Source organism: uncultured Rikenella sp., assembly GCF_910579375.1.
In the GTDB taxonomy this organism is placed as follows: Bacteria; Bacteroidota; Bacteroidia; order Bacteroidales; family Rikenellaceae; genus Rikenella.
The window spans coordinates 1-57671 of record NZ_CAJTUJ010000001.1 but is presented as its reverse complement, the minus strand read 5'-3'; the positions used below and the strand labels follow the sequence as shown (position 1 = coordinate 57671).

56 protein-coding genes are annotated in these 57671 nt (G+C 52.5%); 28 read left to right on the top strand and 28 right to left on the bottom strand.

The genetic code is table 11. From position 1 onward, the window contains the following. From QZ302_RS00280 to QZ302_RS00270, 3 genes are all read left to right on the top strand, one after another. A partial coding sequence (locus QZ302_RS00280) for an aconitase family protein (RefSeq protein WP_294591210.1) occupies positions 1-1220 on the top strand: 1220 nt, incomplete at its 5' end. Continuing rightward, positions 1220-2497, top strand: a complete 1278-nt coding sequence (gene icd / locus QZ302_RS00275) for an NADP-dependent isocitrate dehydrogenase (protein WP_294591208.1) — start codon at positions 1220-1222, stop codon at positions 2495-2497. The genes QZ302_RS00280 and icd, both read left to right, overlap by 1 nt. Next, positions 2490-3848, top strand: a complete 1359-nt coding sequence (locus QZ302_RS00270) for a citrate synthase (protein WP_294591206.1) — start codon at positions 2490-2492, stop codon at positions 3846-3848. Before icd ends, QZ302_RS00270 begins: the two co-directional genes overlap by 8 nt. Positions 3849-3931: 83 nt before the next feature. On the opposite strand, the gene QZ302_RS00265 is transcribed toward QZ302_RS00270, so the two are convergent. Then, complete coding sequence (locus QZ302_RS00265; RefSeq protein WP_294591205.1) at positions 3932-4318, bottom strand: nuclear transport factor 2 family protein; 387 nt, start codon at positions 4316-4318, stop codon at positions 3932-3934. A 147-nt stretch (positions 4319-4465) separates the two neighbouring features. Between QZ302_RS00265 and QZ302_RS00260 the strand changes: the two genes are divergently transcribed. After that, positions 4466-4828 carry a helix-turn-helix domain-containing protein gene (locus tag QZ302_RS00260; protein ID WP_294591204.1) on the top strand — a complete coding sequence of 121 codons (363 nt, stop codon included), beginning with the start codon at positions 4466-4468 and terminating at the stop codon, positions 4826-4828. A gap of 75 nt (positions 4829-4903) precedes the next feature. Here the strand turns inward: QZ302_RS00260 and QZ302_RS00255 are convergent, their stop codons facing one another. The 4 genes from QZ302_RS00255 to cls are packed head-to-tail and all read right to left on the bottom strand — an operon-like array spanning position 4904 to position 9034. Next, entirely contained in the window at positions 4904-5857 is a 954-nt protein-coding gene (locus QZ302_RS00255) for a phosphoribosylaminoimidazolesuccinocarboxamide synthase (RefSeq protein WP_294591203.1), read from the bottom strand. Between the two features lie 40 nt (positions 5858-5897). After that, positions 5898-6875 carry a PhoH family protein gene (locus QZ302_RS00250; protein WP_294591202.1) on the bottom strand — a complete coding sequence of 326 codons (978 nt, stop codon included), beginning with the start codon at positions 6873-6875 and terminating at the stop codon, positions 5898-5900. A gap of 17 nt (positions 6876-6892) precedes the next feature. Then, on the bottom strand, positions 6893-7546 hold the full coding sequence (locus QZ302_RS00245) for a porin family protein (RefSeq protein WP_294591201.1): 654 nt from the start codon (positions 7544-7546) through the stop codon (positions 6893-6895). Positions 7547-7588: 42 nt separating this feature from the next. Further along, a complete protein-coding gene (cls, locus tag QZ302_RS00240) occupies positions 7589-9034 on the bottom strand; it encodes a cardiolipin synthase (protein ID WP_294591200.1) in 1446 nt (481 codons plus the stop codon). Positions 9035-9209: 175 nt separating this feature from the next. Here cls and QZ302_RS00235 point away from each other — a divergent pair, with 175 nt between their 5' ends. Then, a complete protein-coding gene (locus tag QZ302_RS00235) occupies positions 9210-9512 on the top strand; it encodes a hypothetical protein (RefSeq protein ID WP_294591199.1) in 303 nt (100 codons plus the stop codon). Beyond that, positions 9509-11155 carry an AarF/ABC1/UbiB kinase family protein gene (locus tag QZ302_RS00230; protein WP_294591198.1) on the top strand — a complete coding sequence of 549 codons (1647 nt, stop codon included), beginning with the start codon at positions 9509-9511 and terminating at the stop codon, positions 11153-11155. Before QZ302_RS00235 ends, QZ302_RS00230 begins: the two co-directional genes overlap by 4 nt. A 9-nt stretch (positions 11156-11164) precedes the next feature. On the opposite strand, the gene QZ302_RS00225 is transcribed toward QZ302_RS00230, so the two are convergent. The 6 genes from QZ302_RS00225 to QZ302_RS00200 all read right to left on the bottom strand — a co-directional run bounded on the left by QZ302_RS00225 (position 11165) and on the right by QZ302_RS00200 (position 20343). Next, positions 11165-12022 (bottom strand): UbiA-like polyprenyltransferase, encoded by an 858-nt coding sequence (locus tag QZ302_RS00225; RefSeq protein WP_294591197.1) that lies wholly within the window; start codon positions 12020-12022, stop codon positions 11165-11167. A 9-nt stretch (positions 12023-12031) separates the two neighbouring features. After that, entirely contained in the window at positions 12032-12550 is a 519-nt protein-coding gene (locus QZ302_RS00220; protein WP_294591196.1) for a shikimate kinase, read from the bottom strand. Positions 12551-12566: 16 nt separating this feature from the next. Continuing rightward, a complete protein-coding gene (locus QZ302_RS00215; protein WP_294591195.1) occupies positions 12567-15239 on the bottom strand; it encodes a DNA gyrase/topoisomerase IV subunit A in 2673 nt (890 codons plus the stop codon). A gap of 27 nt (positions 15240-15266) precedes the next feature. Beyond that, positions 15267-17153 carry a DNA topoisomerase IV subunit B gene (locus tag QZ302_RS00210; protein ID WP_294591194.1) on the bottom strand — a complete coding sequence of 629 codons (1887 nt, stop codon included), beginning with the start codon at positions 17151-17153 and terminating at the stop codon, positions 15267-15269. 9 nt (positions 17154-17162) lie between these two features. Then, a complete protein-coding gene (locus tag QZ302_RS00205) occupies positions 17163-17924 on the bottom strand; it encodes a lysophospholipid acyltransferase family protein (RefSeq protein ID WP_294591192.1) in 762 nt (253 codons plus the stop codon). A gap of 334 nt (positions 17925-18258) precedes the next feature. Continuing rightward, complete coding sequence (locus QZ302_RS00200; RefSeq protein ID WP_294591190.1) at positions 18259-20343, bottom strand: glycoside hydrolase family 2 TIM barrel-domain containing protein; 2085 nt, start codon at positions 20341-20343, stop codon at positions 18259-18261. Positions 20344-20476: 133 nt separating this feature from the next. Between QZ302_RS00200 and fabD the strand changes: the two genes are divergently transcribed. From fabD to QZ302_RS00185, 3 genes are all read left to right on the top strand, one after another. Beyond that, positions 20477-21358 carry an ACP S-malonyltransferase gene (gene fabD / locus QZ302_RS00195; RefSeq protein ID WP_294591188.1) on the top strand — a complete coding sequence of 294 codons (882 nt, stop codon included), beginning with the start codon at positions 20477-20479 and terminating at the stop codon, positions 21356-21358. Positions 21359-21465: 107 nt separating this feature from the next. Further along, on the top strand, positions 21466-21948 hold the full coding sequence (locus tag QZ302_RS00190) for a PspC domain-containing protein (RefSeq protein ID WP_294591186.1): 483 nt from the start codon (positions 21466-21468) through the stop codon (positions 21946-21948). Between the two features lie 45 nt (positions 21949-21993). Continuing rightward, the gene (locus QZ302_RS00185) at positions 21994-23070 is read left to right on the top strand and encodes a hypothetical protein (RefSeq protein WP_294591184.1); all 1077 of its coding nucleotides are present in this window, start codon (positions 21994-21996) and stop codon (positions 23068-23070) included. 62 nt (positions 23071-23132) lie between these two features. On the opposite strand, the gene QZ302_RS00180 is transcribed toward QZ302_RS00185, so the two are convergent. From QZ302_RS00180 to truA, 4 genes are all read right to left on the bottom strand, one after another. Next, positions 23133-24101, bottom strand: a complete 969-nt coding sequence (locus QZ302_RS00180) for an alpha/beta hydrolase (protein WP_294591182.1) — start codon at positions 24099-24101, stop codon at positions 23133-23135. 194 nt (positions 24102-24295) lie between these two features. Further along, positions 24296-25108 carry an AraC family transcriptional regulator gene (locus QZ302_RS00175; RefSeq protein WP_294591212.1) on the bottom strand — a complete coding sequence of 271 codons (813 nt, stop codon included), beginning with the start codon at positions 25106-25108 and terminating at the stop codon, positions 24296-24298. A gap of 75 nt (positions 25109-25183) precedes the next feature. Then, positions 25184-26626 (bottom strand): aminoacyl-histidine dipeptidase, encoded by a 1443-nt coding sequence (locus tag QZ302_RS00170; protein WP_294591179.1) that lies wholly within the window; start codon positions 26624-26626, stop codon positions 25184-25186. A 34-nt stretch (positions 26627-26660) separates the two neighbouring features. Further along, positions 26661-27398 (bottom strand): tRNA pseudouridine(38-40) synthase TruA, encoded by a 738-nt coding sequence (gene truA / locus QZ302_RS00165; RefSeq protein ID WP_294591177.1) that lies wholly within the window; start codon positions 27396-27398, stop codon positions 26661-26663. Positions 27399-27586: 188 nt separating this feature from the next. On the opposite strand from truA, the gene rplM reads away from it, so the two are divergent. The 8 genes from rplM to QZ302_RS00125 all read left to right on the top strand — a co-directional run bounded on the left by rplM (position 27587) and on the right by QZ302_RS00125 (position 33514). Continuing rightward, complete coding sequence (gene rplM / locus QZ302_RS00160) at positions 27587-28042, top strand: 50S ribosomal protein L13 (protein ID WP_294591175.1); 456 nt, start codon at positions 27587-27589, stop codon at positions 28040-28042. After that, positions 28042-28437, top strand: coding sequence for a 30S ribosomal protein S9 (gene rpsI, locus QZ302_RS00155; RefSeq protein WP_294591173.1), 396 nt, complete (start codon positions 28042-28044; stop codon positions 28435-28437). The genes rplM and rpsI overlap by 1 nt, the downstream gene beginning before the upstream one ends. Before the next feature lie 208 nt (positions 28438-28645). Next, positions 28646-29503 (top strand): 30S ribosomal protein S2, encoded by an 858-nt coding sequence (rpsB, locus tag QZ302_RS00150; RefSeq protein ID WP_294591171.1) that lies wholly within the window; start codon positions 28646-28648, stop codon positions 29501-29503. A gap of 127 nt (positions 29504-29630) precedes the next feature. After that, positions 29631-30455, top strand: coding sequence for a translation elongation factor Ts (gene tsf, locus QZ302_RS00145; protein ID WP_294591169.1), 825 nt, complete (start codon positions 29631-29633; stop codon positions 30453-30455). Positions 30456-30542: 87 nt separating this feature from the next. Then, entirely contained in the window at positions 30543-31034 is a 492-nt protein-coding gene (locus QZ302_RS00140; RefSeq protein WP_294591167.1) for a GAF domain-containing protein, read from the top strand. A gap of 1 nt (position 31035) precedes the next feature. Further along, the gene (locus QZ302_RS00135) at positions 31036-31887 is read left to right on the top strand and encodes a zinc ABC transporter substrate-binding protein (RefSeq protein WP_294591165.1); all 852 of its coding nucleotides are present in this window, start codon (positions 31036-31038) and stop codon (positions 31885-31887) included. Next, positions 31884-32678, top strand: a complete 795-nt coding sequence (locus QZ302_RS00130; protein ID WP_294591163.1) for an ABC transporter ATP-binding protein — start codon at positions 31884-31886, stop codon at positions 32676-32678. Before QZ302_RS00135 ends, QZ302_RS00130 begins: the two co-directional genes overlap by 4 nt. Beyond that, on the top strand, positions 32678-33514 hold the full coding sequence (locus QZ302_RS00125) for a metal ABC transporter permease (RefSeq protein ID WP_294591161.1): 837 nt from the start codon (positions 32678-32680) through the stop codon (positions 33512-33514). Before QZ302_RS00130 ends, QZ302_RS00125 begins: the two co-directional genes overlap by 1 nt. Here the strand turns inward: QZ302_RS00125 and QZ302_RS00120 are convergent. Genes QZ302_RS00120 through QZ302_RS00095 form a run of 6 tightly spaced genes read right to left on the bottom strand, consistent with a single transcriptional unit; the run spans position 33498 to position 40350 of the window. Next, positions 33498-34139, bottom strand: a complete 642-nt coding sequence (locus QZ302_RS00120) for an O-methyltransferase (RefSeq protein ID WP_294591160.1) — start codon at positions 34137-34139, stop codon at positions 33498-33500. The genes QZ302_RS00125 and QZ302_RS00120 overlap by 17 nt on opposite strands. 2 nt (positions 34140-34141) lie before the next feature. Then, positions 34142-35392 (bottom strand): pitrilysin family protein, encoded by a 1251-nt coding sequence (locus QZ302_RS00115; RefSeq protein WP_294591158.1) that lies wholly within the window; start codon positions 35390-35392, stop codon positions 34142-34144. Continuing rightward, on the bottom strand, positions 35392-38247 hold the full coding sequence (gene uvrA, locus QZ302_RS00110; protein ID WP_294591156.1) for an excinuclease ABC subunit UvrA: 2856 nt from the start codon (positions 38245-38247) through the stop codon (positions 35392-35394). Before uvrA ends, QZ302_RS00115 begins: the two co-directional genes overlap by 1 nt. Positions 38248-38290: 43 nt before the next feature. Further along, positions 38291-38776 (bottom strand): aspartate carbamoyltransferase regulatory subunit, encoded by a 486-nt coding sequence (gene pyrI, locus QZ302_RS00105; protein ID WP_294591155.1) that lies wholly within the window; start codon positions 38774-38776, stop codon positions 38291-38293. Positions 38777-38808: 32 nt separating this feature from the next. Beyond that, the gene (gene pyrB / locus QZ302_RS00100; RefSeq protein WP_294591153.1) at positions 38809-39720 is read right to left on the bottom strand and encodes an aspartate carbamoyltransferase; all 912 of its coding nucleotides are present in this window, start codon (positions 39718-39720) and stop codon (positions 38809-38811) included. Positions 39721-39732: 12 nt separating this feature from the next. Then, positions 39733-40350 carry a YigZ family protein gene (locus QZ302_RS00095; RefSeq protein WP_294591151.1) on the bottom strand — a complete coding sequence of 206 codons (618 nt, stop codon included), beginning with the start codon at positions 40348-40350 and terminating at the stop codon, positions 39733-39735. A gap of 205 nt (positions 40351-40555) precedes the next feature. Here QZ302_RS00095 and greA point away from each other — a divergent pair, with 205 nt between their 5' ends. Beyond that, the gene (gene greA, locus QZ302_RS00090; RefSeq protein WP_294591150.1) at positions 40556-41026 is read left to right on the top strand and encodes a transcription elongation factor GreA; all 471 of its coding nucleotides are present in this window, start codon (positions 40556-40558) and stop codon (positions 41024-41026) included. A 64-nt stretch (positions 41027-41090) separates the two neighbouring features. Here the strand turns inward: greA and QZ302_RS00085 are convergent, their stop codons facing one another. Then, positions 41091-41441: a cupin domain-containing protein gene (locus tag QZ302_RS00085; protein WP_294591148.1), complete on the bottom strand. Its 351-nt coding sequence runs from the start codon at positions 41439-41441 to the stop codon at positions 41091-41093. A gap of 11 nt (positions 41442-41452) precedes the next feature. After that, positions 41453-42601 carry an iron-containing alcohol dehydrogenase gene (locus QZ302_RS00080; RefSeq protein ID WP_294591146.1) on the bottom strand — a complete coding sequence of 383 codons (1149 nt, stop codon included), beginning with the start codon at positions 42599-42601 and terminating at the stop codon, positions 41453-41455. Positions 42602-42671: 70 nt separating this feature from the next. Here QZ302_RS00080 and mnmE point away from each other — a divergent pair, with 70 nt between their 5' ends. The 9 genes from mnmE to QZ302_RS00035 all read left to right on the top strand — a co-directional run bounded on the left by mnmE (position 42672) and on the right by QZ302_RS00035 (position 51381). After that, positions 42672-44045 (top strand): tRNA uridine-5-carboxymethylaminomethyl(34) synthesis GTPase MnmE, encoded by a 1374-nt coding sequence (gene mnmE / locus QZ302_RS00075; protein WP_294591145.1) that lies wholly within the window; start codon positions 42672-42674, stop codon positions 44043-44045. A gap of 271 nt (positions 44046-44316) precedes the next feature. Next, entirely contained in the window at positions 44317-45195 is an 879-nt protein-coding gene (locus QZ302_RS00070) for a helix-turn-helix domain-containing protein (RefSeq protein ID WP_234201957.1), read from the top strand. A gap of 115 nt (positions 45196-45310) precedes the next feature. Next, positions 45311-46426 (top strand): site-specific integrase, encoded by a 1116-nt coding sequence (locus QZ302_RS00065; protein ID WP_289754083.1) that lies wholly within the window; start codon positions 45311-45313, stop codon positions 46424-46426. A gap of 167 nt (positions 46427-46593) precedes the next feature. Next, entirely contained in the window at positions 46594-47367 is a 774-nt protein-coding gene (locus tag QZ302_RS00060) for a hypothetical protein (RefSeq protein WP_290016417.1), read from the top strand. Positions 47368-47466: 99 nt separating this feature from the next. Beyond that, entirely contained in the window at positions 47467-47841 is a 375-nt protein-coding gene (locus tag QZ302_RS00055; protein ID WP_294591141.1) for a helix-turn-helix domain-containing protein, read from the top strand. Positions 47842-47843: 2 nt separating this feature from the next. Further along, positions 47844-48914 (top strand): AAA family ATPase, encoded by a 1071-nt coding sequence (locus QZ302_RS00050; protein ID WP_281513460.1) that lies wholly within the window; start codon positions 47844-47846, stop codon positions 48912-48914. Between the two features lie 301 nt (positions 48915-49215). Then, on the top strand, positions 49216-49635 hold the full coding sequence (locus QZ302_RS00045) for a metalloproteinase (RefSeq protein WP_294591136.1): 420 nt from the start codon (positions 49216-49218) through the stop codon (positions 49633-49635). Next, positions 49632-50840: a relaxase gene (locus tag QZ302_RS00040; RefSeq protein WP_294591134.1), complete on the top strand. Its 1209-nt coding sequence runs from the start codon at positions 49632-49634 to the stop codon at positions 50838-50840. Before QZ302_RS00045 ends, QZ302_RS00040 begins: the two co-directional genes overlap by 4 nt. 16 nt (positions 50841-50856) lie before the next feature. Next, positions 50857-51381 carry a hypothetical protein gene (locus tag QZ302_RS00035; RefSeq protein WP_294591131.1) on the top strand — a complete coding sequence of 175 codons (525 nt, stop codon included), beginning with the start codon at positions 50857-50859 and terminating at the stop codon, positions 51379-51381. 65 nt (positions 51382-51446) lie between these two features. Here QZ302_RS00035 and QZ302_RS00030 read toward each other — a convergent pair whose 3' ends face one another. Next, on the bottom strand, positions 51447-51833 hold the full coding sequence (locus QZ302_RS00030) for a hypothetical protein (RefSeq protein ID WP_294591127.1): 387 nt from the start codon (positions 51831-51833) through the stop codon (positions 51447-51449). A gap of 105 nt (positions 51834-51938) precedes the next feature. Beyond that, entirely contained in the window at positions 51939-52865 is a 927-nt protein-coding gene (locus QZ302_RS00025) for a site-specific integrase (RefSeq protein ID WP_294591124.1), read from the bottom strand. 58 nt (positions 52866-52923) lie between these two features. On the opposite strand from QZ302_RS00025, the gene QZ302_RS00020 reads away from it, so the two are divergent. Next, the gene (locus QZ302_RS00020; protein ID WP_294591120.1) at positions 52924-54060 is read left to right on the top strand and encodes a restriction endonuclease subunit S; all 1137 of its coding nucleotides are present in this window, start codon (positions 52924-52926) and stop codon (positions 54058-54060) included. On the opposite strand, the gene QZ302_RS00015 is transcribed toward QZ302_RS00020, so the two are convergent. From QZ302_RS00015 to QZ302_RS00005, 3 genes are all read right to left on the bottom strand, one after another. After that, positions 54053-55345 carry a restriction endonuclease subunit S gene (locus tag QZ302_RS00015; protein WP_294591117.1) on the bottom strand — a complete coding sequence of 431 codons (1293 nt, stop codon included), beginning with the start codon at positions 55343-55345 and terminating at the stop codon, positions 54053-54055. The two genes, QZ302_RS00020 and QZ302_RS00015, sit on opposite strands and share 8 nt — an antisense overlap. A gap of 5 nt (positions 55346-55350) precedes the next feature. After that, the gene (gene rhuM / locus QZ302_RS00010) at positions 55351-56757 is read right to left on the bottom strand and encodes a RhuM family protein (RefSeq protein ID WP_294591114.1); all 1407 of its coding nucleotides are present in this window, start codon (positions 56755-56757) and stop codon (positions 55351-55353) included. Between the two features lie 7 nt (positions 56758-56764). Beyond that, positions 56765-57671, bottom strand: a 907-nt coding sequence (locus QZ302_RS00005) for a type I restriction-modification system subunit M (protein ID WP_294591111.1), incomplete at its 5' end; no start/stop codon positions are given.

Genomic DNA, 57671 nt, shown 5'->3' with positions numbered 1-57671 from the left:
TCGGCTCGTGCACCGACTCCTCTTACGAAGACATGACCCGGGCGGCGTCGGTGGCGCGACAAGCGGCGGAGAAAGGTTTGACCGTTCAGGCGCAATACATCGTGACGCCGGGATCGGAGCAGGTGCGCTACACGGCGGAGCGGGACGGACTGTTGCGCGATTTCGAAGCGATCGGCGGCATCGTCATGGCGAATGCGTGCGGGGCCTGCATCGGGCAATGGAAACGGCATACGGACGATTCGACACGGGCGAATTCGATCGTCACCAGCTTTAACCGGAACTTCGCGGCGCGGAACGATGGAAATCCGAAAACCCATGCTTTTATTGCCTCGCCGGAGGTGGTGACGGCTATGACGATTGCGGGACGCATTACTTTCAACCCGCTGACCGACACGATACCCGATAAGGAGGGAACGGCGGTGCGGCTGGATGCGCCGACGGGCCGGGAGCAGCCCGCCGCAGGGTTCGCAGTGGACGATCCGGGTTATCAGGCGCCGGCGGCGGACGGGACAGATGTGACGGTGGTTATCGCGCCGGATTCTCAACGGCTGCAACGGCTGGAGCCGTTCGCGGCATGGGACGGAGAAGATTTCGAGGGGCTGCGACTGCTGATCAAAACGCGGGGGAAATGCACCACCGACCATATCTCGATGGCCGGGCCCTGGCTCAGGTTTCGCGGGCACCTCGAAAACATTTCGGACAACTTGTTGATGGGGGCGACCAACGCTTTCGCGACGGAGGGACGGGATGCGGTGAACTGCGTATTGAATCCGACTCTACCGGGGCAGACATACGACAAGGTCTCGGCTGTAGCGAAGGACTATAAGGCCAAGGAGGTGGGAAGCATCGTGGTGGCGCAGGAAAACTACGGCGAGGGTTCGTCGCGGGAGCATGCGGCGATGGAGCCTCGGTTTTTGGGGGTAAAAGCGGTGCTGGCGCAGTCGTTCGCCCGGATCCACGAGACCAACCTCAAGAAACAGGGCATTCTGGCCTTGACTTTCGCCCATAAGGCGGACTGGGAGAAGGTGCGGGAAGACGATACAATTTCGATACTCGGTCTGAAAGACTTTGCACCGGGGGTTCCGATGACCGTCGTGTTGCAACACGCGGACGGGACTACCGAAAGTTTCGAGGCCGAACATACTTATAACGAGCTGCAAATTGCCTGGTTCCGGGCGGGGAGCGCACTCAACTTACTGAGCAAAAAAACGAACGCATAATGAATAAAATCACCATCAGCAACGGAGTTTTGGAGGTGCCGGACAAACCGGTCATTCCTTTTATTGAGGGGGACGGCATCGGAGTGGATATCTGGCCGGCGACGCGGCGAATTGTCGACGCGGCAGTCGCGGCTTGTTACGGCGGGCAACGGCAGATCGAGTGGCGGGAGGTGCTGGCTGGTCAAAAAGCGTTCGACCGGACAGGCGAATGGCTCCCGGCTGAGACGCTGGAGATTTTTCGAGAGTACCTCGTGGGGATCAAAGGGCCGCTGACCACGCCGATCGGCGGAGGGATTCGGTCGTTGAACGTCGCTTTGCGGCAGGAGCTCGATTTGTACGTCTGCCAGCGTCCGACCCGTTATTTCCAGGGGGTCGTGACACCGCTCAAGCGGCCGCAGGATGTCGACATGGTGATTTTCCGGGAGAATACGGAGGATATCTACGCCGGAATCGAGTGGCAGACAGGAACGCCGGAGGCGATCAGGTTGCGGGAATTTCTGATCAACGAGATGGGGGTTCGGAAGATTCGCTTTCCGGAGAGTTCGTCGTTCGGCATCAAACCGGTCTCCCGGGAGGGGACGGAACGGCTCGTGCGGGCGGCGATTCGGTATGCGATCGACCATCGCCTGCCGTCGGTGACTTTGGTGCACAAGGGGAATATCATGAAGTTCACCGAGGGTTCCTTCAAGAATTGGGGGTACGAGTTGGCGGAACGGGAGTTCGGCGGACAGACCTTCACTTGGGCCGAGTGGGAACGGATTAAGAAAGCGGAAGGGGAAGAGGCTGCGAATACGGCTCAGACGGCGGCTGTGAACGCGGGCAAAGTCATTATCAAAGATGCCATTGCCGACGCTTTCCTACAGTGGACGCTGCTCAAACCGCGGGAGTTCTCGGTGATCGCCACCCTGAACCTGAACGGGGACTATATTTCGGATCAGCTGGCCGCCATGGTCGGCGGCATCGGGATCGCGCCGGGGGCCAATATCAACTACACCACGGGACATGCCATTTTCGAGGCCACGCACGGGACGGCGCCGATCCATGCTGGGAAGAACAAGGCCAACCCCTGCTCGCTCCTGCTCTCGGCGGTCATGATGCTCCAATACATGGGATGGGCAGAGGCTGGAGAGGCTATTATACGGGCCATGGAGAGCGCATTCGTCGAGGGAAAAGCGACCTACGATCTGGTTCGTTTTATGGAGAACGGCACCCGGCTCTCGACCAGCGAATTTGCCGATCTGTTGATCGCGAAAATTAACGACAAAGGAGATGAATAAAGACTATCTGATATACAAGCTCTCGGAAACCGTCAAGGAGACTTCGCGGATCGAAAACGACCTCTTCAAATGCTTCGGCGTGAAACGCGGGCTGCGGAATGAGGATCACTCGGGGGTGCTGGTCGGTCTGACCAACATCGGCGACGTGGTGGGCTACGAACGGCTGGCCGACGGCAAAGGTTTGAAAGCCATTCCCGGCAAACTGCTCTACCGGGGGATCGACGTGGCCGATCTCGTGCACGGCGTCCAGGACGAAGAGCGGTTAGGATATGAGGAGACGGCCTTTTTGCTGCTCTCGGGCTACCTGCCGGACAGGGAGGAGCTGGACACCTTCACCAACCTGCTGAACGAACAGATGGTCTTGCGCCATGCGGCGAAGATGAACATCCTGCAACTCTACGGGAACGACATCATGAACATCCTGGCGCGGTCGGTACTGGTGCTCTACGCTTTCGACGAGAATCCGGACGATACCTCGCGCGACAATCTGGTACGGCAGTCGGTAGACCTGATCGCGAAGTTTCCGTCGATCATCGCCTATGCCTACCACACGATGAACCACAACAAGAACGGCGGGTCGCTGCACATCCGGATTCCGAAACCGGGCTTCTCGCTGGCCGAAAACTTCATCTACATGATGAAGGGTTCCAAAGGATATACCCCGCTGGATGTCAAAGTATTGGACCTGTGCCTGATTCTGCATGCGGAACACGGCGGGGGGAACAACTCGACCTTCACGACGCGGGTGACCAGCTCGTCGGGGACGGACACCTACTCTTCGATCGCAGCAGCGATCGGTTCGCTGAAAGGGCCGTTGCACGGGGGAGCCAATTTGCAGGTCATCGACATGTTCGCCCACTTGCGAGAGGTGATCTCGGACTGGACGGACGAGGCGGAGATCAAGGCTTACCTGATGCGGATGCTGCGCAAGGAGGTGTACGACAAGAAGGGGTTGATTTACGGGATCGGACATGCGGTCTACACGATTTCCGATCCGCGAGCCCTGCTGCTCAAGGAGATGGCACGTTCGCTGGCCCAGGAGAAGGGACGGGAGAAGGAGTTCGCTTTTCTCGAATCCGTCGAACGGCTAGCCGTGGAGAGCTTCATGGAATTCAAAGGCAACTCGGTGAACAAAAAGGTGTGCGCCAATGTGGACTTCTATTCGGGCTTCGTGTACGACATGATCGGATTGCCGCGGGAGGTCTACACCCCGTTGTTCGCCATGTCGCGTATCGCCGGATGGGTGGCACACCGGACAGAGGAGCTGAATTTCGACAGTCGGCGCATTATCCGGCCGGCCTATAAGAATGTCGCTCCAGCTACGGAATACAAGGCGTTGGAACAACGGTAGCCGCATCTCCGACCACAGAGAGGGGGAAGACATGGCAAATGTCTTCCCCCTCTCTGTTTTAATCCTTTTTTACTCCTGCGGAACTATTTGCGCGAAACGGTATTCGAGTTCTGATTGTATGCTTTTGCCACGCATCTCCACGCTCCGTCGATCTTCAGAAGCAACAAATAGTCCGTAAAATCGATTCGGCCACCCCATCCCTCTTCCAATACGCGCACGACGGCCACAGTCTCCTCTACGGCAAGGACATCTACGCGAGCCTTGAATCCGGAACCGGCTCCCACCGTATCCACGTTCCGGTAAAATCGGTCGATGGAGCCGCGTTCCAACACTCCGTCCAGATAGCCGAAAAGTACGGCATCATCGACGAAAAGAGTTCTGGCATGCCGGCTGTCTCCCTCGGCAACACTCTTGACAAACTTCATAGCGGCCTCCTGTACAGCCTCGTATTCTATAATTTCGCTTCTCATGTTTTTGTTTTCTTTTTGCCGGCAAAGTTAGAACGGTGTTCCGGTAACCGCAAGTACCGAAAAATTATTCATATACCGAAAAATTATTGGGTATGACGTGATCGAACATTATCACTAATTTTACAGCGAATCCCACCCGGAACACCTATGGCCTACGAAAGAAAAATACCGATCGACCTCGATTGTCCGCTCCGTTTGACGATGAGTCTGATCGAATCGAAATGGAAATCCTGTATTCTTGACGAAATGCGTACCCGGCCGGAAGGAATACGGCCGAGCGAGATCCACAAATGCCTGCCGGAAGCCACGCCCCGCGTACTGGACATACAGTTGAAAGAGATGGTGGAGGACGGGCTGGTATCGAAAACCATTTTTCCGGAACTGCCTCCCAGATCGGAATATAGGATAACTTCGCTGGGGCTCTCGTTGTTGCCCATCATCGATGCCATGATCCGCTGGGGCGAGGAACATATGGATATCTTCGAAAAGAAATACCGGAAAGGCTTTTAATCCGGTTCTTGCGAACAAAAAAGAGCGGCTCCGGGGTATGCCGGCAGCCGCTCTGAAGAGCAAAATAGCATCCCCCTACACCAGCCGCGCCAACATATTCTTCACATTGTTCGCAATCCGCTCCTCCGTCGCCGGTTCCATGCCGCGGTCGAACTTCTCGCCCGTAATGTGTTCGTACAGTTCGATATACCGTTCGCTCACGCTGTCCACGAACGCGTCCGTCAGCTCCGGCATCACATCCCCCTTGCGCCCCTGGAACCCGTGTTCCATCAGCCATTCGCGGACGAACTCTTTGGAGAGCTGCCGTTGCTGCTCGCCCCGGTCGAACCGTTCTTGATAACCGTCGGCATAGAAATAACGCGAGCTGTCCGGCGTGTGCACCTCGTCGATCAGGTAAATCTCGCCGTCTTTCTTGCCGAACTCGTACTTCGTATCCACGAGGATCAAACCGTGTTGAGCCGCAATCTCCGTCCCGCGTTCGAAGAGCTGCATGGCATATTTTTCGAGCACCGCATAATCCTCCGCTGAAACCAGTCCCCGGGCAATAATATCCTCTTTCGAAATATTCTCGTCATGAAGCCCCAGTTCCGCTTTCGTAGTCGGCGTGATAATGGGTTTCTCGAATTTCTGGTGTTCGCGCATCCCCTCCGGCAGCGGCACTCCGCAGATCGACCGGGCCCCGGCCTTGTAATCCCGCCACGAACTCCCCGTCAAATAACCCCGGACGATCATCTCCACGGCAAACGGCTGGCATTTGTACCCCACCGTCACCATCGGATCGGGCGAAGCGATCTTCCAGTTCGGACAAATATCGGTCGTCGCGTCCAACGCCTTGGCTGCAATCTGGTTCAACACCTGCCCCTTGAACGGAATCCCTTTCGGAAGCACCACGTCGAACGCCGAAATGCGGTCGGTAACGACCATGGCCAAATATTTGTCGTCGATGTCATACACATCGCGCACTTTGCCTTCGTACAAAGATTTCTGACCGTCGAAGTGCAGATCGGTCTTTACCAATGCTTTCGCCATTTTTATGACTATGTGAAATTTAGTATGTGTCTCTATCGCATCAATCCCGCGGCGCCCCGTGTTTCTCGAACGCCTGCACGATGTGTTTGACCAATTCGTGCCGCACGATATCCTGCTTGTCGAACTCCACGACCCCGATTCCCTTGATTCCGCGCAGCATCCCGATGGCAGGCATCAGCCCTGAATCTCCCTGATGGGGCAAATCGACCTGCGTGACATCTCCGGTCACGATAAATTTCGCATTGCGCCCCATCCGGGTCAGAAACATCTTGATCTGCGACAACAGGGTGTTCTGCGCCTCGTCCAGAATCACGAAGGCGTTGTCCAGCGTCCGTCCGCGCATATAGGCCAGCGGCGCAATCTGCACAATCCCCTCGGCCATATAGTCCTGCAACTTTTTCGGGGGAATCATGTCGTTCAGGGCGTCATACAGCGGCTGCAAGTAAGGATCGAGTTTCTCCTTCATATCCCCCGGCAAAAAGCCCAGCTTCTCGCCCGCCTCCACCGCCGGACGGGTCAGGATAATCCGCCGCACCTCCTTATTTTTCAAGGCACGCACCGCCAGCGCGATCGCCGTATAGGTTTTCCCGCTCCCCGCCGGCCCGACGGCGAACAGGAGGTCGTTTTTCGCATACAGCTCCACCAACTTCCTCTGGTTAGTCGTCCGGGCACGAACGATATTTCCGTTGTTCCCATAGACGATGACATCCTCCGTCCCCGCCGCCGTATCGCCCTCTCCCGCCACAGGACGCCGATCGACGGTCGGCACATCGAAAATCTGATCCAGCACCTCCGGCGAAAGATGCCCATAGCGCCGAAAATAGGCGACCAACTGCGCAAACCGCTCTTCGAAACGGACGATCTGCTCCTCCGACCCCAGTAACTTCAACGTCCCACCCCGCGCCACGATTTTCAATTCGGGGAACTTTCCCACCAGACGATGGAAATTGACATCCGCCGCCCCGTAAAAATCCGCCGGGTCGATCGTTCCGTCGAGATCTATGATCTTTTCGCCCATAAAAACCAGAAACAGCTCTATTTCAGAATCATATAGCCGATCGAAATCGCCACTTTCTGCTCCTTGACCTTCAGACCGGAGATATAATCTTCCGCTCCCCGCTGCTGATTGGCGATTTTCGAGAAGTTGCCGCAATACCGCGCATCGATGGTCAATCGCCCGAGATCAACCCCGACACCCGCCTGATAGCCCATCACGAAGTTATCGAGTCGCGGAGCCACTTTCGCCTCTTTCAATCCGACGTTCATCACCTCGTCCATCGGAAAACGGAACGACGGCCCGGCCATCAGCCGCACGATCGAAAATTTCCATCCCACCAGAACCGGCACTTCGATCCAGTTGGAGCGCACTTTCAGTTTATCGTTCGTAACAGTTCCGTCCGCCGCCTTCGTTTCGACCGGGAACGATCCGCTGGTACGGCTGTAGACCACCTCCGGCTGGATCAGGAAGCCCAGCGGAAGCCGCACCCGCGCCTGGAGCCCGATTTCGAACCCCGGCTTGGTGCTGCTTTCGGAATAACGATCCCGATCGGCCGACGAAAAGGTGTACTTCAAATCCGAGCTATTGATCAACAGGCCGCCTTTCACCCCGAACTGTACGGGCGATGCGGCATGCACGCCGCTCAGCGCAGCCACGCAAAAACAGATAGAGAGCAATGTTTTCTTCATCATGCGAAATAAAAATAACGGGGCAAATATACTCCAATTTTTCGCTTACAGCAACGGGCTGAAAAGTCGTGCCACCGACTCCTTGAGCATCTCGCCCCGCGGACGGGTCGCCCAGTGTTTTCGGGTCAGTTTCACACACCCTTCCAGATCCTGTAGGAACCGTCGCTCGATCTGATCCGTCACCCGCGAGTCGTAAATCATGGCCGTCACCTCGAAATTGTCCTCAAAACTCCGATTGTCCATATTGGCCGTCCCGATCGAGCTGAAGTGGTCGTCGATGGTCATGATTTTGCTGTGGTTGAACCCTTCGGTATAAAGATATACCTTGATCCGCGCCTCCAGCAGCTCGGCGATGTACGACCGCGAAGCCCAGTAGACGATCTTGCTGTCCGAGCGCGACGGCAACATGATCCGCACGTCGATACCGCTCAGGGCCGCCACTTTCAAAGCGGTCAGCAGCGATTCGCCGGGCATGAAGTACGGGGTCGAGATGTAGATATGATCCGTCGCCTTGTTGATAGCGGCGAAATAGGCCTGCATAATCGTTGCCCAATCCGAGTCCGGCCCCGAGGTGGCGATCTGCACCGCCGTCTCTCCGGCGTTCATTCCCGCCGGCGAGAGATACTTCTCCTTGTCCCGCAGCTGAATGCCGGTGGCGAAATACCAGTCCGTGAGGAAGGTCAGTTGCAACATGTGTACCGCCGCCCCCTCAATCTTCAGGTGGGTGTCGCGCCACGGGCCGTATTTGGTGCCGTGCAGATAGCGGTCGGCGATATTCAACCCACCAGTGTACCCCACCCGACCGTCGATCACCACGATTTTGCGGTGGTTGCGGTAGTTGATTTTGCTGGTCAGCCACGGAAAGACGACCGGCATGAAACAGTGAATCTGTATCCCCGCCTCGCGCAGCGAACGGATAAAACGCCGCTTGAGGTTCCAGCTCCCCACGTCGTCGTAAATGAACCGCACCTCCACCCCGCTCCGGGCCTTCGCTTTCAGAATCTCGACGATTTCGCCCCCCAATTCGTCGTTTTCGAAGATATAGTATTCCAGATGGATCGATGATTCGGCCCGCCGCAAAGCATCGATCAGCGATGAAAAGGTCTCCTCGCCGTCGTTCAACACCTCCAGCCGATTGTCGGTCGTCAACAGCGATTTGTTGTTATTGAGCAACAGCGTGATGATTTCCCGGTTCGCCGCTACCACCGGGTTGGAAAAGTTGTCCATCTCGCGCAACTGCCGATAGCTCAGGTGTTCGAACTGCTTAAGGTCTTTAATTTCCTTACGGTTGAAGATTTTCTGTTTGCGATAGTCCTGGCCGAAAAAGACGAAGAGGCCGATGCCGACAAACGGCAGAAGAATCACCACGGCGATCCACGACAAAGCCCGAATCGGATCGCGCCGCTCGTGCAACACGGTGAATACCGTCGCGATAACCAGCAAAAAGTAGGATACCAGTAACGCGTATATGAGGATACTCCACCAGTCCATGCTGGCTAAATTAGCAAATTTTCCGCCAAATCGTTCGATTCGGACAAAATCTGCTCCCTCGACAGCGGTACGGTGAACAATTTTGCCCGATATTTGCAGAAGAAAGAGGCAAAGAATTCTTCTTCTCGAGAGTTCGGCACTTTAATTATATATTTCGAAAAAAGAACCAAACGATATGAATCAGGCATTGAACGTCCTGCTGCGCGCCGCCATCGCCGCTGCGGCCAGCGACCGCGAAAAATTCGTCGATCGGGTCAGCGGACTGATCGAAGACAAAGTCGGCACCTCCTCCCAGACCGCCCAGAAGGTAGCGGGCGGAATCGACCAGCTGGTAGATATGCTCGACCAGCAGCTCTTTTTCCAACAACTCACGTCCGATCATCGGACGGCCGACGGCGAACTGGAAAAAAAGATCGACCGGCTGACGGCCGCTATCGATAAACTCAATGCGAATCTGGAAAAACTCTCCGATCGATGAAACCGACCAATCTCTACGTAGGCTACCTGAAAATCAAGCGGGCCGGCGAAATCACCGGAATCATCATCGGACAGGGTTTTGACGAGCTCATCGCCCGTTCCTGGATCGGGCGACGCATCCGCAAACGGCGCATCCGGAAGTCGAAACCGGTCTATACGACCGAAGAGCGGCTGCGGCTGACGATCGAGGACCTCGGGCCGACCTACATCAAGTTCGGTCAGATTCTGGCCGACCGACCGGACGTCGTGTCGGAACGGTTCCGGAGCGAGTTGAAAAAATTGCAGTCCCGCGCCCTGCCGTTCGACGACCGACAGGCCCGCAGCCTGATCGAAGACGAATTGGGGGTGCCGATCGAGAAGGTGTTCGCCACGTTCGACGACACCTGTATGGCTTCGGCTTCGATCGGACAGGTCTACGGCGCGACGCTGGCGGACGGGACACCGGTGATCGTCAAGATACGGCGTCCGAAAATCGAGCAGAAGATCAAGCTCGACCTCTACCTCATGCGTTTTCTGGCGGCCAAACTGGCCAAGAACTATCCGGAAATGGCCGCGCTCGACATCGTCGGCGTGGTGGACGAATTCGGAGAGAGTATCCTGCACGAGCTGGACTACAGCTATGAGGCGGCCAACATCCTCCGCTTCCGGCAGATGTTCGAAAACGACCTAACAGTCTACATTCCGAAAGTCTATACGGAATACACGACCCGCCGACTGCTCGTCATGGAACGGGTGACGGGCATCACGCCGGACGATCCGATGGTGCTGAAAGCCAACGGACTGGATACGCAACAGATTGCATTGAACGGAGCGAATGCCCTTCTGACGATGATTCTGCGCCACGGGTTTTTCCACGCCGATCCGCATGCGGGCAACATCTTTATCCTGCCGAACAATGTTATCGCATTCATCGACTTCGGGATGGTCGGGGCGCTGACACCACGGGACATGGATTTTCTGGCCAACATTTCGATCGGCTTCGTGCGGCGCGACCCGGCTACGGTGGCGGATGCCTTGATCTCGTTGTGCAACGTGCGCTTCTTCAAAAAACGCGACGAACTGATATTCAGCCTCCAGCAGATGATCGCACAATACAGCCACGTCGCGATCGAAAAGCTCGATTATGCGGCGATGATCCAGCAATGCATCAACCTGATTACGAAATTTTCACTTCAGATACCGGGCGGTATCTTTATGCTGGTCAAGTCTTTGGCAACCATTCAAAAAGTGGCTGAAAAACTGGATCCGGACATTCCGTTCACGCCGTTGATTGCGCCGTATGCCAAGGATGTCATTATGAATCGCTTCTCGCCCCGCAAACTGGCCGGAGAGCTGTATCAGACCTTGAAAAACTACGCCAGTCTGGCCTCCAACCTGCCGAACGACATCAGTGAAATCCTCTATAAGCTGAAACAGGGAGAGATACGCCACAACATCCGCTTCGAAAACAGCGAGATGTTACAGAAGGCGGTGCGGAACGTCGGGTTCAGGATGGCCTACGCCTTGATCCTCGTCGGATTGTTCATCGGCTCGGTCTTGCTGATCAATACGCGCTCCGACTTAGGATATGCGAAGTTCCTGCTCTGGGCCTCTTCGATATTGATTTTTATTCTGATTTTCAAGTGGATGTTCCGAAGAAAATAAACTGTCGCTTTATATTCTGAAGAACAATCCGAGGATAACGAACACGGCGTATGCGATACTCGCTACGCCGTTTGTTATACCGAACATCGCCCCGATCCGCGACAGATCGTCCGGACGCACGATGAGATGCTGATAGAGCAATAATGCGAGAAAAATCGCCGCTCCGATACAGTACAAAATCCCTCCTCCCAAGCTAAATCCCACCACCGCCACCATCGCCGCGGTAACCGCATGCAGCAAAACACTGACCCACAACGCTCCCCGCACACCTAACGCTGCCGGAATCGAGTGCAATCGCTGCGAACGGTCGAAATCCACATCTTGCAGGGCATAAATAATATCGAAGCCCGTGACCCATGTCAATACCAAAACGGACAACCATACGGGAACAATCGACAAAGTCCCCGTCACGGCGATATACGCTCCGCACGGCGCCATCGCCAGCCCCAACCCCAACACCGCATGACACAACGCCGTAAATCGCTTGGTATAGCTATACCCGAGCACCACCAGCAACACCACCGGCGAAAGCCAGAGAGTCAGTCGATTGAAAGTCGCGGCAACGACCACAAAAGCCACCGCATTGAGCACCACAAACCACCTCGCCGCCCGAACGCTAATCTTTCCAGCAGGAATCTCCCGCCCGGCTGTCCGCACATTCTGCGCATCGAATCGCCTGTCGATCAAACGATTGAACCCCATCGCCGCATTTCGAACAAAGACCATGCAGGCCAATATTCCCACCAAAATCCAAAAATCGAAACCCCTTTCCAACACCCCTAAAACATAGCCGATCAACGCAAACGGCAACGCAAATGCCGTATGTGCGAATTTCACCAAAGAGAAGTAATGCTTTAGGTTTCCCATCCGGATAGACTAAAAATGAATCAAATAAGGTTTTAAAACCTCTGCCAGCCTCCCCACATCGCGCGACGGATTCGCCACCACCACATTGGCCTGCTCATAATAGGCCTCCCGCACCGCCAAGGTGTCGGAAACATACTGCAAAAGCTCCTCCGGCGACTTGCCCGCCAAAAGCGGACGACAAACTTTCGCCGAAGCCAACCGATCGGCCAGCATCGCGGGAGCCAATTTCAAATAAACCGTCACCCCGCCGGCATTCATCGCCTCCATATTTCCGTTAAAACACGGCGTTCCACCTCCGGTAGAGATGACAGCATCTCGCTTATTGGAGAGAATCTCCTGCAAATAAACACGTTCCAACTCCCGAAATCGCTCCTCTCCCCGCGTCGCGAAAATTTCCCCGATCGTCAGCCCCTCTCCCGCCTCGATCGCCTTGTCAAGATCGACAAAATCATACCCCAACCGACTCGCTAGCGGTCGCCCGAGCGTCGTCTTTCCGCTCCCCATAAAACCGATCAGGAAAATCAACATCTCTTAAAAATGACAATTAAAATAGTTCCAGTTGATTATCCTCTCCAAGAGAAACAGATTCTTCACCCTCTACCTCCACATCGGTGACCGTAGTCGCGACGGACTCCATCGCCGCAGCATCCGTTTCCGGCTCTTTCCGTAAAGGCTCCAGCCAAACCACCTCGGCCAACGTCAGGTTCGAAAGCCGCTTCCCTTTCGCCCGATGGCTCTTCACGCCGATAAATTCATCGGCATCCACCACCTCCGGAGAGCGCTCGTTGTACTTGCCGCCATATTGCAGCTTCACCACCGGATATTTATCGCCATTCAACGTAACGAACTCGTTTTCAGGCTCGACGAACTGCTGCGGACGCTGATCGCACTGCTCCGCCTGGAAGCGTTTGATGTAGTGCAATCCCTGCTCCCGATCGATATACACCACCGTATAGATCTTCTCCGGATCGTACTTTTCGACAAAAAGCAGATTCTCAGGGAAATGCTGCCCCAGATCGTAATTGGAGGTATAATACTGCGCATCTTTGGTAAAGACCACCAACCGGTCGTCGCCCACGAATTCACCCAACAACTCGCCGCGCTCCTCCGTATTGAGGCGGTTGATGTCGTGGTCGAACCAGACATTCTGGCCCCCCAAAGTCGAAGCTCCCCGCTCTTTCATGACAATCTTGTGGATCGCATAGCGCGAAAAGAGATTACCCTGCGACTGCCGTCCCTTAATCACCAAATCGCCGAAATTGAGGTCGGTAATCAACTTCTTCAGCCGCGGCCGCGGTTTGAAATAGATTTTCAAAGTCTCCGCCTCTCCGTTCGGATTGACGCTCATATAGAGCACCTCGCTCCCCGCCTCCCCTTTCGTGATGTCGTACTCGCGATCGCGCGTAATTCCCTTGATGGCGCACCGTTTCATCATAATCGCCCCTTTCAGCCCATCCCGGTAGAGCACATTATAGATCGTCCGATCGTCGTTCCGCTTGAACACCCCGATGTAGAGGATGTTCTTGCTGAAAAACGCCTTCTCCGACACTTTGGTAATCACGTACTTACCTTGCTTATTGAAGATAATCACGTCGTCGATGTCCGAGCAGTCGCACACGAACTCCTCTTTCTTCATCCCGGCTCCGATCCCATAGAAACCTTCCGCCCGATTGACATACAGTTTGGCATTGGCCACCACCACCTTAGCCGCTTCGATCGTATCGAAACTCCGAATCTCGGTCTTCCGCTCCCGCCCCTTGCCGTGCTTCTTTAAAATATTTTGATAATACGCAATCGTATAATCCGTTATCGTCGCCAAGTGATGTTCCACTTCAGCAATTTCCGCCTCGATATTCCGGATCTGTTCGTCGGCCCGGAAAGCGTCGTATCGCGAAATCCGCTTGATCTTGATCTCCGTCAGCTTAACGATGTCCTCGCGCGTCACCTCCCGCCTCAATTGTGCCTTGAACGGCGTCAACTCGCGGTCGATGGTTTCGAGCACCCCTTCCCACGTCGTACACTCTTCGATCGAATTGTAAATCCGATTTTCGATAAAAATCCGTTCCAACGACGACATGTGCCACTCCTCGTTCAATTCACCCAGCCGGATTTCGAGCTCCCGTTTCAAAAGCCCCTTGGTATGTCCCACCGACCGCCGCAACATATCGCTCACCCCGATAAACAACGGTTTTTTATCCTCGATCACACAAGCGTTCGGAGAGATCGAGACTTCGCAATCCGTAAAGGCATACAGCGCGTCGATGGTCTTGTCCGGCGACACATCGCCCGAAAGGTGCACCACGATCTCGACATTGGCCGCCGTATTGTCGTCCACCCGCTTGATCTTGATCTTCCCTTTCTCATTGGCCTTGAGGATCGAGTCGATCACGGTCGAGGTGCTCTTCCCATACGGAATTTCACTGATGACCAGAGTCTTTTTATCCAGTTTCGTAATCCTCGCCCGCACTTTGACCGCTCCGCCGCGCATCCCGTCGTTGTACCGCGAACAGTCGATCAAACCGCCGGTCGGAAAATCGGGATAAAGCGTAAATTCCTCGCCTTTAAGATAGGCGACAGAAGCTTCTAAAAGCTCGATAAAGTTGTGCGGCAGTATCTTGGAAGCCAGCCCTACGGCAATCCCTTCGACCCCCTGCGCCAGCAACAGCGGAAACTTTACCGGCAGCGTCACCGGCTCCTGATTCCGCCCGTCGTACGACAGCATCCACTCCGTGGTCTTCGGATTGAACACCACATCCAGCGCCAGTTTCGACAACCGCGCCTCAATATATCGCGGCGCCGCCGCACTGTCCCCCGTGAGGATATTCCCCCAGTTCCCCTGCGTATCGACCAGCAAATCCTTCTGCCCCAGCTGCACCAAGGCATCCCCGATCGAGGCATCGCCGTGCGGGTGGAACTGCATGGTGAAACCGATGATATTGGCCACCTTATTGTACCGGCCGTCGTCCATCCGCTTCATGGAGTGCAAAATCCGCCGCTGCACCGGCTTCAAGCCGTCGTCCAAGTGGGGCACGGCCCGTTCCAAGATCACATAGGATGCGTAATCCAGGAACCAGTCCTTATACATCCCCGTCAGCCGATGGGCCACCGCCTCTCCGGTCAGCCGCGCATACTTACTCCCAGCCCCCTGTTCCGCAACTTCGGAAGCTGCGGCCGCGTCCACCGGGACAATCGTTTCGTTTTCTTCTATCTCGCTCATCTATAACCCTTTTCCGTAATCTATCTTTTAAATCGCTTCAGTCAGTTCCTGTGCATTTTCCAACTCCTCGACCAAATCCTCCTCGATTTTCAGGTTGTCGATAATGAAATCCTGCCGTTCCTGCGTATTTTTCCCCATGTAGAACTCCAGCAGATCCGAGATCGGATCTCCCTTGGTCAGCCGCACCTTTTCGAGCCGAATCCCTTCGCCGATAAACTCCTTGAACTCATCGGGAGAAATCTCCCCCAGCCCTTTGAACCGGGTGATCTCCGGATTGGCCCCCAGCTTCGCGATCGCCTGCTGCCGCTCGGTCTCGGTATAACAATACCGCGTCTCTTTCTTGTTCCGCACCCGGAACAACGGCGTCTGCAAAATATAAAGGTGCCCGCCCCGGATGATATCCGGAAAGAACTGCAAGAAGAAGGTGATCAACAACAGCCGGATGTGCATTCCGTCGACATCGGCATCCGTCGCGATAATCACCTTGTTGTACCGCAGGTTGTCCATATCCTCCTCGATGTTCAACGCCGCCTGCAAGAGGTTGAACTCCTCGTTTTCGTAGACGATTTTTTTGGTCAGCCCATAAGTATTGAGCGGCTTCCCCCGCAAGCTGAACACCGCCTGCGTATTGACATCCCGACTCTTGGTGATCGACCCGCTGGCCGAGTCCCCCTCGGTGATGAAAATCGAGCTCTCCTCCGCCCGCTCGTTCTTATCTCCCAGATGAATCCGACAGTCCCGCAGCTTCTTGTTGTGCAACGAGACTTTTTTGGCAAACTCCCTCGCTTTCTTCTGAATCCCGCTGATCGCCTTTCGCTCCTTCTCCGCTTCCTGAATTTTTTTCAGCAGTATATCAGCCGTTTCCGGGTTTTTATGCAAGTAATTATCGAGGTGCTCTTTCAGGAAGTCGACCACGAAATTCCGCACCGTCGGCCCCTCCGGCCCCATCTCTTTCGACCCCAGTTTGGTCTTGGTCTGCGACTCGAAAACCGGCTCTTCTACCTTGACGCTGACAGCGGCGATAATCGAAGTCCGAATGTCCGACGCGTCGAAGTCCTTTTTATAGAACTCCCGCACGGTCTTCACCACCGCCTCGCGGAAAGCCGCCTGGTGCGTCCCTCCCTGCGTGGTATGCTGCCCGTTCACGAACGAATAGTAGGTCTCGTTGTATCCCGTCCCGTGGGTCATCGCTACTTCGATATCGTCCCCCGAGAGGTGAATCGCCGGGTAGAGAAACTCGCCTCCGACGCTCTCGTTCAGCAGATCGAGCAGCCCGTTTTTCGACACATACGGCACCCCGTTGAACTTGATGACCAAACCCGCATTGAGGTAGGTGTAATTCCGGAGCATCGTCTCGATAAACTCGAAATTATAGCGATAATCCCCAAACACAGTCGTATCCGCCACGAACCGCACCCGCGTTCCATTCTTCTCGCCGGTCGAATCGGTATGCTCCCCGACTTTAGAGCCCGCCTGGAACTCGATCGTCCTGGCCTCGCCGTCCCGCGTACTGGTTATCGTAAAGGTCGAAGACAAGGCATTCACGGCCTTGATCCCCACCCCGTTAAGCCCGACCGACTTCTTGAAAGCCTTGGAGTCGTACTTCGCCCCGGTATTCATTTTCGAAGCCACCTCTTCCAACTTCCCGAGCGGAATCCCGCGACCGTAGTCCCGAATCGTTACGGCCGCATCCTCCACCCAGATTTCGATCTGCTTCCCGAAACCCATCATGTACTCGTCCAGCGAGTTGTCGAGCACCTCTTTGATCAGGATATAGATCCCGTCGTCCGGCTGCGATCCGTCGCCGAGTTTGCCGATATACATCCCCGGCCTCCGCCGGATATGCTCTTTCCAGTCGAGCGTCCGAATATGCTCCTCCGAATAGTCGTTCACTGCCTCTTGCACTGCTGTCATCTCCTAATTTTATTCTCCTACTGATTGATCTTTCTTCCGATAATGTCGCGGCGCGATCTCCTTGTGGGTATCGCACATCAGCGTATTGAGCGTATCCCGCAGCTCCCGTGTCGAGGTGCACGAGACTTCGTTCGCGCCGATAGCCGGCAGAATCCGCACCCGAAACGTATGCGGCGCCGCAATCCCCGAATGATCGAACGCGTCGTAGGTTCCGTCGATCACCACCGGCAGGATGTCCACGCCGCTCTCCTGCGCCAGCCGCATCGCCCCCTCTTTGAAAGCATTCACCTGCCCGGTCTTCGTCCTCGTCCCCTCCGGAAACATGATGACGCTCACCCCACGTCGCAAATAGGCTTCGCACTTGGCCATCATCGCCTTGGCCGCCGCCGAAGCTCCCCGTTCAATCGCCACGTCACCGTGCATCCACAGCACCCAACCGAAAACCGGTATCTTATATACTTCCCGTTTCGACACCCACTTGAAATTGAACGGCAAAACGTATAAAAGCGGTATATCGAGCATCGCCTGATGGTTGGACACGACCACATACGACCGCCCGTAAATGACATTTTCCAGTCCCGTCACCTCCACTTTCCACCACGGACTGAGCCGGTAAATCATCATCGACCAGAACTGCGACACGTGGTGACACACCACCCGATCCCGGTCGAACAGGACGGTCAGCAGCCACACGGTAGCGAACACCGAAAAGATCACCACGGTGAACAAGCTCAACACGGTCAAATAATAGATCGTCCGCAAACGATTCATAATTCTATTTGTATTTTTTATCTATTCTTTAGCTACAAGACGGAACCGTACCTTTTCTGAAGAAAAGGTACCCAAAAGACTTTTGCAGAGGTCGTCCCGGTGGGACGACCACGGGTTCTCTCCGCCTTGTTCGTTGGACTGTGATTTTCAGGCGTGGCGCGCGTGGGGTTCTCGCCCATTATTAGCGCGCCCCCCGAAAATCCAGCCCAACTCAAGGTCAGACACGGCCAAAGCATCCTGCAGGGATGCGCTCTAAAGTTTTTCTGGTTCTCTTTGTTCTCAAAGAGAACGGTACCCTCCGGTTGCTAATGAACAGACAAAGAATTGCAAAACATTAAAATTCGGCACAGGCGATATTTCCGACCGTGATGACCAGTTTACGATCCTTATTCACCCCGCCGACACCCGGAATCACCGCATCGATCGCCTTCCCCGGCGCCGCCGACACCCGGAAAACTCCCGAACGGAGCACCTTGTCCCCCGCCGTCAGGCGATATTCGATCGGAAAGTCCCGTAAATCAACAAACTGCATCCGATTTTCGAACCGATAAATTCCCCGGCCGTTATCCACCTGCGAAATCGCCACATTCGCAAAGATCCGCCGCAAAGCCTCGCTCCGCTCCATCGCCGGCAAATCCACCGTCCCGTCCGCCAGCGAAACCCGCCGATAGTCATCCGCCAAAAAATATTTCCCGCCCGGCACCTCTGCCTCCAGCGAAAGATCGTTCCAACGCTCCAGAAAAGCCCCCTGCAAACCCGGCTTCGTCCACCAATCCGTCACTCCGGCCGTCGTCCGCGACGGAATGAACGGCCGCCCCGACTCATTCTGCACCGTCTCCGGATAGTCCGGACAATAGACATCCGTGTTCCACTCCATCCCCGCACCGTTATAGACGATCGGCCTCGTCCGATCCTTCGCCCGGAGCATCAGGTAGCCCTGATACATATTATATCCGTTCCCCGACCGGTCGCCCAACGACCACATCACCACCGACGGATGGTTCTTGTTGCGTTCGTACATCGCCTCGATCCGCGCCAAGTACGCCTCGCGCCACGCCGGATCGTTCGTCACATTCCCCCCCTTGCTCCGCCGCGTCCCTAATCCCCAAGTGTTTATATCCGCCACATCGCAGACATAGAACCCCAACTCGTCGCACAACTGATAGAAGCTGTAAGGCATCGGATAGCCGTCCGTCCGAACGGCATTGACCCCAGCCCGTTTCATCTCCCGCAACATCGCCCGCATCTGAGCCGTATCCACGTAATTCCCCGTCGAAACCGAATGTTCCGCGAGGTTAACCCCCTTGAACATCACCGGCACACCGTTCACCAGCAACCGCTCGCCCTGCGTCTCGACCGTCCGGAACCCCACCCGGCACGCCACATATTCGGTAAACCGTCCCTCACGCTTGATGCGATAGAGAATCGTATAGAGATTCGGCTCTTCCGCCGTCCACTTCCGCACGTTCGGTATCGAGGCCGTAAAACGGACGGTATCCTCCAGCCGCATCCCCATCTCCACATCGCGGAAATCGCTGTTCACCCGCTTCCCCTCCGGATCGTACAGGTCGTAATAGACCGTCACCGAAAACGGATTGAGCAGCTGGGTTTTCAACAGCATCGCCGTCTCCAGCAGACCGTTGGTATAGCTCGGATCGAGCGTCGTCTGTACCAGATAGTCCCGCATCCGGATTTTCGGCTGAGCGAACAGGAAGATATCCCGATCGATCCCTCCCAACCGCCATCCCTCCCAATCCTCCAGATAGCTCGCCGGCGTCCAACGCGGCACCACGATCGCCACCCAGTTCCGTCCCTCGTTCACATATTTCGTGACATCGAATTCCACCGGATTCTTCGAATCGCGGCAACTGAACCCCACCTCGTTGCCGTTGACGAAAACCCGTGCCCCGGCCCTGACCGCTCCGATATGCAGGAAGTGCGCCTTGTCGAACAGGTCGAACTGCACCGTAAACTTCCGAATATAGACCCCCACCGCTCCGTCCGGCACGAACGGCGGTCGCGCCTCTCTGGCCGAAGTAGCAAAATCGTATGCTCGGGAGGCAAAAACCGCCCCCCCCTCTCCTCCGTGCCCCGCCAGCTCCCACGCCCCGGGCAAAGTCACCCGCGGCCAGCTCTCGATCAGTTTTTCCAGCGTATCGCCGTCGCCTCCGACCTCGTCCGGCACCTCCGCCATCGAGCCGAAGAGCCGGAAGCTCCACTCGCCGTTCAACCCGACGAAATATTGCGAACTGTCGAAGTCGTTTCGGAATGCATGCGCCGCACTCCGATAGCTCACGAAGACCGAGCGCGGCAACTCCTGCCCCTGCGACAAAACATACGGGGCAGGGTATCCTTTCGGTCCGGCCTGAGAGCCGTAAGCCACGGAAAACAATGCGATTACGGCAAAGAGTCGTTTCATGGGCTGACGTTTTTCTAATTGGCAAAGATAGCTTTTTTTCGGGATTCCCTTTCAATATCCGGGCCACGAACGGCACCGAAAACGACATTGCCAAAAAACCGCTATATTTGTAACCACATTAAACCGCAAAAGCATGAAAGCATACGTTTTCCCCGGCCAGGGAGCACAGTTCACCGGCATGGGCAAAGAGCTCTACGACACGGTGCCGGCCGCCAAAGAACTGTTCGAAAAGGCCAACGAAATACTCGGATTCCGCATTACGGACATCATGTTCAACGGGACGGCGGACGAGCTGAAGCAGACCAAGGTGACCCAACCGGCCGTTTTCCTCCACTCGGTGATTCTGGCCAAATCGCTGCCGGATTTCAAGCCGGAGATGACCGCAGGACACTCGCTGGGCGAATTCAGCGCACTGGTGGCGGCCGGAGCGCTGAGCTTCGAAGAGGGGCTGAAGCTGGTTTCGAAACGGGCACAGGCGATGCAGAAGGCCTGCGAATTGCAGCCTTCAACCATGGCTGCGATCATCGGACTGCCGGACGAGGTGGTCGAAGAGGTCTGCGCTTCGATTCCGGAGGTGGTCGTGGCGGCGAACTACAACTGCCCGGGCCAGTTAGTCATCTCGGGATCGATCGAGGGGATCGACAAAGCGTGCGAACAGTTGACGGCCAAGGGGGCGAAACGCGCGCTGAAACTGAGCGTCGGCGGAGCGTTCCACTCGCCGCTGATGGAACCGGCACGGGTGGAGCTGGAAGCGGCTATCAAAGAGGCGAAATTCACGACGCCGGTGTGTCCGGTCTACCAGAATGTGGACGCGAAACCGTACACCGATCCGGAGCAGATCAAAGCCAACCTGATCGCCCAGCTGACGGCGCCGGTGCGCTGGACGCAGACGGTAAAAAACATGCTCGCCGACGGCGCGTCGTCGTTCACCGAGCTCGGGCCGGGGAACGTATTGGCCGGTTTGATTCGCAAGGTCGATAAAGAGGCGATTTGCGAATCGAAGAACAGCCTCTAGGCAGGATATTTATCTACTCCGTCGGTCGGTTTTTCTAATTTATATAGAAAAACCGACCGATTTTTTATTACCTTTACCCTGAATCTAAACAATCTCATTCGCAAACCATGGAAAAGATCCTGACAATCAGCTTAGACGGTCGTTCTTTTACGATCGACGAAACGGCGTACAATACTTTGTCCGATTACCTGCACCAGATCGAGATGCGACTGGAACGACCGGAAGAGATAACCGATATCGAACGTCGGCTGGCGGACATACTGGCCGAACTGAATCCGAGTGTCGTCGATACGGACACGGTACGGGTGGCGATGGACCGTTTAGGTTCGCCCGACCGGTTCGGAGCGTTAAAACCGGACACGGCATCTGCACCGAGCGAACCGAAGCGACTGTACCGCAGTCGCAAGAACCGAATGATCGCAGGCGTCTGCGGCGGTTTGTCCGAATATTTCGGGATTGACCCTATTATTGTCCGGCTGATCGCCTTGATCTTGCTCTTTAGCGGCGGTGGGTTCCTGCTTTATGTGATCGGCTGGATCATAATCCCGCAGCGACCTCTCTCTTTTACCACGAAGCAGAGCAATCGATAACGGTAGTCATTACGAGATTATAAATTCCCGACATTTCCCGGGCGCATGAAAAGGTTTCTCTCACTCGACGTCTTTCGTGGCATGGTCATCCTGCTGATGATCGTTCTGAGCAATCAGACGGGAGAGGAGACCTATGCCCTGCTCTCTGCGTCGACAACGACGGGGGAGGTTGCGGAGAGGGGGATCGGCGTGGCGGGGTTGATCTTTCCATTTTTCCTCTTTATTATGGGCGGCGCGATGTGGTTCGCCACGCATCGGGAGAGCTACGGATTCGGCGAACGGCATCCGAAATCGAGGCGAGTCGGACATATCCTCTACCGGACGATCGTCCTGTTCGCTTTGGGCATCGGGCTCAACTGGCTGCCGTTTCAGGACTATTTCGTTTTCGTTCGGTTTCCGGGCGTTTTGCAACAAATCGCCGTTACCTACCTTCTGGCTTCGCTGATCGCCCTTTACCTGCCGCGGAGGCGGGCGTTGTTCGGGACGATTATCATCCTGCTGGCAGGTTACTGGTTTCTGCTCGACTCGGCGGGGACGGAGATGGTGGCGAGGGTCGACGAAACGCTCTTCGGCTCGAACCACCTGATAAGGTCGGTGTTCGACCGGGAAAACGCAGACGGACTCCTGACGGCCATTCCGATGACGGCAACGGTGCTGATCGGCTATCTGGCGGGCAGAACGATGGACCGGCCGAACACGATGAGCGGCGGAATCAGCATCCTGATGACCGCAGGAGTGGTCTCTTTCGGGGCGGGATGGCTGTTCGGCCTGTTCGATCCGATGGACTCAGGGTTGTGGACGATCAGTTACGTCTTGTTCACGTCGGGACTGGCAATGATGATCTGGAGCGCGCTCTCGTTCATCATTGAATATATGCAGGCAAAGGGGTGGTGCGAGTTTTTCACCATTGCGGGCACCAACTCGCTCTTCATCTACTGTTTCTCGACGGCAACCGCCAAACTGTTCGCTCTATGGGGAGTGACACAGGCGGTGTACGGATTCTATCGCAGCTACCACCTGCCGGATTCGGTGGCCTCGTTGATGTGGTCGCTGACGATGGTGCTGTTGTGCTGGCTCGTTACGTGGCCGCTCTATCGGATGCGGATTTTTCTCGCCGCTTAAAATACCTAAGGGTCTGTCTCTGCGTTAAAAGACAGACCCTTGGGTAAATGGAAAAAGCCGGATTATTCGAACGCCTTCCGGAAAAAACTTTCCATCTTATTGAACGGGATCACCCCCACGCGGTCGTACAGATCGGTGTGGTTAGCCTCCGGAATAATCATCAACTCCTTGTTGTCCCCTTTCAATTTTTTGAAAGCATCCTCGCTGAAATAACGCGAATGGGCCTTCTCGCCGTGAACGAGTAACACGGCGCTACGGATTTCGTCGCTGTAAGCCAGTATCGGCGCATTGATGAAGGCCAGCGAAGAGGTCTTGTTCCAACCGCCGTTCGAATTGAGCGAACGTGCGTGGTAGCCGCGCAGCGTCTTATAGTAATCGTAATAATCCTTCACGAACTGCGGCGCATCCTCCGGCAACGGATCGACCACCCCGCCCGCCAGAGCATACGAACCGTTTCGTGCATCCTCCGTGCGCTGCGCATTCAACTGCCGGCGGAGTTCGTACCGGGCGTCGGCATCCATCGCATCGAAATAGCCGTTGGCCGTGCACCGGCTGATATCGTACATCGTCGAAGCCACGCTCGCTTTGATGCGGGTATCGATCGCCGCCGCATTGAGGGCAAAACCGCCCCAACCACAGATGCCGATTATCCCGATCCGCTCCGAATCCACATCATCGCGCATGATCAGATAGTCGATCGCCGCGCTGAAATCTTCGGTATTGATGTCCGGCGAGGCGACGTACCGCGGCTCTCCGCCGCTTTCGCCCGTGAACGACGGATCGAACGCAAGGGTCAGAAACCCGCGCTCGGCCATCGTCTGGGCATAGAGGCCCGAGGCCTGCTCCTTCACGGCACCGAACGGCCCGCTCACGGCAATGGCCGGCCATTTTCCCGCCGCATCTTCCGGCACATACAGATCGGCGGCAAGGGTGATGCCATACCGGTTTTTGAAAGTCACCTTACTGTGGTTCACCCGATTGCTCTGCGGGAACGTCTTGTCCCACTCCCGAGTCAGTTTCCATGTTTCCATACTATCGTCCGTTTTTTGATTCGTTGTCCGATTCGTGCAGCCGACCCACAGAAAAAGAGCGGCTGCGACTGTCAGCATTTTTACCATAATTTTTCAGATTTCGGTTGATTCGACAGGGGCAAAATTAAAACGAAAGCCTTCCGGAAAGATTCCCGAAAGGCTCAAATTACATTGCTGAAAAGCTCAAAAACGCCTCAGACCGAAACCTCCGTCGGCGAGATGCCGTACCGCTTCTTAAAAGCGGTGGAGAAATGCGACGGATTCTTGAACCCGACCTCCGCATAGACCTCCACCACCTTTTTACCCCCCTCTTTCATCTTCGCGTAAGCCACCTCCAGCCGCTTACGAATCAGCCACTTCTCCGGCGTGAGGTCGCTGACCTTCTTGAAGTCGCGTTTAAAGGTGGCCAGACTCCGCCCCGTGTAGTGCGCCATCTCCTCCATCGTGAACTCGTACATGTAGTTTTCGTTCATGAACTCCAGGATATCGATCTTCCACGGTTCGTTGAAGTCGAAAAGCATCGGCGCGAACCGCTCGTCGATATGCAACAGCGCGAGCAGCCCCTCCTGCATTTTGAGCTTCATGAAGTCGCCCTGCGGACGGACATCGGGATCGAAATACGGGGTCATCGAAGCGAACAAGCTGGCCAGCTCCACCGTCCGGGGCAGTTTGATGACTCCCGGGTCGAGCTTCGGCGTCGAAGCCGGCACCGCCCGCTGCCCGAACCGTCCGTACATCTCGCGCAGAAACTGACGCGTAAACATCAGAAAGATGCCGCAATACCGCTCCCCGTCGCACGTCCTTTTGTACATCGTGATGTGGTGGTCGCGCGGAATAAAGACGCACTCCCCTTTCCGAACCCGAATCTGCTCCCGACCGTTGTCCAGCACCATTTCGCCCGAGTAGACGTAATTCATCGCATACTCGCGCGAACGGTGCACACACCCGCCCACATCGTCGTAATAGAAGCTGAAGAAGATATCGTTATAATTGAATATCAGCTTCATCGGATTTTCTTCTATCCTATTCATCGCGCGCGTTTTTTCCAATCACGAAAAGCGGTGCCCCGCAAGCCCCGGTTCCTAAAGATTTTTGAGCGTATCCAACAGGAAGGCATAGAACTTCGCCACCGAAGCGATTTCGACCTTTTCGTCCGGAGAGTGCGGGAAACGCATCGTCGGCCCGATCGAAATCATATCAAGCTTCGGATACTTCGCACCGATAATGCCGCACTCCAACCCGGCATGGATCGCCTTCACTTCCGGCACTTTGCCGAACAACTTCTCGTACCCCGCCTTCATGACATGCAGAATCTTCGAATCGGGATTCGGCGCCCAGCCGTCATAGTCTCCCTGCGCCTCGATCCGGCCACCGGCCAGCGTCACCACAGCGTCGATCATCGCCACCACCCGTTTCTTGCCATAATTGACCATACACCGCACCATGAACAACAACTCCGCCTTTCCATCCCCCATTCCGACACGCGACATGTTGGTCGAAGTCTCGACCAGCCCCGGCACCGTATCGCTCATCCGGATAATCCCGTCCGGCATAGCGGTCAGCGCATCGATAAACCGTTTCCGAAAATCTTCTGTCGCCACCGTCGCCGGTGCCTGCGCCTGCCGCGCCACACCGAACCGGATGCTATCCTCCACATGCGCCAACTCGTGCCGCATCGTCAGTTCGAACTCCCCTGCCGCCTTTTCGAACTCCGCAACCCGATCCACCGGCACCGCCACCACCGCCTTCGCCTCGCGCGGAATCGCATTCCGCAACCCGCCCGCATCGATCGTCGCGATCCGGGCATACGACTGCTCACGCAGAAACCTGGCCAGCAATTTATTGGCATTCCCCCGCTGCAAAATGATCTCCAGCCCGGAATGTCCCCCCTTGAGCCCCGCAAGCTCAATCTCATACCCCGCATATCCCCCCGGCACCGCCTCCTCCTCGTATTCGAAACGGGCCGTCACGTTGACCGCCCCGGCACACCCCACATACAGTTCCCCCTCGTCTTCCGAATCGAGGTTGATAAGGATATCGCCCCGCAACATATCCGTAGCCAGCTGATTGGCTCCCGTCAGCCCCGTCTCCTCGTCTACCGTGAAGAGGCACTCCAGAGCCGGGTGAGGAAGATCGTCCGCCTCCAGAATCGCCAGCATCGCGCTGACCCCCATCCCGTCGTCCGCCCCGAGCGTCGTCCCTTCGGCCGTCACCCAATCGCCGTCCACATAAGGCCGGATGGCATCTTTCTCGAAATCGAACTCCAGGTCGCTGTTCTTCTGCGGCACCATGTCCATATGCGCCTGAAGAATCACCGTCGGATGCCCCTCGTATCCTTTGGCAGCCGCTTTGCGCACCACGATATTACCTATTGTATCCTGCTGATATTCCAGTCCGTGCGTTTGGGCAAAATCGATCACATACTGCCGTATCTTTTCCTCGTGCTTCGACGGGTGCGGAATCGAACAAACCTTCGCAAATTGTTTCCACAGAGCTTTCGGCTCCAATTCGGTCATCTCTTTCATGATCTATCGTATTTTTTAGTTCTCCACCTTAAGATTAATACTGCACATCGGTCAGAAACAGTCCGCAAGCCGGCGCCTGCGCGCTCGCCTCGGCCCGCGCCCGGCTCTCGATGACGGCGCAAAACTGCGCCGGCGTCAACTTGCCCCGCCCGACATCCACCAGCGTCCCCACCACAGCCCGCACCATTCCCCGCAGAAAACGATCCGCCGCGATGGTGAAAATCAGCCGATCCCCCTCCGCCTGCCAATTCGCACCGAAAACCGTACACCGCGTCGTTTTGTTGTCCGAATGCAGCTTGGCGAACGAAGCGAAATCCTCGTACCGCAACATCGCCACCGCCGCCGTCTGCATCGCATCCAGATTCAGTGGCTGCGTAATCTGCCAGCACGTCCCCACCGCAAACGGATCCTTCACCGTCGTAATATAATATTTATACTCCCTCCGTCTGGCATCGAACCGGGCGTGTTTATCGTCCGCCACGGCATAAATTTTCCGCACCCCGATATCTTTCGGCAAAACGCAATTCAAATGATACAAAAACTCCGCCCCCAGCACCAGTTCCGGCTCCGCCTCCGTATCGAGATGAGCCACCGCGAACGCCGCATGCACCCCCGCATCGGTCCGCCCCGCACCGACCACCTCGTGCGGCGCCCCCAGCAGCCGCGACAACCCCTCCTCCAACGTCTCCTGCACCGACGGCGCATTCGGTTGCCGCTGCCAACCGTTGTAAGCCGCTCCGTTATAAGACAATTCGATGAAATAACGCGCCATAATCCTCATTTGTAATAGGGTGCAATATAGCCAAAATTTTCGAAAACCCACCCGCCCCGCACAGAAAAAAGAACGCCCCGCTTGTCGATAGATTTGTAAAGTCATGAAAAATAATTACCTTTGCACGCCCCATAAAGTATGGGAATGGGTCACAACAAACACAGTATTAACAACAAACACGTAGAACAGTGGAGTCATTAAGCTACAAAACTATCTCTGTCAATGCCGAGACCGCTACCAAAGAGTGGTACCTGATCGACGCGACAGATGCAGTGCTCGGGCGGCTCGCGTCGCAGGTGGCGAAAATCCTGCGCGGCAAGAACAAGCCCAGCTACACTCCTCACGTCGACTGCGGCGATAACGTCATCGTTATCAACGCCGACAAAGTGAGACTCACGGGGAAAAAGATGACGGACAAGGTCTATACCCGCCACACCGGATACCCGGGCGGGCAACGGTTTACCACGCCGGCGGAATACCTGGTGAAAAAACCGACCTTCATCATCGAAAAAGCAGTCAAAGGGATGCTGCCCAAGAATCGCCTGGGCGCGGCTATCTTCGGAAACCTGAAGGTCTATGCCGGTGCGGAACACCCCCATGCTGCGCAAACCCCTAAAACCATCCAATTAAACGACATTAAATAATGAGCCAAGAAGTTGTAAACGCAGTCGGTCGTAGAAAATCCGCCGTTGCACGCGTATACCTCACCGCAGGCGGGAGCGGCAAGATCACGATCAACGATCGGCCGCTCGAAACCTACTTCCCGATGGAGATCTTCCAATTCGTCGTGAAACAGCCGTTGCAGGTGACCAACCTCGCTGAAGGCGTCGACGTGAAGATCAACCTCGCCGGCGGCGGGATCAAAGGACAGGCCGAAGCTGCCAGACTGGGCATCTCGCGCTGTCTGATCGAAATGGACGCCGAACTCCGTCCGGAACTGAAAAAGAACGGCTTCCTGACCCGCGACTCGCGCGTGGTGGAACGGAAGAAACCGGGGCGGCCGGGTGCACGCAAACGGTTCCAGTTCAGCAAACGGTAGTTTCCACATACCATTTTGCACGCCTTATGTTACCGGCCCCACTGTCGGCCTAAACGAACGCAGACTACCCATACAGTACTACCGCTTCGTTGCATAAGGCGCGGAAAACCGCTCCGGACTGCTTTTCACCTCAGGCCAGCCATGGCCCCGAGAGCGCTACCGGAACGGTGACGAAAGAGTAAAAACAGATTTTTAAAAAATCGCAAAAATGCCAAGAACAGATTTCAATCAACTCTTAGAGGCCGGCGTTCACTTTGGACACCTCAAACGGAAGTGGAACCCGAAAATGGCTCCCTATATCTTCATGGAAAAGAACGGGATCCACATCATCGACCTCCACAAAACGGCCGTGAAGCTCGACGAAGCCGCTTCGGCGCTCAAACAGATCGCCAAATCGGGCCGCAAAGTCCTCTTCGTGGCTACCAAGAAACAGGCCAAAGAGATTGTTGCTGAAAAAGTTGCCGGCGTGGCTATGCCGTACGTGACCGAACGGTGGCCGGGCGGGATGCTCACCAACTTCCCCACCATCCGGAAAGCCGTCAAAAAGATGGCTACCATCGACAAACTCAACAACGACGGCACCTACGACAACTTCAGCAAACGCGAAAAGTTGCAGATCGCCCGTCAGCGCGCCAAACTCGAAAAGAACCTCGGTTCGATCGCAGACCTCACCAGACTGCCGGCCGCTCTGTTCGTCATCGACGTACAGAAAGAAGCCAACGCCGTGAAAGAGGCCAAACGGCTCAATATCCCGGTGTTCGCCATGGTTGATACTTGTTGTGACCCGACGCATATCGACTACGTGATTCCGGCGAACGACGACGCTTCGAAATCGATCGAAGTGATTCTGGATACCGTCACCTCGGCGATTCAGGAAGGGCTGGCCGAACGCAAGGTAGAGAAAGAAAAAGAGGCTTCGGAAACGGCAACCGCCGGCGCTACGGCGGCAGCCAAGAAAGAACCGCGCCCGCGAACGAAGAAAACGGCAGATACTGCTGATGCGGCTACTCCGGTAGCAGTCGCTGAGACCGAAGCGGAAGCAGTTCTCGAAAACGCTGCGGAATAACTCACTCGGACAAACGGTAGATTCACACATACCGAACCAAGAGCGTAAGCGTGCCGGGAGTCTGTGGGACACACACTAAACTCGCGGCACGTAACGTTTATAAACCTTAGAAAAGGAGACTAAAATCATGGAAATCAAAGCGGCAGACGTAGCCAAATTACGTAAAATGACCGGTGCAGGGATGATGGATTGCAAGAAAGCCCTGGCAGAAGCCAACGGCGATTTCGACCGCGCACAGGACATTATCCGCGAAAAAGGGAAACTCGTAGCCAGCAAACGGGCCGATCGCGAAGCGACCGAAGGGGTCGTTGCAGCCAAGCTGACCGACGGGAATACCAAAGGATATATCATCTGTCTGGCTTGCGAAACCGACTTCGTAGCTAAGAACGACGAATTCATCAAGACGGTGAACGACATGCTCGACATCGCCATCAAAAACGACGTGGCAGATATCGACGCCCTGAAGAGCTTGAAAGTCGGCGCGCAGACCGTTGAAGAGATGGTGACCGAAAAATCGGGCCAGACCGGTGAAAAGATCGAGTTGACCTACTACGCCAAGATCGAAGCTCCGCAGTGCGCAAGCTACGTTCATATGAACAACAAGCTCGGGACGCTGATCGGCTTCAACGCGCAGATTCCGGCAGAAGTGGCACACGACGTGGCGATGCAGGCGGCTGCCATGGCACCGATCTCGATCAGCAAGGACGACTGCCCGGCGGATGTACTGGAAAAAGAACGCGAAATCGGTCGCGAACAGGCTCGTCAGGAAGGCAAACCGGAAGCGATGCTCGATAAAATCGCCGAAGGGAAAGTGGGTAAATTCCTCAAGGAATCTACGTTGCTGAACCAGGCTTTGGTGAAAGACAACAAGATGACCGTGGCACAGTTTATTCACAATGCCAATCCGGATGCGACGGTAGTGGCATACAAACGCTTCTCGCTGAACGACTAACGTCAGTTTCGGCTACACACAGCCTTTCTTTCCTTCGGGAGAGAGAGGCTTTTTTATTACCTTTGTTCACCTTCACGCGATTTTCTCATGGCCGAACAGCTGACGATTCCGCAAACCGACGACAGAGCCGAGCTCTACGCCGCCCTATCGCCCCAGATAGAGGCATTGGTCACTCTCGAAAGCGATCCGGTAGCCAATATGGCCAACATTGCCGCGGTATTGCGAGAGGTATTCGGTTTCTTTTGGGTCGGTTTCTATCGAGTCGTCGGCAACGAACTGGTATTGGGGCCGTTTCAGGGCTCCGTGGCATGCAGCCGCATCGGATACGGCAAAGGAGTCTGCGGAACCGCTTGGAAAAAGGCTTCGACCCAGATCGTAGCAGATGTAGATGCCTTTCCGGGACACATCGCATGCAGCTCCGCTTCGCGATCGGAAATCGTCGTTCCGATCTTCGATCCCTCGGGGAAAACGGTTGTCGCCGTATTGGATATCGACAGCGACCGGCTGAACGATTTTTCTGAAATCGATGCGGTCAATCTGGAAAATCTATTGAAGAAAATCGGAAATCGCCTTCAATAAAATGAATCGAATTATCTTATTATTTCTATTAATTACAACCAGTTGTACAACTTCATTTAAACCGAAAGATCAATCGATTTTCGTCTCGATCGTTCCACTCAAATACATCGTCGAACAGATCGTTGCGCCGGGGAGTTCCGTCGAAGTGCTCGCACCCGAGACCGCCTCGCCGGAAAGCTACGAACCGACCGTGAGACAAATTCAGGCATTGGCGGATGCTCGGGCCTATATCACGACCGGTCTGATCGACTTCGAACAAATCCTGCTGGAAAAAATTCCGGAGGCAGCGCCGAAGACGCCCGTATGCAACGTCTCGCAACCGCTCGAACTGTTGCATATTGCGCAGAAACATGCGCACGGAGGTATAGATCCGCACATCTGGCTCTCACCGCGACGGGTTGCCGTAATCGGCAAGGAAGTGGCCGATTTTTTGGGAAAACTGGAGCCCGATTCGGCAGCAATCTATCGCCAACGGGCGGAAATTTTCGCCGCCCGGATCGACACCCTGGATCATCGCTTCCAACGGGTGGCACAAGAGGCAAAACGCAAACAATTCGCCATCGGTCACACCGCCCTCACCTATTTCGCCGACGATTACGGGTTGCAACAGATCGCTGTCGAGGCGGATGGGAAAGAGCCGAGTGCCATGAATATCAAACAGTTGGTCGATTCTTTGCAGAAAGCCGATATCCGAACTGTTTTCTTCCAACCCCAAACAAGCGATGCGGCGACACGAGCCATTGTTCGCGAACTGCCGAACGGACGGGCGATCGAATTCGACCCGTTGGCGGCGGAATGGATGGATAATATGTCTCGCTTGGCCGACAGCCTGCAAGTAATTCTGAACGAATGACAAACGAACTGCTCCGCATCCATCGGTTAGCCGTCGGATATCCCGGCGAGGCAGCCATCGTCAGCGGTATCGACCTGACGGTCTGCGACCGGGACTACATCGGCGTGATCGGGCCGAACGGCGGCGGAAAAACGACCTTTATCCGCACGCTCACAGGCGGTTTGGCTCCTCTGGCGGGAAAAATCGAGTACGCACGGACGGATTTGCGTATCGGGTATCTACCCCAGATTAAAAATATCGATCGGACATTTCCGATTTCAGTGACGGATATCGTGCTCTCCGGCTTAGCAGCCCGCAAAGGACTATTCGGCCGCTACGGAAAGGCGGATCGGAAACGGGCGCTGGAACTGCTGGAAGAGATCGGCATCGGACGGTTGGCCGGGCGACCGGTCGGAGCGCTGTCGGGCGGCGAGCTGCAACGAGTATTGCTCTGCCGTTCGCTGATCTCCGAACCGCAACTGCTGATTCTGGACGAACCGACCACCTTCGTAGACAATCGGTTCGAAAAAGAGCTGTACGAACTGCTCGCCCGGCTGAACGAACGGATAGCCATCATCATGGTTTCACACGACCTGGGAACCATCAGCCGCTATGTGAAAAGCATCGTCTGCATCAACCGATGCTTCCATTACCATCCGTCGAACATCCTGACACAAGAGCAGTTAGCAGAATACGACTGCCCGATCCAATTGATTTCGCACGGGCCCGTACCGCACACCGTACTGACTCGGCATTCGGGTTGCGCATGCAGCACCGAGGCCTCGAAACCGACAACCTCCGAACCGCAATAATGGATTTTATTCAGGAAATTTTCGCCTACCGATTCTTGGGCTACGCAGCCTTGGCCACTTTGCTCTCTGGCATCGCATGCGGGATCGTCGGGACGTACATCGTCTCCCGGAAACTGGTCTTTATGAGCGGCGGCATTACCCACGCTTCGTTCGGTGGGATCGGAATCGCCTACTATTTCGGATTCGCACCGCTGGTCGGCGCCTTATTGTTCGCCGTGGCAGCGGCGGTCGGCATCGAGACTTTCAGCCGGCGGGGAAAAGTCAACGAGGATGCGGCAACCGGCATTCTCTGGTCGATCGGGATGTCGATCGGCATCATCTTCATCTTTCTCACACCGGGCTATGCGCCGAATCTGATGAGCTTTCTGTTCGGCAATATCCTGTTGGTGAATCGAACGGATCTGATCGGATTAGGAATTATGGATGGCATCTTGCTACTGCTGTTCGCCGCATGCTATCGGGCGATTCTGTACACGGCTTTCGACCGCGAGTTCGCAGCTTCGCAACGACTGCCGGTCGGCGCGATCGGACACACGATGATGATCCTGATCGCAGTTACGATCGTACTGACAATCAAAACTATGGGAATCGTCCTGCTGATGTCGCTGCTGACGTTGCCGACAGTTATCGCGGGCATGCTGACACGAAATTACAAACAGCTGACGATCGGTTCCTGTATCGGCGGAACCGTTTCGGTACTGGTCGGACTCTATATCAGTTACGTGGGCAACATTCCGATCGGAGCAGCGGCCATTGCCGTGCTCTCCGCAGCGTTCTGCCTCGTCAAAGCAGGAGTATATATCGGCCGCAAAGCGCGTGTTATTTCACGCGGATAATGGTCAATCCGTCTCGCAACGGCACCATGACCTGCTCCACCCGCGGATCGTCGCGTACCATCCGATTGAAGGTCAAGATTCCCTGCGTCTGCCGGTCGTTCTTTTTAGGCAGATCCGCCACTTTCCCGCTCCACAAAACATTGTCGGCCAGTATAATACTCCCCGACCGCACCCAACCTCCCTCCATCAGCATCCGATAGTAATCCGGATATTCGCGCTTATCGGCGTCGATAAAAACCAGATCGAATACCCGTCCCAAAGCCGGCACTACCTCCAACGCCGGCCCGATATGTTGCACGATCCGCTCCCGCAATCCCGCTCGTTCGATATACCTGGCAGCGAAATCCTGCAATTCGTCGTCGATTTCGACCGTATGCAGCTCCGCCCCCTGGCGCGAGAGTCCCCGTGCCATCGCAATGGCCGAATACCCCGTAAAGGTTCCTAATTCAAGCACATACAACGGATCGACCATTCGCACGAACATCTCCAGCAGAGCCCCCTGCCAATGCCCCGAGAGCATCCGCGGCTGAATCATCCTCAGGTGGGTCTGCCGATCCAGTTCGGCCAACACCGGCTCTTCCGGCGAGATGTGATCGAGGATATAGCGTTCCAATTCCGCCTCCATACCTAATTGTATATCAGAGTATAAAGATTATTTTCAGCGAAGATATCGTTCGCCGTTTTGAGCAGCTCCTCCGCCGTAATCGCCCCGATTTTCGCCGCCACCTCCTCCGACTTCTCGAAACCGTTGTAAACCAGCACACTCTTGGCTATCCCCAACATCAGATTTTCGGTATTCTCCGACGACAGAATCCATTGGCCGAGAAACTGCCGTTTCGCCCGAGCCAGCTGAACCGCCGTCAGTTTCGTCTCCCGCAACCGCCGCAACTCCGCCCGGACGAGCTCTACGGAACGTTCCACCTTGTCGCGCTCGCACCCCAGATAGATGGTATAAATCCCGCTGTCGCTATACGGCACATATCCCGCCTCGACATTGTACGTCAGGGCATACTTCTCGCGCAAGAGCATATTGAGCCGCGACACCGAAGCCGGACCGCCCAAGAGATTGATCAGAAAAGCCAGCCGGAGCCGCCGCTCGTCGTGCAGGTCGTAGCCGTAGCCCCCCAACAGGCAATGCGTCTGATAGGTATTCTTGTGCCGCACGACATCAAACTGCGGCTGCCGCTCCGGCGCACGCCGCTCCTCTGTTGTGGAAACACCCCCCTGTGTCGCCTCAAATGGAGCCAAATAGCGTTCGCAGATCTCCCGAAAACGCCCGTGAGGCATCTCCACCGATGCCGAAAAGACGATCCGATCCGGCCGATAATGCCCCGAAACATACTCCACCAGCTGCTGCCGCGTCGCCCGCTTCAGGTTCCGCGGCGTACCCAGAATATTCCGCCCGAGCGGCGAACCGGCAAACAACAACTCCTCGAAATCGTCGAAAATCAACTCCGCCGGTGAGTCTTTATAGGAGTTGATCTCATCGATAATCACCTCCCGCTCCTTGTCGATCTCCCGCGCGTCGAAACGCGACCGGAAAACCATATCCGACAGCAAATCCACCCCTTTCCGGAACTCCGACCGCAACAAAGTCGCGTGCACCACCGTCTCCTCCTTGGTGGTAAAGGCATTCAACTCGCCCCCCGCATTCTCCAGCAAACTATTGACCCGATAAGCCGACCGTCGGGTCGTCCCCTTGAACAACAGGTGCTCGACCAGGTGCGCCACCCCATGTTGCGCCACCGCCTCGTCCCGTGTCCCGGCACCGATCGTCAGAGCCAGGTGCGCCACTTGCCCGGCCAGCCTCCCCGGCCGTCGATGGACGCACCGCATCCCGTTCGGCAAGGTGAATGAATCGAACTCTTCTTCCGCCATCAGCCGATCACCTCCTTCAGATAATGCGCCGTATGGCTTCCCACCGCCGCCGGAGCCTCCGCCAACTCGCGCGGCGTACCGGCAAAGACGAGTTCTCCTCCCGCCTCGCCCCCCTCCGGCCCGAGGTCGATCACCCAGTCGGCACACTTCACGACATCCATATTATGTTCGACCACCACCACCGTATGCCCCTTCTGCATCAACGCTTCAAATGAACGCAGCAACTTCTTGATATCGTGAAAATGAAGCCCGGTGGTCGGTTCGTCGAAAATGAACAACAGCGGTTGCGAGCTATTCTCCTTCAACAAGAACGAAGCCAGCTTCACCCGCTGGCTCTCGCCGCCCGACAAAGTGGACGACGACTGCCCCAGCTTGACATACCCCAATCCGACATCCTGCAACGTCTTGAGCTTCTCGACAATCCGCAAATTGATCTTATCCTGCTCCGCATACCCGCCGAAAAAGTCGATCGCCTCGTCGATACTCATCTCCAGTACATCATAAATCGACTTATCGTGATACCTCACCTGCAAAATCTCGTCCCGAAACCTCCGTCCATTACATGCCTCGCAAACCAGCTCCACATCGGCCATAAACTGCATCTCGACCCGAATCACCCCCTCGCCCTTGCACTCCTCGCACCTCCCGCCGGCAATGTTGAACGAGAAACTCGACGAATCGAATTTATATTGTTTCGCAAGCTGCTGTTCTGCAAATAGTTTTCGGATTTCATCGTAAGCCTTGATATAGGTCACCGGATTCGACCGCAAAGAGCGTCCGATCGGGTTCTGGTCGATCATCTCCACCCCTTTGATCCGCGAAATATCACCCTCGATGCCATCGAAATCTCCCGGCCGATCGCCCGTCTCGGTCAGTGCACGCCGCAAAGCCGGATAGAGAATACTCTTCACCAGCGACGACTTCCCGCTCCCGCTCACCCCCGTAATACAGGTCATCACCCCCAGCGGAATCTTCACATCGATATTTTTCAGATTATGCTCCCGCGCCCCCTTGATTTCGATATAGCTGTTCCACTTCCTGACCCGCTCCGGCATCTCGATCGCCTCGCGTCCCGTCAGATAACGCACCGTCAGACTCCGATTCTGCTTCCGCTTCGCCGCCGCCTCCATCGCTCCGAACGCCCCCTGGAAAACCACCTCGCCGCCCAAATAACCCGCCATCGGCCCGATATCGACCACCTCGTCCGCCGCCCGAATAATCTCGGCATCATGCTCCACCACAATCACCGTATTTCCGAGGTCGCGCAACTGTTTCAGCACCCCGATCAGCTTCTCCGTATCCCGCGGGTGCAGCCCGATACTCGGCTCGTCCAAAATGTAGAGCGACCCGACCAAACTGCTCCCCAGCGACGTGGCCAGATTGATCCGCTGGCTCTCGCCGCCCGACAACGTCGAAGAGAGCCGATCCAACGTCAGATACGAAAGCCCCACATCTTCAAGATATTGCAACCGGCTCCTAATCTCCGTCAACGCCCGCCCGCCGACCTCCGCATCGTGTGCGTCGAGATCCAGATGCGCAAAAAACGCTTTCAACTCGCTCACCGGCATCCGCACCAGTTCGGCGATCGTCCGCCCGCCGACCTGCACATAGAGCGCCTCCGGCCTGAGCCGCGCTCCGCAGCAATCCGGACAGGTCGTCTTCCCCGTATACCGCGAGAGCATCACCCGATACTGAATCTTATAACGCTCCTTTTCCAGGTATTCGAAAAATTCGTCCAGCCCGTGAAAATAGCTGTTTCCCCGCCAAAGCAGCCTCCGTTCTTCCTCGCTCAGCTCGTAAAACGGCCGGTGGATCGGAAAGCCGAACTTCGAAGCGTTCATCACCAGCTGCTCCTTCCACCACTTCATCGTCTCGCCGCGCCAACAGACAATGGCGTCGTCGTAAATCGTCTTCGACTTGTCCGGAATAACCAAATCTTCGTCGATCCCCACCACACGTCCATATCCCTCGCACCGAGGACACGCTCCCAGCGGATTGTTGAAACTGAACATATGTTCGAACGGACGCTGAAACACGATACCGTCCGCCTCGAACCTATTGGAAAACTCCTTAAACTGAACCCCCCTATCTCCCTGTTCCCGAGCGGAAAACAAAATCAGCAAACACCGTCCATCCCCCACCTCGAACGCCGTCTGCACCGAATCAAATAGACGACTCCCCCACTCCTTGTCCTCCTCCGCTCCCTCCGGCACGGAAAACCGGTCGACCACCACCGCCAAATCCTCCACGGCATATTGCTCGATCTCCGGCAAAATATCCTGCACGTACTTCACCTCTCCGGAAGCCGACGAACGCAACACCAATCGCTCGAAACCGTCCTTCATCAGCAGCGTCAGCTTTTCGATCACCCCCTGCCCCTCGTGCAACGCCACCGGCGCCGCCACCATCGCCCGAGTCCCGACCGGCGCCGCCGCTGCGGCATTCACCACATCCTGCACCGTATGCGCCTTCACCTCCTCGCCGCTCACCGGCGAATAGGTCTTCCCAATCCGCGCAAACAGCAGCCGCAAGTAATCGTAAATCTCCGTCGTCGTCCCCACCGTCGACCGCGGATTGCGCGTATTGACCTTCTGCTCCACCGCAATCGCCGGAGCGATCCCCGTAATGAAATCGACATCCGGTTTTTCGATCTTCCCCAAAAACTGCCGCGCATAGGCCGACAAGCTCTCCACATACCTCCGCTGCCCCTCCGCAAAAATGGTATCGAACGCCAGAGTAGACTTTCCCGAACCCGACAAACCGGTCACCACCACCAGCTTGCTGTGCGGAATCTTAATCTCTATATCCTTGAGGTTGTGAACTCGGGCGCCCTTTACATGAATATATTGTTCCATTTAATAAGCTCAATTAACTATATACCAACGTCGAAACCGTCGCCTATCGTATAATCTCGATCTGCTCCTGAGCGGTAATCTTTTCACAGTACTTGCACCGCAGGGCCAACTCTCCGTTTCGGGTAAAGACGTCGAATCGCGTCCGGACGTGGGGTTCCTGATTGGTCACACACATCGGATTGCCGCACTTGACAAAGCCTTCGACATGGGTCGGCACCTCGACCACGCGTTTTTCCGACACCTCGTAATCCCGAATGATATTGATCCGCGCCGACGGAGCCACCAGCGAGATATACCCGATCTCCTCGTCCGCACAATCCTTGTCCGCAATCTTGATAATCGCTTTCGTCCCGATCCGCTTGCTCTGCAAATTGGTCCCGAAGGTCACCTGATGCGTCGTCCGATCCAGCCCCAACAGTTTGATTACCTTAAATAAGCTGGTCGGCGGAATGTGGTCGATCACCGTCCCGTTTTCGATCGCGCTGACCTCCAAAACGCCCTTTTTATGATTTTTTCGTTCTTCCGACATGATTACGAATTACTTTAAATGAACCCCCCCAATTATTTGACCCCGAAAAGGTAAGCCATAATAGCCATTCGAGTATAAACCCCGTTTTCCGTCTGCTGGAACCAGTAGGCTTTCGGATTGTTGTCCACGTCCGGCGCGATCTCATTGACCCGCGGCAGCGGATGCAGAATCCGCATGTTCGGCTTCGTATCGGCCAGCATGTCGTTGTGCAAGATATAAGCATTCTTCACCCGCTCGTACTCCATTACATCCGAGAACCGCTCGCGCTGCACCCGCGTCATGTAGATGATATCGGCCATTCCCATCCGCTCCATCATATCCGCCGTCTCGTAGTACGAAATCCCCCGCTCGTAAAGCTGCATCTTGTATTCCGTCGGCATCTGCAACTCCGGCGGCGAGACGAACGTAAACTCGGCCTTGAAGTGCGACAGCGCCTCCAGCAGCGAATGCACCGTCCGCCCGTACTTCAAGTCTCCCACCATCATGATATTGATATTGTCCAGCCGCCCCTGCGTCTTGAGGATCGAATAGAGGTCGAGCAGCGTCTGACTCGGATGCTGATTGGCCCCGTCGCCCGCATTGACCACCGGCACCCGCGACACTTCGCTGGCATAGCGCGCCGCCCCTTCGACCGGATGCCGCATCACGATCATGTCGCAATAGTTCGAAATCACCTTGATGGTATCGTGCAGCGTCTCGCCCTTGGTCACGCTGGTGTTGTTCATGTCCGAAAAGCCGATCACCCGCGCCCCCAGCCGGTTGATCGCGCTCTCGAAACTGAGCCTCGTCCGGGTCGAAGGTTCGAAAAAGAGCGAAGCCACCACCTTGCCGTACAGCAGCCGCTGATCCGGGTTAGCTTCAAAATCGGCCGCCAGCTCCATAATGCGGAGAATATCCTCCTTGGTGAAATCGTGGATCGAAACCAGACTCTGTTTTTCCTTCATAATTTTTGCGCGCTATGATGATAATGAGACATTTACCCCTTCAATTCCCGCCATCCGATCCACCAGCGATCCGGCATCCCGCAACCGAATGGAGAGCCGCATCCGACAAGCGAGGTCGAAATCCTGCCCCAGCACCTCCGGCGCCATCTCCTTGACCACCCGCATCACCTCGTTCATCGCCAGATAAGGAAACTCCACGACGACCTCCCGATTTTCCGTCCGCTCCACCACCTCGGCTGCCGCCAACGCATCGGCCGTCGCCCCCTTGTAAGCCGCAATCAGCCCCGGAACGCCCAGTTTGATTCCGCCGAAATACCGCACCACCACGACCAGCACATTCGTCACCCCCCGCGAAAGCAGCTGCCCCAGTATCGGCCGCCCCGCACTCCCGGCCGGTTCGCCGTCGTCGTTAGCCCGAAACCGCACACCGCCCTCCGAAGCCTCGATCCCCAACTGCCACGCATAACAATGGTGTCGGGCATCGTAATACTCCGTCTTCAGCGCATCGACCAGCGGTTTGATATCGGACTCGGAGAAAACCGGATAGGCAAAGGCCAGAAAACGGCTGCCTTTGTCCTTGTAGAGCCCCTCGGTAGGGGCCGCGATGGTCAGATAAGTATCGCTGTTCACGATCCGGTCGGATTATCCGAACAAAAATAGCCATTCGCCGTCGGATAACCAAGCCGTCGCAGCAGAATAATCGCCCCCGCCGGTCGAGTTTGGTTTTTCCGGAAATAATCCCTACCTTTGCTGTGTTATCAGACACGAATGGATTCCCGGCACCTATTTAGGGTTTCGGGGGTTTATTTTTTTGTCGCATATAAAAAGTAGCATTATGGCAAAAGTGAATTACATAACGGAAGCGGGATTGCGGAAACTGCGCGCCGAGCTGGACGTGCTGAAAGCCGAACGGCCGGTGATTTCGGCCCAGATTGCCGAGGCGAGGGACAAGGGCGACCTGTCGGAAAATGCAGAGTACGACGCGGCCAAGGAGGCGCAGGGGATGCTCGAAATGCGGATCGCCAAGTTGGAGGCGACGATCGCAGGGGCGCGTATTATCGACGAATCGAAACTCAACACCAACACGATTCAGATGCTCAACCGGGTGACGATCAAGAACATCAACCTCGGGAAGACGGTGGAATACACGCTCGTTTCGGAAAACGAGGCGAATTTGAAAGAGGGGAAACTCTCCATCGGCACGCCGATCGCACAGGCTTTGCTGGGCAAGAAACGCGGGGATGTGATCGAGGTGCAGGTGCCGTCGGGCATTCTGAAATTAGAGGTGTTGGATATCTCGATTTAACCTTATACCCTGAATTGGCAATATACAAAAAGCGACCTGAAAAACAGGTCGCTTTTTTCGTTTACTACTCCCCTTCCCCTCCCAAATGCAAAGCCAGCCAGACACAGTCGAACGACGTTCTGAGCACCCGGTGCCTGCGATGTGCTTCGATCAGCAGATAATCCCCCGTCTCCAGCTCCGTCACCGAGCCGTCGCCCCACTCCAGCGCAGCCTCGCCCCGAACCACCATCACCCACTCGTCCCACCCCTGATCATACCACTCACCGTGCTCCTCACCGAACGACATGATCCGTTCGAGCCTCACCCGCTGTCCGGCCGTCGCAGCCACGGAAAGAAGCGTATCGAACACCTCTCTCCCCTGCTCCTGTGCCGATCCCGGAGGCACGATGCCCCGCTTATCGAAGATATTTCCCATCTCCTCCAAGTCTACAACCGTTCCCGGAGAATCTCGGCCACCCGTTCCGGCGTGACCTTGCCGGTCTCCCCTAAGTTCCAGCCCCGCTTCCGGAAACGTTCCACGATGAAATCGATCGTCTCCTGTCCGATTCCGTGCTCCGACAGCCGGGTCTTCATCCCCAGCGCCCGGAAAAACTCATCGGTCTTCACGATCGCCGCCTCCGCCTTCTCCTCCGGCGTCCCCGTCGCGCCCCACACCCGCTCGGCATACTGCACCAGTTTGTCGAACTTCTCGCGCCGCATCACCCGCATCATCCCCGGATAGACGATCGCCAGCGTCACCCCGTGATCCAAGCCGTGGAGAGCCGTCAGCTCGTGTCCGATCATATGCGTGGCCCAATCCTGCGGCACGCCCATGGCGATAAACCCGTTGAGCGCCATGGTCGCCGTCAGCATAAAATTGGCCACCTCATCGTATCGATCATGCCGTTCTACCAGCTTCGGCCCGAGTTCGACCAAGGTCTGCAACAGCCCCTCGGCCCAACGGTCCATCACCATCGCCTGCGTATCGAACGTCAGATACTGCTCCAGCGTATGGGCGAACGAGTCGACGATCCCATTGACGATCTGCCGCTGCGGCAACGAGTAGCAGACCTCCGGATCGAGCACCGAGAAGAGCGGGTAGCACTTCGGGTTATGAAAAGCCAGCTTCTCGTTCAGCTCCTTGCGGGACACGACGGCGCCATTGTTCATCTCCGACCCGGTGGCCGGCAGGGTCAGCACCGTCGCCAGCGGCACCGCATCGACCGCTTTCGACGGGTCGAGCAGAAAATCCCACGGATCACCCTCGTACTTCAATGCGGTGGCAATGAATTTCGTCCCGTCGATCACCGACCCGCCGCCGACCGCCAGCAGAAAATCCACCCCCTCGGCACGCGCCAGTTCGACAGCCTTTACCAATGTCTCGTACTGCGGATTGGGTTCGATTCCACCGAACTCAACCACTCCGCGTCCCTTGAGAGCCGCCGTCACCTGATCGTACACGCCGTTTCGACGGATACTCCCGCCGCCGTAAGTCATCATGATTTTCGCTCCGGTCGGAATCTCCCGAGCGATGCGAGCGATCGTCCCTTTCCCGAAAATCAGCTTCGTCGGGTTGCAAAACGTAAAATTATTCATCTTCTCAAGCAGTTTATTATTTTCACATCGGCTAATTTAAGATATTTGTACCGAAATACCACGGCTCGCCATGCAAAAACCGACTCTCTCATCCGCGACGACCATCGCCGCTCCGGCCTCCGGTTCGGGCGGAGCGATCGCTCTGATCCGCCTTAGCGGCCCCGAAGCGCTTTCGATCGCCGAAAGCATCTTCTCCAAACCGCTAGCCTCGGCAAAGGGCTACACGGCTCATTTAGGCACCATCGCAGACGGCAAACGGCTATTGGACGAGGCGATCGTCACCGTTTTTCGGGCTCCGCACTCCTACACGGGCGAAGAGATGGTCGAAATCTCGTGCCACGGTTCCACGTACATCGTACAAGAGATTTTAGGACTTCTCGTCCGACGGGGCGCCACGCCGGCCGCAGCGGGAGAGTTCACGCGACGGGCGTTTTTGAACGGCAAACTCGACCTCTCGCAAGCCGAAGCGGTGGCCGACCTGATCGCTTCGGAAAGCGGCGCGGCGCATCGGATCGCCCTGAACCAGATGCGGGGCGGATATGCGGTCGAGTTGGCCGGGCTGCGGGACAAGCTGCTGCATATTACATCGTTACTGGAATTGGAATTGGATTTTTCGGAGGAGGATGTGGAGTTTGCCGACCGGAAAGAGTTGCAACAGCTGCTCGCCGACATTCAGGGACGGTGCCGTACACTGGCGGATTCGTTCCGCACGGGCAACATCCTGAAAAACGGTGTTCCGGTAGCCATCGTAGGAGCTCCCAACGCCGGCAAATCGACTCTTCTGAACCGGTTGATCGGCGAAGAGCGGGCGATCGTTTCGGAGGTGGCTGGCACGACGCGGGATTTCATTGAGGAGTCGATCGTGCTGGAGGGGATTCGGTTCCGATTCATCGACACGGCGGGACTGCGCCACACGGACGACCGGATCGAAGCGCTGGGCATCGAACGGACCAAAGAGCGCATGGCTCGGGCTCAGGTGGTGCTGTTGCTGATTGCCGAACCGTTTTCAGCCGCCGAAGTCCGGAGACAGATAGCAGAACTGGGGCTGTCGCCGGAGCAGCAGCTGATCGTTTTGCTGAACAAAAACGACATTTGGGATACCGCGGACTTGGCGCACGATCTAACAGGCTCGGCCCGGGTGCTCAGTCTGTCGGCCCGGACGGGAGTGGGTATCGAAGAGCTGAAACAAGTGCTTGCGGAAAAATTCGCTCATCGCGGCGAAGCCGACACGCTCATCGTGACAAACGTCCGTCATTATGACGCGCTACTTCGGGCAGACGATGCTCTGGCACGTGCCGTAACGGCTTTGAAAAACGGACTGCCGGCAGATTTGGTTAGCGAGGAGATCCGCCAGGTACTTCACCACTTGGGCGAAATCACCGGCGAAATCACGACGGATGATATTCTCGGCAATATCTTCAGTAAGTTCTGCATCGGCAAGTGATGGCTTAGAAACTGCCATAACCAATTATAACCATTTAGAATAAAGTCGCTGTATTTCAGCGACTTTTCTATTTTAACACTTTCTAATCCTTATTTGGTAGTAACGGTTTTTATCCATATTTTTCTATCATATTTCTACCGCGACAGAAATTCACGGTTAGCCCGAATGTCACAGTGACGCATTAGTTGACGTGTGTTGACAATGGTTTACATGTGTTGACAAAAATCGGGAGAAATAAGGCGAAATTATCCCCAATGTAAAGGAGGAAAATATGGAAGTAAGAAAGATATGTCAATGGTGTGGAAAACCATTCATAGCTCAAAAAACAACGACCTGTTATTGTAGCCACCAGTGTTCCAATCTTGGCTACAAGGAGCGCATCCGGGAACGTAAGCGACAGTTGAAACGGTCGCAAGAATTATTGCAGCCTCGACAAGCCGCCGAGGGGCAGGATTTCTTCTCTTTTGCCCAAGCAGCAAAACTGATGGGCGTAACTCGGCAATACATATATAAATTGGTAAAGGAATCGAAACTTCGGGCTTCACGCATCAGCGGCAAGAAGTCACTCATCCGCCGTGCGGACATCGAACTGATGATGAAAACCAAACCTTATGAGCGCATCATGCCTAAAGAGGACTTTGACATCACCGAGTATTACACTGCCGAAGAGATTGCCGAAAAATATAAGGTCAACGCCAAATGGGTGTGGACTTATACACGGCAGCACAAAGTCCCGAAAGTGCGCATCCGCCAGTTCAACTATTACAGCAAGAAACATATCGATGCTGCTTTTGCCAAATACGAGGTGGATTCCGACCTGACCGAATGGTACACGCCCGAAGAAATTCAGGAAAAGTACGGCATGACACGTGTCGCCATCCGTTCGCAGGTGTATCGGAACAACATTCCATCCAAGAAGGAGCATGGGCAGATATTCTACTCAAAGCTCCACTTCGACCTCTCGAAGAGTTCCGAGCAGGAGAGCAAGGCGGAATACTACACTGTCAAGGAGGCGATGGAGAAATTCAAACTCTCTCGTGATTCGGTGTACGGTATTCTTCAATTCCATCAGATCAATCGTGAGAAGAACGGACGGTTCGTCAGGTTCCTGAAAGTGGAGTTTGACAAGGTAATGGGTGTCCGTAAGTAACCAATTATAGGCTTCCGTAAATTATTCCAAAATTAATCTCTACTGAAGGCTTTCTGCATGGTTACATTACAGAGTTTTGCCAGCGAATTAACAATAACCATAAAAATATATCAGTATGCATGAGTGTAAAACCGTAACATTAAGGACACGTCCTTTAAAGAACAGGATGCTGTCTTTCTACTTGGATTATTATCCGGGGTATCGAGACAAAGAGACAATGAAAGTTATCCGCCATGAGTCGCTTGGTATTTACGTATATGCCAATCCGAGAAACAAGCGTGAACAGAACTTCAACGAGGTAATGACCGAGAAAGCCGAAGCCATACGTTGCCGTAGGTTTGAATCTGTGGTGAATGAACGGTATGATTTCTTCGACAGGTACAAACTCAAAGCCGATTTCTTGGAGTATTATCGCAAACAGCTCCGTAAACATGACCAGAAATGGGAGTTCGTCTATCTCCATTTCAGAAACTTCGTACATGGCAAATGCACCTTTGAGGAGATTGATATCGACCTATGCAACAAGTTTCGGGAATATCTGCTCACGGCCAAGAAACTGAGACGTAACGGCCCTATCACACGGAACTCCGCATCAGGATATTGGTCTACTTTCAGGGGATTCCTGAAAATTCTCTACCGTAATGGAATGATAAAGACCAATGTCAATGATTTTTTGGATAAGATTGAAACGGAAGATGTGGTCAAAGAGTATCTGTCAGTAGAAGAACTGTATAAACTGGCTGAAACACCGTGCAAGAAGCCCATTCTGAAAATAGCATCGCTGTTTTCATGTATGACCAGTTTACGTATCAGTGATATTCTTGCCTTATGTTGGGAAGATATTGTAGACTATTCAGCCGGAGGGAAATGCGTACACATCATTACACAAAAGAACAAAGCGGAAGACATCATTCCCATCAGCGAAGAAGCATTAGGATTGATAGATTACAGTTCCGAGAAGAAAGGTTTGGTATTCAAAGGGCTTATGCGCAGTTGGACACAAGCCCCCATGAAAGAGTGGATTCGTTCTGCCGGAATTACCAAGAACATAACTTTCCACTCGTATCGGAGAACATTCGCCACGCTGCAAGCTGCGGCAGGAACGGACATCCGCACCATACAGAGCATCATGGCGCACAAGAGTATCACCACCACGCAAAGGTATATCAAGGTGGTCGATGCCAACAAACGTGAAGCCAGCAAGAAAATTACCCTGACAAGGAAAGATTGATAACGATTTTAGCCTCCATTTGTACGAGTATAGTATGACTTTTAGCCCGAAATCATACTATACCCGTTATTTTTTACCAATATTGGGCGGTTTGTCATCACCAATTATAAGCATTTGGAATACGGCACATAACTTTGCGGTATAATCATTCCAAACATTTACAGTATATGACAAATAGGACTCAAATTCGTACTCAAAGAATAAGCTTTGTTCTTGCGCTGTCGGTAATCATCTATACAGCGACAGACACTTATCTTTTTACCTGTCACGGGATCAATATCATGAAGGTAACAACTCCGCTAATACTCGGACTTGTAGTAACAATTCTATTATGCGGCCTGTTACAACGATCTTTCTATAAATGGCTGACGAAGAATCCTATCGATTTTTCTTTTGGTTGGCAATCTCCGCTTGTTTTTGACTCTGATTTCGAGATAAAAGACAATTGTGCAAATGAAGCTCAAACCATTGAGCAGCCAAATGATTCAGTTATAGATAATTATGATACACTGCTGGAGAACATTAAAAAGAAAGAAGCAGAAAGACAAGTAGAAGTCATGAATGCTATTCGTGAATATGTAACTATTAAAACCGCTCCCTATCTGTCTAAAGAAGCTATTTCAATCCTCATTTCCAATATAGAATATATGGTTTGTGGTAGATATGACTTATACAAGCCCATTCGCTCAAATATAGATAATCCCTTGAAATCTCCAGGACTACGCCATTTAGCATGGAACATCGGTGAACGTTTGGGAATATCTCTACTTCAAAGAGCAGCTTTTATAAAAGCTTCATTTCCTCATGAACTCACAAATGCAACCATTGAATATCTAAAACTTAATTTGCGCGATAATGTTTCAAGCCAAATACCTATTGACGTACCCGATAAAGGCGACTATCGCTTCCATTTAGAAACAGATAATAGTAACTCAAAATAAAAAACGTATGCAGATGAAATAATTAATCCGGTCTGTATTGTTCTGTAAGGTTTCATTGAGTTGGTTCGCAGCATGTTAAACGATTAAAACACTTTTAATATGAAACAAGAAGACCTGACATTCAATGACCTGCCGGCAGTGGTAGGCGAACTGTGCAACCGGATTGCAAGCATGGAAAATCTGCTGACGGAACAACTTTCCAAGCAGCATGAAGCAAAAGAGAATACGCACGTCCCCATGACCGTACAGGAGGCTTGCGCCTATCTCAAAATGCCGTTATCGACCTTCTATTACAAGGTCAAAAAGGACGATATTCCGGTTATCAAACAAGGAAAGCATCTCTATATCTATCGTGATGAGCTGGACAGATGGCTGGAATCCTCCCGAAGAAATCCAGCACCGCAAAGTTTTGAGGAAGAAAACGAGTCCATGCTTGCATCCCATCGTCGTAAACCGAACTCTAAAAACTGGTAACGATGGAGAAGGCGGATAATACGACTCCTTCACGTGAGGAGTTGGCAGTTTACGTGGAGGAGTCAATAGTGAGCGTGACAAGTGCATACGAACAGTCGCCTGTGGTACTGATGGTGGACGATGCAGTTATAGGCACATTAGGCAATTTCAGTGCTTCCATAGGTAAGGCTAAAAGTAAGAAAACGTTCAATGTCTCAGCTATTGTCGCATCGGCATTGAGGGGCAGCACCATTCTTCATTATCGGTCTACATTCCCCAAAGATAAACGGAAGGTGTTATACGTTGACACGGAACAAGGGCGGTATCATTGTCAGAACGTATTAAAGCGCATTTTACGTTTGGCGGACTTACCGGAAAATAAAGAGCCAGACAATCTGGTTATGCTGGCTTTGCGCAAATACTCTCCCGATATGCGATTAGCTATAGTTGAACAGGCTATCGGCACAATTCCTAATTTAGGACTGGTGGTCATAGATGGCATCCGTGATTTCCTGTATGATATCAATTCTCCCAGTGAATCTACCGATATAATCTCCAAATTAATGCAGTGGACGGATGACAGACAGATACACATCCATACTGTCCTGCATCAGAACAAGAATGATGAACATGCCCGTGGTCACATCGGCACGGAACTCAATAATAAGGCGGAAACCATCATGCAAGTCGAAGTGGATAAAGAGGACAAGACCATAAGCGTAGTCGAAGCCATGCATATCCGCGACCGTGAGTTTGAACCGTTCGCTTTCCGCATAAACGAAGAGGGTTTGCCTGAACTGGTAGAACCTTATCTGCCCAGAGAAAAGAAGATAGGACGCCCGACCAAAGAACCGTTTGATCCGTACAAAGAAATTCCGGAGAATGTACATCGCGCAGCATTGGATGCCACTTTTGCGAATGGCACTATCAATAATTATGGTGATTATTTGGAACGGTTGAAAGAGGAGTACGGATTGCAGGGTGTAAAACTTGGTCATAACAAGGCGGTCAAGGTAGCCACCTTCCTCGGCAACAAGCGGATGGTGATAAAAGAGGGGAAAGAATATAAAATCAATCCTGAATGCCATTACTGAGTTCAACTTTACTTTATTGTCGGGGCGTATATATAGGAATAAAGCAAAATAGGCAAGATAACATAATGTGAGATAGTCATACTCTCCCCTCTTTTAGAGATATATCTTACTATCCGAATGCCGATTCATATCCACATTCGACATGGCTTGCAGGGAAGTATCAACAGGTAACTGTTGCAAGATATGCCAAGGTATAACCTCACTGCGTTCCGGTTGTACATTGGCGCTCTTGCCTGCTCAGTTCTTTCGCCGATGCGGTACTCGCAAGCTCGCACCTATTTGCCATTATAGAACAATTTATATGAAAGAAAATACTGAGAATTCATTTGGTTCCTCTAACGAAACAAGATGCGTCTTCATCGGAGCGAAAGTCACTCCCCGTCAGAAAGAGCATATAAAATCATTGGCAGCACAATGCGGTATGACCGTAAGCGATTACATATTGTCGTGTGCTTATAACTTCAAGCCCAGAGCAAGGCTTACGAAAGAAGAAACGGCACTATTACAGAATTTGGACAATTGTCGATCAGACCTCGTAAAATATACCTCTGCGCTTCATGGAATGTCCACAAAGCAACGCATGATAATGTTTAATCAGATTCCGTTTATGGTCGGATGGCTCAAGGAACTTGGCAATGTAGCCGAAAGCGTTTGCCTGTTTCTGAATGCCGTAAAAGAGCATAACAAAATTCCGTCTAACGCTAAATCCGAAGAAGAATGATTGCAAAAGCAAAAGCCATATCGCACGGAATAAACGACCTCCGTTACATTACCGGCGAATCACAACACAAGAAACATCCGGAGAAAATCTATCGGGTATTGGACAATCTGTTGCCCTCTGAACCGGACGCTATGGGGATATGGAACTCCATGCAGTTGACCTTATCCCAACATCGGCCGATCAAGAACTCTGTTATCAGAATCGAACTGAGTCCTTCGCCTGAACATACCCGGTTCTTCGACATTGAGGACTGGCAAAAGCTTTGGCAGGATTTCGCTGAGGAATTCGACAAACAAGTGATTACCAGCAAGGACGGAAAAGTCCGTTCCTGTCCGACCAATTTGGCGGGTAGCAAATACTCGGTTTGGCTGCATACGGAATCCAAAGGCGAAGTTCCCCACCTCCATGCTGCGGTCTGCCGTTTGGATGAAAATGGCAATATCAACAATGACCATAACATTCATCTTCGTGCGCAACGTGCAGCCGAACGAGTGGCAAAGAAACGCGGCTGGACGACTGCGGCACAAATCCGAATTTCCAATGTCCACCAAGTAAATCGTGATTGCATGGATATACTGAAATCAATGCAATCATGGTCATGGGAAAAGTACAAAAATGCTCTTATACGAAAAGGCTATACAGTACATGAAAGAGAAGATAAGAAAGGGATTCTTCATGGTTATGCGCTTGTGAATGGGAACACCAAATACAAGGCTTCCGAATTGGGAATCGGCAGGAACCTAATGATCTCGAAACTTCCTGCGACATGGAAGAAGCTACACTACCAGCCTGTTACTGCCAAGAGCAATACTCCCCAAGTCGTACAGCAATCGAACAGACATAAGGTGGCTCCTATTGACTATACCCAATATCGCACAGACCGTTTGGATATGATTCCCTATGCCCTGACTCATGAAGGCAAGGAGCACAAGTTCTATATTCCGGAAAAAGTGCTTAACTACTTCAATGACGAGTTTGATTACAGGTTCGTTTCCAACTGTCAGGAGCTTACCGATATGGCTGTGGCTATTTTTGTCGGACTGCTTGAAACGCCCAACGTTGCAACCGGAGGCGGTGGCGGAGGTTCGCAAAACGACCTTCCGTGGAGAGACAAGGAAGAAGACGATTTGCAATGGGCTCGCAGATGCGCTCGTGCCGCCAGCCGTTCGTTAGGGAAGAAACCTAAAACAGGATTAAAACGATAAGCCTATGAAGTCAAGCATGAAAAAGAAATTCGATTTTTCCGCAGAAATGAATGATACGGAATCCATAAAGATCACTCCCAAGAATGAATATCTGGAAGAAGAGAAGCGACTACTTGATGTGAACGCCAAAGAACTCGCCAACCTGAATGACAATGTGCATGAGATGAGTATAAATCTGGTAAATTTACTTAAATTTCTACAGGAGTATAAGTTAACTATTGCCCAAAGTATGCAGGAACAAGCCGAAAAATTCGGGCAATCTGTACTTGATAAGTACCTTTGCCAAATTCAAGACAAATGGGATGAAACTGAACGGAAAATCCACCAGGCAGACAGCTATGTTCTCATACCGCATTTGGTATTCTATATTCTGATTATCATTCTGGTTGCCCTCTCTTCTTTTTTCGCCAGCATCATAGTGGCTAATACAGATGTTTTACACTCCACATTGATTTGGAAAGCTGCTGTTTGCTGTATTCTTATGGCTGTTTTAGGGATTGGTATAACTGTAGTTATACAGAAGTTTTTGAATAAGAAGTAAATAAACGAGAAGTCTCAACTAGATAGAATTGCTATCGGTTGAGACTTTATTCTAATATGCCTATGTTATTTAAACTTTATTACAGGAACTACTTTTTCACCAAGTTTGGTCTCATAACGAAATGTTCCTATTTGCATAGCCTTTTTATCTTTCGGTACTTCAATTACCTGATCATCATAAAACAGATTTTGACCATCTGTCACAATATAGACGACCGGCCCAGTAAATAATGAAGTTGAATACCCTTTCTCCTCGCAATTGGCCAAAGCACCATCCCCAAGAACCTGAAAAACTTCAAATTTTGTTGCGGTAGTAAATACCGTCTGTTGCTCGGCAATTGTAATATCCGATTCGTTAGTATTTGAATTGGTAATACCTATAACAAAAAGTACTGCAATTGTTAATACACACCCAGTAACAACTCCCAAGAAGAATATCAAACCCTTTCTCATAAGTAATATTTTTAATAACATTCAAATATACAACATAATTCTGAATTACAGAACAATTGAGAGCGAAGAAATTACAGCATTAATTCCCTCGCTCTATACATGACTTTATTTCCCTAGCGACTTGAATACTTTGGCTATGCAACGTTTTTTCTGCTCCATATTGGGGTGTACATATAAGTCCAGCGTAGTTGAAATGTTAGAATGTCCCAGTAATACACTAACGGTCTTATAGTCACAACCGACTTCTATACAGCGAGTCGCGAAGCTATGACGGAGTCCATGATACTTCAGCTTAGGAATATCAAGTTTCTCCATAAGCCTCTTATAGTAGTTACGGTACGTGCGTGGTTCTGTCGGACGTTCATCATTGGTAAGTATATAATAATCATCATTAACTACTTTTTTCAAAGGCTTTAACATAGCAAGCAATTCTTTGTTTATCGGGATTTCACGGCAAGAGTTTTTTGTTTTTGGTGTATTAATAACTAACTCTGTATGTTTTCTCGCCCCTTCTATGATGTAGATACGCTCTATTGTCCGATTAACGGTTATAACACCATCAGCGACATTGATGTCGCTCCATTTCAAAGCGCAAATTTCACCGATACGCAGACCGGTACTAAGGCTTATGTAAATACCAAGCCCCGGAAAAGAGAAGTGGCTCTGAATATAATTCAAAATCTTTTTGTGATTTGCCACGGACAAGACCTCCAACTTTTTACCAGCAACGTCTGTTGGGTACTTAATATCCCATTCGTAATAACTCATCCATTCGTTTTTCACTCCGAATTTCATAACCATCTTCAGAACAATCAAAATGTCCTTAACAGATTTTACGCTCAATCCGCCTTCCAACTTTTCAAGTACAAATCCTTGTACATCATGTTCATGAAGTTCGTTACTCTCACCAAACTTTGGCAAAATATGATTTTCGAGAATCAACATATAAGCTGCCATTGTTGACTGTTTTACATACGGTCGCTTGTCTTCTCGCCATGCGTCCGAAATTTCTCTAATTGTCTTCTGAATCATAATCTCGAATTTAATTGGTTCTAATAATTAGAGAAATATAATAGGTAATGTTCCCCATTTGAGATTTCCGGAGTTTAGTGGGGAGTGGAAACGAGTCGAGCTTAAAGATGTCGCTGAGTTCCAAAAATCAAGGATTCCCGCAGATAGTTTAGACGCATCCTGTTATATCTCTACCGAGAATCTTATCCCAAATTTTGGAGGAATTAAGGAGGCTTCCTCAATTCCCACCGATGGAAATGTAATGGCAATTAAACCTAATGATATTCTTATATCTAACATCCGCCCATATCTGAAAAAGGTATGGCAGTCTGACCGATTTGGTGGTTGTAGTGCCGATGTGTTTGTTCTTAGGACTACTGGATGTCAAAGCGACTTCTTGTATAATATCATTGCCTCAGACAAATTCATAAACTACGCAATGTCAGGGGCAAAAGGCGTAAAAATGCCAAGAGGTGATAAACGACAAATGGAAGAATTTGAGTTCTCAATACCAGCTATAGAGGAACAGAATAGAATATCCCGTTTACTTAGCCTCCTCGATGAGCGCATCGCTACCCAAAACAAAATCATTGAGGATTTGAAATTACTAAAGTCTGCAATTATTGAAAAACATTATAGTCAAGCCGAAAAACAGATAGTCTGTGTCGCAGATTTGGGCGAACCTTTTAATGTTGGCAATTTGGCAAAGGATGATTTGGCTGAAACAGGAATACCTTGTGTTATATATGGAGAACTTTTTACCACTTATGGAGAAACAATTTCTCAAATAGAAAGCCATACTAACAGAACAGAGGGCATGATTTTGAGTAAGAAAGGAGATTTGTTGTTTCCTTCGTCAACAACTGTTGACGCAATGTCCTTAATTGCCCCATCTGTCATTAACGTAGATGGGGTTATATTGGGTGGTGATATGTTTGGAATTCACATCAGTACTAACTTTAATGCCCAATATCTAAGTTACTACTTCAATCATATCGTCAAAAGGCAATTGGCAAAATTTGCAAAGGGCAGCACCATAATTCATTTGCATTATACTGACATTGAAAAAGCCAGACTATTGTTACCTTCTTTGGAAGAACAAAATAAGATGGCCAACTGCTTGATTTCATTAGATGAAAAGATAAGAGTTGAGAAATCCTATCTTCAATTGCTCGATAAACAAAAAGCGTATTTACTTCGTCAGATGTTTATATGAACATTTGACGAAGTAGGTATTGCCGTTGTGTAGTGTAACAATTCAACATGCGCTGTTCTCGTGCTATCTTTGATAGCAATGCGCTCATAATCTGAGCTATTTGTTTCTGTTCATCCATAGATGGAATACAATGAATGGTATTAAAGTAATCTATAACAGAGATATTAAGCAAACCATGATTTCTTGCACCCTCACCTGCTATATCTGCAACAGCTTTATGCCATTTCTTTGACTCAAAATAATAGACGAGAAAATCAGAATCCACTTTAGCAGAATCTGGACAGAAACAAATATATAAAGGAGATAATACACCTTGTTCATAATTGTCCAAGCGTTTTACCGTACCCCAAACATAATCGCCCGAATAACTTTTATTATAAGCAAAATCTCCATTTTGTAGAAGGTAATATCCTGACAAATCTTCACTAGCAACATTCTTATTGAAAAATTCTTCTTGACTAACAAGCCCATATTGAGCTGCTATCGTCAAAACTCGCTTACATTGTTCTTCGGTATTTTTTCTGCGAATTCTATGGCAAATATCAGAAAGCCGTACAAAGTTCCAATAATTGGAAAAACCATGCAATCTTACTTTCGGTTGTTTATCTTTTGGACTGCAAAAAAGTTTTTCACAAATTGCAGACTTTAGTAATTTCAAATCCTCAATGATTTTGTTTTGGGTAGCAATGCGCTCATCAATAAGGCGTAGTAAAGTTGCAATTTTAGTCTGTTCTGGTTTTGATGGCAATCCAATATAGCACTCTGAAAAATTCTTGGTGCTAATTGAGTAAATCTTTGTTCCTTGCGCTATTCGCCTTATTTGATTATGAAATACAGCAGATAAAAAAGCATATCCTTTGAATCCGACAACAGTTTTGTGCTTATTGTCTCGTCCATGAATTGTATGCAATCCACAGACTACGTTTTTCCCTGCAAGTTTAAAGAACTCAACAGTCTTGGCTACTTCATTTGTATCTTCCGAGGCATCCGCAAAAGCCACATCACCTTCTTTGCACATTTCAAAGTTCTTGGGCATATTGCCCTCTTTTATATTAGGCAATTTGTCTTTTGCCAAATCTATCATAGTCGGAAGTCCTACGTGGATAAGTCCATAATGTAAATTCATCATGGCATTAGTGTCATATTCAAGCTGCTCCCAACTAAGTGAATTGCTGGAATAGAAATCCAACAAGTCTGAAACCTTACACTTTTCCCACTCCCCACTGAACTCCGGAAATCTCAAATGGGGAACATTAAGGACTTTATTTTCGTTATTATCTGCCATAATCATTATTCTTTATCGGGATTGATATCAAACGGCAACAATTTGTCGCCATCATTAAACCGGTCGAAATCAGAGACAAACGAACGGTCTTGAATCACTTTATATTTTTCATACTCACCATACGCCTTCTCTCGTGCAGCTTCTTGTGAGACTTTACCGGCTGTGTCTTGTGCTTGATAGTCCATCGTAGCAAGAAACTGTTCAAGACGCTGCTTCCAGTCTGCCATCGTTGTAATGATATGGCGTTGAGCACGCTGTTCTGCAAATTCAAGAAATGCGTTAGTTACGCCGTTAAGTTCAGAAACCTCCTTGTCAGACAAGTAGTTCTTTGCCACAATAGTATCAGACTTCTGTACTCTGCCATCGGGAGCTTTCTTCCAAGTTGTCAATCCCATGTGTGGCATTTCAGAATCAGCACGTTCATATACTATTTCGGCAGCGGTACGATGAGTTACAGCCAAGTGCATCATGTTTTGCACCATCTTGAAAAACAATTTGGTACAATCCGACTTCGGGTCGTAATCGGCACTGCATTCTGCATAGATGTCTGTTATCTTTTGGTAGTATCTGCGCTCTGATGTGCGTATCTCACGAATACGCTCCAGCAAATCGTCAAAATAATCTTTGCCAAAGTGTTTACCCTGTTTCAAGCGTTCATCATCAAGCGCATATCCTTTAATGATAAACTCCTTCAATACAGACGTAGCCCAAATACGAAATTGGGTGGCCTGATAGCTATTTACACGATAACCTACCGCAATAATGGCATCCAAATTATAGAACAGCGGTGTACGCTCCACATCCCTTTTTCCCTCTGATTGAACTATCCCAATTTTTCGGATAGTTGCCTCTTTTGTAAGCTCGCCTGTTTCGTAAATCTGACCAAGATGATAGTTAACAGTCCGTACATCCACCCCGAACAAATCGGCCATGCGCTTTTGTGACATCCAGAAGGTTTCACTATTTAATATCACTTCTATTCGCGCTTCACCTTGTGCTGTTTTATACAGCAAAATATTAGAACTCAACGAATTTTGCATCAATTCGTTTGTCGATATTGTTTGAGTAAAGTAATCGCGAGCTTGTTGTACCAACACTTTTTTGGCATCGGCATTTTCGGCAACAATCATACACGCCATACGCGAAAGACGGAAGATATTGACCTTTCGGAATGAGCCGCTTCCAATTCTTACCATATCAACCGCTTGGTTGAAATGGTCGTCCACCTTCATTCCTTTTTCACTTGCCACCTTGATAGCCTTGTCTATGACTCTTTGGAATTTCCAATAAGCCGAATAGCCCATAGCAGCGCACAGGTCGCGTGAACTCCAATATTCGTTTCCGCCCTCATCCTGACGGCGTAAATTGTCGAATGACGGACGCATTTCGGGTATGTTGTCTATCTCTGCCATTGTGTAATTATTCAACCAGTCCCAATTCTTTCAAATATACCTCTATCTCCTTGTCCAGTTCGGCTCGCTTGGCTTCCAACTCCTTTATTTCAGCCATGACAGCTTTGATGTCGATAGGTTCTTCTTCCTCAAAAGTATCGACATAGCGAGGAATATTCAGATTATAGTCATTTGCGGCAACCTCCTGCAACGTAGCAAGATGACTATACTTTTCAACCTCCTTGCGGTCACGGTAAGTTTCTACAATCCTCTGGATATGCTGAGGACGGAGTTTGTTCTGGGTCTTAACTTTTTCAAACTCTTTGCTGGCATCAATGAACAGGATATTATCGTCTTCCTTACGGCATTTCTTCAATACGAGAATACAGGTCGGAATGCTTGTACCATAGAATATATTGGCAGGTAAACCAATAATAGCATCAATATAGTTTTTCTTCTCTATCAGGAAACGACGTATAACGCCCTCCGCATTCCCTCGAAACAGAACTCCGTGCGGAGCAACGCAAGCCATCGTACCACCTTCATTGAGATGATGAACCATGTGCAGGATAAAAGCATAGTCGGCTGTTTTCTTAGGGGCAAGCCGTCCTGCTTTACTGAAACGGTCGTCGTTGTTAAATTTGTCGGCGGCACTCCATTCGGCAGAGAAAGGAGGATTTGCAACCACCGCATCAAACTGCATATCATCGAATGCGTCCCATTCAAGTGTATCGCCATTCTCTATTTTGAAGCTGCTGAAGCGGATGCCATGCAGCAACATATTCATTCGGGCAAGGTTGTAGGTTGTCGGATTCTTCTCCTGTCCGTAGATATATGCTGCCTTGCCAATACTTGCAGCACGGAGCAACAGTGAACCACTACCGCAGGTAGGGTCGTAAACATTACGCAAACGGTTATGTCCAAGAGTAACAATC

Bases quoted from the DNA above. Each gene is read 5' to 3' on its own strand.
- icd (WP_294591208.1), top strand. From the start codon at position 1,220: ATGAATAAAATCACCATCAGCAACGGAGTTTTGGAGGTGCCGGACAAA.
- QZ302_RS00270 (WP_294591206.1), top strand. From the start codon at position 2,490: ATGAATAAAGACTATCTGATATACAAGCTCTCGGAAACCGTCAAGGAG.
- QZ302_RS00265 (WP_294591205.1), bottom strand. From the start codon at position 4,318: ATGAGAAGCGAAATTATAGAATACGAGGCTGTACAGGAGGCCGCTATG.
- QZ302_RS00260 (WP_294591204.1), top strand. From the start codon at position 4,466: ATGGCCTACGAAAGAAAAATACCGATCGACCTCGATTGTCCGCTCCGT.
- QZ302_RS00255 (WP_294591203.1), bottom strand. From the start codon at position 5,857: ATGGCGAAAGCATTGGTAAAGACCGATCTGCACTTCGACGGTCAGAAA.
- QZ302_RS00250 (WP_294591202.1), bottom strand. From the start codon at position 6,875: ATGGGCGAAAAGATCATAGATCTCGACGGAACGATCGACCCGGCGGAT.
- QZ302_RS00245 (WP_294591201.1), bottom strand. From the start codon at position 7,546: ATGATGAAGAAAACATTGCTCTCTATCTGTTTTTGCGTGGCTGCGCTG.
- cls (WP_294591200.1), bottom strand. From the start codon at position 9,034: ATGGACTGGTGGAGTATCCTCATATACGCGTTACTGGTATCCTACTTT.
- QZ302_RS00235 (WP_294591199.1), top strand. From the start codon at position 9,210: ATGAATCAGGCATTGAACGTCCTGCTGCGCGCCGCCATCGCCGCTGCG.
- QZ302_RS00230 (WP_294591198.1), top strand. From the start codon at position 9,509: ATGAAACCGACCAATCTCTACGTAGGCTACCTGAAAATCAAGCGGGCC.
- QZ302_RS00225 (WP_294591197.1), bottom strand. From the start codon at position 12,022: ATGGGAAACCTAAAGCATTACTTCTCTTTGGTGAAATTCGCACATACG.
- QZ302_RS00220 (WP_294591196.1), bottom strand. From the start codon at position 12,550: ATGTTGATTTTCCTGATCGGTTTTATGGGGAGCGGAAAGACGACGCTC.
- QZ302_RS00215 (WP_294591195.1), bottom strand. From the start codon at position 15,239: ATGAGCGAGATAGAAGAAAACGAAACGATTGTCCCGGTGGACGCGGCC.
- QZ302_RS00210 (WP_294591194.1), bottom strand. From the start codon at position 17,153: ATGACAGCAGTGCAAGAGGCAGTGAACGACTATTCGGAGGAGCATATT.
- QZ302_RS00205 (WP_294591192.1), bottom strand. From the start codon at position 17,924: ATGAATCGTTTGCGGACGATCTATTATTTGACCGTGTTGAGCTTGTTC.
- QZ302_RS00200 (WP_294591190.1), bottom strand. From the start codon at position 20,343: ATGAAACGACTCTTTGCCGTAATCGCATTGTTTTCCGTGGCTTACGGC.
- fabD (WP_294591188.1), top strand. From the start codon at position 20,477: ATGAAAGCATACGTTTTCCCCGGCCAGGGAGCACAGTTCACCGGCATG.
- QZ302_RS00190 (WP_294591186.1), top strand. From the start codon at position 21,466: ATGGAAAAGATCCTGACAATCAGCTTAGACGGTCGTTCTTTTACGATC.
- QZ302_RS00185 (WP_294591184.1), top strand. From the start codon at position 21,994: ATGAAAAGGTTTCTCTCACTCGACGTCTTTCGTGGCATGGTCATCCTG.
- QZ302_RS00180 (WP_294591182.1), bottom strand. From the start codon at position 24,101: ATGGAAACATGGAAACTGACTCGGGAGTGGGACAAGACGTTCCCGCAG.
- QZ302_RS00175 (WP_294591212.1), bottom strand. From the start codon at position 25,108: ATGAAGCTGATATTCAATTATAACGATATCTTCTTCAGCTTCTATTAC.
- QZ302_RS00170 (WP_294591179.1), bottom strand. From the start codon at position 26,626: ATGAAAGAGATGACCGAATTGGAGCCGAAAGCTCTGTGGAAACAATTT.
- truA (WP_294591177.1), bottom strand. From the start codon at position 27,398: ATGGCGCGTTATTTCATCGAATTGTCTTATAACGGAGCGGCTTACAAC.
- rpsI (WP_294591173.1), top strand. From the start codon at position 28,042: ATGAGCCAAGAAGTTGTAAACGCAGTCGGTCGTAGAAAATCCGCCGTT.
- rpsB (WP_294591171.1), top strand. From the start codon at position 28,646: ATGCCAAGAACAGATTTCAATCAACTCTTAGAGGCCGGCGTTCACTTT.
- tsf (WP_294591169.1), top strand. From the start codon at position 29,631: ATGGAAATCAAAGCGGCAGACGTAGCCAAATTACGTAAAATGACCGGT.
- QZ302_RS00140 (WP_294591167.1), top strand. From the start codon at position 30,543: ATGGCCGAACAGCTGACGATTCCGCAAACCGACGACAGAGCCGAGCTC.
- QZ302_RS00135 (WP_294591165.1), top strand. From the start codon at position 31,036: ATGAATCGAATTATCTTATTATTTCTATTAATTACAACCAGTTGTACA.
- QZ302_RS00130 (WP_294591163.1), top strand. From the start codon at position 31,884: ATGACAAACGAACTGCTCCGCATCCATCGGTTAGCCGTCGGATATCCC.
- QZ302_RS00125 (WP_294591161.1), top strand. From the start codon at position 32,678: ATGGATTTTATTCAGGAAATTTTCGCCTACCGATTCTTGGGCTACGCA.
- QZ302_RS00120 (WP_294591160.1), bottom strand. From the start codon at position 34,139: ATGGAGGCGGAATTGGAACGCTATATCCTCGATCACATCTCGCCGGAA.
- QZ302_RS00115 (WP_294591158.1), bottom strand. From the start codon at position 35,392: ATGGCGGAAGAAGAGTTCGATTCATTCACCTTGCCGAACGGGATGCGG.
- uvrA (WP_294591156.1), bottom strand. From the start codon at position 38,247: ATGGAACAATATATTCATGTAAAGGGCGCCCGAGTTCACAACCTCAAG.
- pyrI (WP_294591155.1), bottom strand. From the start codon at position 38,776: ATGTCGGAAGAACGAAAAAATCATAAAAAGGGCGTTTTGGAGGTCAGC.
- pyrB (WP_294591153.1), bottom strand. From the start codon at position 39,720: ATGAAGGAAAAACAGAGTCTGGTTTCGATCCACGATTTCACCAAGGAG.
- greA (WP_294591150.1), top strand. From the start codon at position 40,556: ATGGCAAAAGTGAATTACATAACGGAAGCGGGATTGCGGAAACTGCGC.
- QZ302_RS00085 (WP_294591148.1), bottom strand. From the start codon at position 41,441: ATGGGAAATATCTTCGATAAGCGGGGCATCGTGCCTCCGGGATCGGCA.
- QZ302_RS00080 (WP_294591146.1), bottom strand. From the start codon at position 42,601: ATGAATAATTTTACGTTTTGCAACCCGACGAAGCTGATTTTCGGGAAA.
- mnmE (WP_294591145.1), top strand. From the start codon at position 42,672: ATGCAAAAACCGACTCTCTCATCCGCGACGACCATCGCCGCTCCGGCC.
- QZ302_RS00070 (WP_234201957.1), top strand. From the start codon at position 44,317: ATGGAAGTAAGAAAGATATGTCAATGGTGTGGAAAACCATTCATAGCT.
- QZ302_RS00065 (WP_289754083.1), top strand. From the start codon at position 45,311: ATGCATGAGTGTAAAACCGTAACATTAAGGACACGTCCTTTAAAGAAC.
- QZ302_RS00060 (WP_290016417.1), top strand. From the start codon at position 46,594: ATGACAAATAGGACTCAAATTCGTACTCAAAGAATAAGCTTTGTTCTT.
- QZ302_RS00055 (WP_294591141.1), top strand. From the start codon at position 47,467: ATGAAACAAGAAGACCTGACATTCAATGACCTGCCGGCAGTGGTAGGC.
- QZ302_RS00050 (WP_281513460.1), top strand. From the start codon at position 47,844: ATGGAGAAGGCGGATAATACGACTCCTTCACGTGAGGAGTTGGCAGTT.
- QZ302_RS00045 (WP_294591136.1), top strand. From the start codon at position 49,216: ATGAAAGAAAATACTGAGAATTCATTTGGTTCCTCTAACGAAACAAGA.
- QZ302_RS00040 (WP_294591134.1), top strand. From the start codon at position 49,632: ATGATTGCAAAAGCAAAAGCCATATCGCACGGAATAAACGACCTCCGT.
- QZ302_RS00035 (WP_294591131.1), top strand. From the start codon at position 50,857: ATGAAAAAGAAATTCGATTTTTCCGCAGAAATGAATGATACGGAATCC.
- QZ302_RS00030 (WP_294591127.1), bottom strand. From the start codon at position 51,833: ATGAGAAAGGGTTTGATATTCTTCTTGGGAGTTGTTACTGGGTGTGTA.
- QZ302_RS00025 (WP_294591124.1), bottom strand. From the start codon at position 52,865: ATGATTCAGAAGACAATTAGAGAAATTTCGGACGCATGGCGAGAAGAC.
- QZ302_RS00015 (WP_294591117.1), bottom strand. From the start codon at position 55,345: ATGGCAGATAATAACGAAAATAAAGTCCTTAATGTTCCCCATTTGAGA.
- rhuM (WP_294591114.1), bottom strand. From the start codon at position 56,757: ATGGCAGAGATAGACAACATACCCGAAATGCGTCCGTCATTCGACAAT.